Here is a 54,704-nt window from a genome sequence, read left to right on the forward strand (position 1 = left end):
GGGCGGTGACCTCGAAGCTGTAATCGCTCCAGTCCATCGCCTCGGCGGCGGTGTAGATCAGCATTTTGCCGGGGGCGTCACTGACATCGTAAAGTTCGCCCAGCGCCGCCTCGGGGCTGACCCCGTCCGAGGCATAGGTGCCGCGCACGATCCAGCTTCCCAGATCGTCCTCGGCATTGTCAAAGATGGTGATCCCACCCGTGCCGCCGAAACTGTCGGACAAGGGAGCGTCGCCCCCGAAGTCGAGCTGGAAAGTCTGCGCGCCCTCGATCGCCTCGGTCAGGATGCCGCCGGCGGTGACGCCGCCAAGCTCGGCCACCTCAGCCGCCGTCAGCACCGCCTCGGTCAGCATCAGGCTGCTGATATAGCCCGACATGGTGGCGCCGTCGGTATTGTCGTTGAACAGCACGAAGCCGACCTCGGGGTCGATCACGTAATTCGCCAGCGCGTTGCTATAGTCGAAGGAGCCGATCAGCTCGCCATCCAGATAGATGTTCAGGCCGGCGACATTCTTGCCGTTGACGGTGCCGGCATCCTCGACGGTCAGCACCACCCGGTGCCATTCGTCATAGCTGAAATCACCGAAATAGGTGCCCGAGTTGCCGATCACGTTGCGGCCATCGCCATAGCGGTTGGTGTTGACGAACAGTTCGCCATCGTCGGTATTGGTCGGATCGGCCTGGAAGAAGGGGAACCAGTTGCCCTGGCCCGAGGGCACCAGAACGTCGAAGGCGATGGTATAGCTGGTCAGCTTGGCGCCATCCTCGGTCGAAAAGCCGGGATCGACCAGAAAGCCCTGGCCGCTGACCTCCAGCGCCGGGAAGCTCATGACGCCGGTGTCGCCATCCGCCAGCTTGGGCAGGTCCAGCGTATCGGTCGTGACGAACTCGGTCTGGCTGTCCAGAGACGGGGACAGCGAACTGCTCCAATGGGCGGCGGTGCCATCGTTGAAGTTCTCGACCAGCAGGGTGTCGTCGGTGCTGACCACGACCAGCACGTCATCGCTGTTCACCCGGCCCTCGGCATCGGTCACCTGCAGGGTGATCTGGTGCCGACCGGCCTCCAGCTCGATCTCGGCGGTGGCGCCGGTGGCGATGACCTTGCCGTCGGCATCGAGCCAGTCATAGGCGGTGATCAGATCGCCGTTCAGCGATTTGCCGGCGTCCAGCGTGATCGTGGTGCTGTCCGCGCCTTCCGAGGCGTCGACAAAGACGTCATTGCCGGTGTCGGCCTGCGCCCGCAGTTCCGGCGTGCCAAGGTCGATCCCGGTGATCACCTCCTCATGCTCGAGATAGCTGCCGGTCAGCCCGTCGCGGCCGGCCTCCGCGCTGTCGCGATAGCCCTCGATGTAGGAGTCGAGATTGGCGAAATAGGTCTCGGTATAGACGGCGCCGTTGTCCGGGTCGATCGTGACCAGCCGCACCGCGCCGTTGCCGCCGTTGCCGCCCGAGATCTCGGTGGTGACGCCGCCCTGATAATTGGCCAGCATCTGCAGCACGCTGGTGCCGTATTCGGTATAGCTCTGCGCCGTCTCTGCGCCGTCGCCGCCGATGATATGGCCCGAGAAGACGAAGCTGATGTTCGGATATTGGCTGACCAGCTTTTCCCAGATGTCGGCGCCGCTGCTATAGCCTTCGACATCCTTGCCCAGGCCGTAATCGGTGCCGGTGCCGCCGCCGTATTGGCCCAGCTCGTCGTTGACGCCGGCATAATCCATGTAATTGTGGGTGGTCAGGATGACGCGGTAATCGAGATGGCTGTCGAGCACTTCGGAGGCCCATTCCAGCACGTTGTCGCGCGGCGAGAATTCCAGGCTCAGCACCATCCAGTTGGTGCCGTCGGGGGCGGTGAAGCTGTGATAGGTATTGGCGGCGCTGTCCGGATCGCCGTCATAGGTGCCGCCGAAGGAGCCGGAATTGACCTCGGACTGATGCGCGACCGAGAAATATTCGTCCAGATAGGTGGCGCTGTGATCGCTGGCACGGCCGCCGGTGCTCATGTCATGGTTGCCCGGCAGCAGCGAATAGGGGATCACCCCGTCGAGGTTGCTGATCGCATCCGCGGCGATTTCCCACTGATAATCATAATTGTTGTCAGTCACGTCACCCACATGGGTGGCGAAGAGGATGTTCATCGACTCCGCATTGTCGGCCAGCCATTGCGTCATATCGCCGAAGATGTGGTTCAGGTCGGGGTTGGAGGTATAGGTCTGGGTGTCGGGCAGGACCGCGACGGTAAAGGCATTGTCGCCGGCCACCCGGGCGCGGAAGCTGTCGCTGATCTCGTTGCCGAGACCGTCGGTGGCGGTGACGGTCAGATCGCTGTAGTCGAGCAGCCCCAGCACATCGAGGGTCAGAACCCCGCCCTCGATATGGGCATCGATCACCGCCCCGTTCGAGTTGGTGACGCTATAAGTCAGCCCCTCGCCGGTGAAGTGATCGGACAGGGTGATGGTGACCTGCTCCTGGCTTTCCTTGATCAGCAGGTGGTTGATCTCTTCGCGCAGTTGCAGCGATTGGGGTGCCTCGGCTTCCGAGGCGTCGGTGGTGGTGGTGGTGGCGAGGGACGAGGACATGAGGGGGTTCCTGTTCAGGTCGGGGTGAGTGTTCGCGGCCTCGTTAACAGGGTCGTGGTCCCGGAAATGTGACAGATCGCTTACAACCCATTGATTTTGCTATGGGGTTTTTCTATCCCCGCCATAGAAAAACACCGCGGTCGCGGCGGGTGTCACATTGATGTCAAGGGCTTGGGTATAGAGAACGCCTGCGGGCGCGCCCGTTCTTCGGCACGCGCTGCCCTGGCCATCGGAGCCGTTGACGTCATGTCCACGAAACAGTTGAAAGCCTTCCATGTGGTTGCCCTGTCCGGCGGCTTCTCTCAGGCTGCGCGGGACATGGGGGTCAGCCAGCCGACCCTCTCGGCCCATGTCCGGGCGCTCGAGGCGCATTGCGGCGTCAATCTGCTGGAGCGCAAGAATTCTGGCGTCGTGCTCAGCCCGCATGGGGAGGAGCTGTTCCAGATCACCACCCGTCTGTTCAAGGCCGAGCAGGAGGCGAATGCCTTTCTGCGCACCAAGAGCCGCCGCGACAGCGGCCATCTGCGCATCGCTGCCGATGGTCCCTATCCGGCGCTGTCGATCTTCGCGCTGCTCCGGGCCGAGCGGGCGAATATGACGCTGACGCTGTCGATCGACAATTCCGCGCGGGTGATCGAACGGGTGCTGGACCGGCGCGCCGATGCGGCGATCACCGCCTGTCGGCCCGATGATGCCCGCCTGCACGGGGTCAAGTTCCTCAGCACCCGCCTGGGGCTTTGCGTGCCGCTGGCGCATCCCTTGGCGGCGTATCCCGACGGCGTGGCGCTGGGTGACATCCTGGACCAGACCTTTGTGATGCGCGAGCGCGGGTCGCGCACCCAGGAGGTGTTCGAGACCAGCCTGGCCGCTCGCGGGCTGGCGATCGAAAGCTCGATCGCCGTCTCGTCGCGCGAAGGCATGCGCGAGGCGGTGCTGAACGGCATGGGCTGCGGTGTCGTCACCGATCTGGGCTTCGGCTCCGACCCGCGATTGGCCTTCGTGCCGCTGCGGGATGTCGACGAAGGCGTCGACGAATATGTCGTCTGCCTCGAGGAGCGGCGGCATCTGCCGTTGATCCGCCGTTTCACCGCCGCCTGCCAGCGCCCTGCGCCGGGGCGGCTCGGGCCGGCGCTGCGCCCGCAGCAGGCCGGGGCAGGGCGCTAGGCACCTCTGGCACCGTCTGACGGGGGGGCGGATAGCGACGGCTTTGGCCGCCGAATCAGGTATTCCGCGCGCCTCTGAGCCGGAAATGCCGATGGTCTGAAACCCGATCATGCCAACAAATGTGTTTTATATCATGATCTTGATGATAATGATTTGCATACATATCAACTATTGACGGAATATAATAAGCATGGATATTAAATGCCCTATGGGGACCGCCTGCGCGGCAGAGGAGGAAAAGCGATGCAATTCTATGTGGACGGCTTTCGCGGGGGCGACCCTGACATCAGGACCGCGGCGCCCTGCCGACGGGATCGCGGCCCCTATGCGGCGCTGCCCGACAAGGTGGACGTGTTGATCGCCGGCTGCGGTCCGGCGGGGCTTTGTCTTGCGGCGCAGCTTGCGCAGTTTCCCGACATCGACACCATGATCGTCGATCAGAAGCCCGGCCCGATCGAGAAGGGGCAGGCCGATGGCGTCAACACCCGGACGATGGAGATGTTTCAGGCCTTCGGCTTTGCCGAGAAGGTGAAGCGCGAGGCCTATTGGGTGAACCAGACCGCCTTCTGGACGCCAGATCCCGCCAATCCGGCGCATATCAGGCGGATCGGCCGGGTGCAGGACGTGCCCGAGGACAGTTCGGAAATGCCGCACACGCTGCTGAACCAGGCGCGGGTGCACGAGCTGTTTCTCGACGTGATGCGGAATGCGCCGGCGCGGCTCGAACCGGATTATTGCTGGGCGGTGCGTGATCTGATCGTCGATACCACGACTGACGACCACCCGGTCACGGTGACGCTGGAGAACACCGGGGTGAACGCCGGGGAGACCGCCACGGTGCGGGCCAATTACGTGGTTGGCGCGGATGGCGCGCGGTCGAGCGTGCGCAAGGCGATCGGCGGCACGCTGCACGGCGACGCGGCGCATCAGGCCTGGGGGGTGATGGACATCCTGGCCAATACCGATTTCCCGGATGTGCGCCAGAAATGCCTGATCCAGTCGGCGCAGGAGGGCAACATCCTGATCCTGCCGCGCGAGGGTGGCTATCTGTTCCGCATGTATGTCGAACTCGACAAGCTCAACCCCGGCGAACGGGTGGCCAGCCGCAACTTCACCGCCGACCACATGATCGCGGCGGCGAACCGGATCATGCAGCCCTATACCATCGAGGTGAAAGAGGTCGTCTGGTGGTCGATCTATGAGATCGGCCATCGGATGACCGACAAGTTCGACGATGTGCCCGCCGGAGCGGCGGCCCACCGTACCCCGCGTGTCTTCACCGCCGGGGATGCCTGTCACACCCATAGCCCGAAGGCGGGGCAGGGGATGAACGTCTCGATGGGCGATACCTTCAATCTCGGCTGGAAGCTGGCGCATGTGCTGCAGGGGCGGTCGGATCCAAGCCTGCTGCACAGCTATTCCGCCGAACGCTGGGTCGAGGCCAAACGATTGGTCGACACCGATCACGAATGGGCCCGGATCATGTCGGCGCCACCGGGGGAATCCAAGCTCGACGCCGCCGACATGCCGCGGTTCCAAAGGCAGTTCATCGACAATCTCGAATTCACCGGCGGGCTCGCGGTACAATATCAGGCCTCGGCCCTGGTGGCGGCGCCGACCTATCAGGCGCTGGCCCTGGGCGAGGAGATCGGCCGCCGTTTCCACTCGGCCCCGGTGGTGCGCCTGGCCGATGCAATGCGGATGCAGCTTGGCCATGCGGCGGAAGCTGATGGTCGTTGGCGGATCTATGCCTTCGCCGGGGCTCAGGACAGCTCGGCGCCGGGGTCTGCCATCCATCGTCTGGCCGATTGGCTGGAAGGCGATCCCGGCTCACCGGTGGTGAAATTCACCCGCGAGGGGGAGGATATCGACGCGGTGATCGACCTGCGTGCGATCTTCCAGCAAACCTTCGAGGCGCTCGCCTACGAGGATATGCCGTCGCTGCTCAAGCCCGCGACGGGAAAGCTCGGTCTGCAGAACCATGAGAAAGTCTTCTGCGTCGATCACAAGGGGGCGGGCGATATCTTTGATCTGCGGGGCATCGACCGCGCGCGGGGCTGCATGGTGGTGGTCCGTCCGGATCAGTATATCGCCCATGTGTTGCCGCTGGACGCCTATGTGGAGCTTACGGCATTCTTCGACGGCTTCCTGCTGCCGGCCAGGGAGGGCTGAACCGGGGTTGGGCGAGGATTCGGCCGCCGGCCCTCTCCAAGGGGCGGGCGGTCGCAGGGTCGCGCGCTGGCGTGCGTGGGGGGCGGTGTTCTGCCCGCAGGCCCCGTTCTGACCCGCCCCGGCGGGGGAAAAACGGCTAAATTGGCCGTTTGGGGCCGCAGGTCGTGCCCGGCTGTAGTGATTTCGCCATATACTTCGGGCGCAACTTCCGGTATTGGCGATGCTCTCGTGTCGCCCCCGACCACCCCCTCACGGCGCCTTTTGACGCCAGCCCATGGATTTCTGATCATGATCACCCCCCTGTCCGAGGCGCTTGCCGAGCGCGGATTCGATAAGCTTACCCCAGTACAGGAGGCCGTGATCGAAGCGGACGTCATGGAGGCGGATCTGCTGGTCTCGGCGCAGACCGGATCGGGCAAGACGGTGGCCTTCGGGCTGGCGATCGCCTCGACCCTGCTGGGCGAGGCGAGCCGCTTTGGTCCGGCGGCGGCGCCGCTGGCGCTGGTCGTGGCGCCGACGCGCGAACTGGCGTTCCAGGTGAAACGCGAATTGTCCTGGCTCTATTCCCGGACTGGCGCGGTGGTGGCCTCTTGTGTTGGCGGCATGGACATGCGCGAGGAGCGGCGGACGCTCGACCGGGGCGCGCATATCGTCGTCGGCACGCCGGGGCGCCTGCGTGATCACATCGAACGCCAGTCGCTTGACCTGAGCGCGCTGCGCGCCGTCATCCTCGACGAGGCGGACGAGATGCTCGACCTCGGGTTCCGCGAGGATCTGGAATTCATGCTGGGCGAGGCGCCGGAAGACCGGCGCACGCTGCTGTTCTCGGCCACCGTGCCGCCGATGATCGCCAAGCTTGCCCAGCAATACCAGCGCGACGCTCGCCGGATCAGCACCATCGACACCACCCGGCAGCATGCCGATATCGCCTATCAGGCGATCCGCGTGGCGGCCTCGGACAGCGATCACGCGATCTTCAACCTGCTGCGGTTCCACGAGGACCAGAGCGCCATCGTCTTCGCCAATACCCGGGCGATGGTGAACCATCTGGCCGCGCGGCTGGCCAATCGCGGTCTGTCGACGGTGATCCTGTCGGGCGAATTGAGCCAGTCGGAGCGGTCGCATGCGCTGCAGGCGATGCGTGACGGCCGCGCCCGGGTCTGCGTGGCCACCGATGTGGCGGCGCGTGGCATCGACCTGCCGAACCTCACCCTGGTGATCCATGCGGATCTGCCGACCAATGCCGAGACGCTGCTGCACCGCTCTGGTCGTACCGGCCGGGCCGGTCGCAAGGGGATCTCGGCGCTGATCGTGCCGCCGAAGTCGGTGAAGCGCGCCGAACGTCTGCTGGGCTGGGCCAAGCTCAGCGCCGAATGGACCGTCGCGCCTTCGATGGAGGACATCCTGCGCAAGGACGAGGAGCGCCTGCTTGCCGATCCCGCCTGGGACGAGCCGATGACCGAGGAGCAGACCATCTTTGCCGCCCGCCTGCTGGCGGAACATACTCCGGAGGTGATCGCCGCGGCCTATCTGCGCCTCTACCAAGGACGCCGCGCCGCGCCGGAAGATCTTCTGCCGCCCGACAGCAAGCCCGCCGCGCGCGAGCAGAAGGAGTTCGGCCCGAGCCGCTGGGTTTCGCTTTCGGTCGGTCGCGATCGTAACGCCGAGGCGCGTTGGCTGTTGCCGCTGCTGTGCCGCACGGGCGGGCTGGACAAATCCGCCATCGGCGCGATCCGGGTGCAGGACACCGAGACCTTTGTCGAAATCGCCGAAGCCAACGTCGAGGGATTTGTCGGCGCGCTTGGTGAGGGCGGCCTTCTGGAGGATGGCGTGACCGCAAGGTTGCTGGATGGTCAGCCCAATCTGTCGGCTCCCGGCGGGGCCCGGCGCGAGGGTGGCTTCAAGTCGCAGCCGCGGCGGAGCAATGACGCGAAGCCGCAGTCGCGGGGGCCGCGTCCCAGCCCGGCGGCATCCGAATCCGGCCCCGCGCCAGAGCGCCCGAGCCGGCCTGCTCGCCCCGTGTCGGCAGATCGTCCCGCGTCGGCAGAGCCGAGACCCTTCGCCAAGAAGAAGCCGCGTTACGAGGAGACGAGCGCGGTGGAGGTTCGCCCGGCGAAGAAGCCGTTCAAGGCCAAACCGACGGCTGCCCCCAGCGGCAAGGCCAAGTCGGATACCCGCAAGCCGGCCGGGAAATTTGCGGCCAAGACCGACTACAAATCCGCCGGAAAGGCTGATTTCAAGCCCGCAGGAAAGCCGAAGGGCAAGCCCAAGGCCTCTGCCCCCGCCGATGCCCGGGACAGCTCGAAACGCTTCACCCCGCCGGGGAAGACCGCGACGGCGCCGCGCAAACCGCGTGCCCCGCGGCTGAGCGGCAATGACGCGCCGCGCCGCGGCAAGCCCTGACCCAGACAGAGGTGTGCGGGTCGCTGCCCCCAGGGGCGGTGACCTGCCCGCCTGCCGAGGTCGCAAGGCCCTCGCCCGCCGGTTTCACCCGATGCGGGAACCTATTCCGGCAGATATCGTCGATTACCTCCGGTTCCAGAAAACTGGCGCGCGATATGTTATCTGGCCTTCCGTCGAAACAGGGGCGGGCTGGCCCCGGACGCGAGCAGGTGTTCCAATTCCCAAGGTCATCCCGGAATTGCGGGCCCGTCCGGCGCGCCAATAATTCCCGGGGAAATCCCATGTTTCCGACAGCACCAATTCCCGGCTGAAAATAGCGTCGCGTTTCGATCTGAGGCCGTTTCTTCTGATCGCGCCGCCGCTGCGGCTGAGCGATTGCTGGCGGGTGTAGGGAGGGCGCGACACCTCGGCTTCGGCCCTCTTGGGATCACCTGCATAGTCACCGAAAAAATCGTCGATGCGGATGGCGTTTTGCCCGTAAAGCGTGAATAGTGCGAAGATCACTCGCCTGAACGATCTTTGACAATTCAACAAGAATAGAGGCTTGGCCTCAAGAGGCTCCCCGCACGGTCGGGGATGGAGTTGGCTTTATCGGTGTTCCCCAAATCCGGGGCGAAAACTGATGTCGAACTGGGCAGAGCCGCCTGGAAATCAGGCGAAGCCCGGTGGGGCCAAGATTGGGAAAATCCAAACTTCTTTGGCTGTTGCCCCCGTCGCTCGGGCCGGGACAGGATGAATTCAACTGCAGGCTGAGCCGCATTCGTGGCCGGGGGAGGAGGCAGGACGGTGTTCAACTGAATGTCACAGCCGATGCCTATGCCGGGGCTGGCGCCGTCGAACGGTTCGGGGATCTCCGGGACGGGGATCTCTGGCGAACCGGGGTCTGGCGAAAACACGAAAGAGGTTTCGATGACACAGCCCGCCGAGATCCTGTCCAACCGCGTCTTCGACCAGCTCCAGATTGGCGACAGCGCCAGTCTGACGCGAACCGTGGGCCCGGACGACATCACGCTTTTCGCCACCGTTTCGGGGGACACCAACCCGGCACATCTGAATCCGGTCTTTGCCGAAAAGGGCATCTTCGGCCATGTGATCGCCCATGGCATGTGGACGGCCGCTTTGGTCTCGGCGGTGCTTGGCACCCGGTTGCCGGGGCCGGGGACGATCTATCTGGGCCAGGAAATCCGGTTTCTGCGGCCGGTTGCCCCGGGCGACACCATCACCGCCACCGTGCGGGTGATCGAAAAGCGCGCGCGTGATCACCGGGTGACGCTGGAAACCGTCTGTACCAATCAGAACGGCAAGGATGTCCTGTCGGGGCTCGCTACCGTCAAGGCGCCGGACGAGCCGGTCAGCCTGCCGGTGACCTCTCTGCCGGAGGTGACGATCCGGCGCCCCAGTCGTTTCGAGGCGCTGATCGCCGAGGCGCGCGCCTTGCCTGCGGTCAAGGCGGGGGTGGTGCATCCCTGTTCCGCCGCCGCCCTGCGCGCCGCCATCGAGGTGCGCGACGAAGGTCTGCTCGACCCGCTGCTGATCGGGCCGGAGGCGAAGATTCGCGCCCTGGCCGAGGAAACCGGCCTGTCGCTCGACGGGATCGGGATCGAACCGGTGGCCCACAGCCATGCCGCCGCCGCCCGCGCGGTTGAGCTGGCGGTCTCGGGCCGGGTCTCGATGCTGGTCAAAGGTTCGATCCGCAGCGATGAGCTGCTGGGGGCGGTGACGGCGCATGGATCGGGGCTCAGGACCGACCGGCGGATCAGCCATGTCTATGTGATGGACGTGCCGGCCTATGCCAAGCTGGTGATGGTGACCGATGCCAACGTCAACATCCTGCCGACGCTGGAGCAAAAGCGGGACATCTGCCAGAACGCGGTCGATCTGATGCATCTGCTGGGGGTGGCCTGCCCAAAGGTGGCGGCATTGGCGGCGGTCGAGACGGTCAATCCGCAGATGCCCGCCACCATCGACGCCGCCGCGCTGACCGCCATGGCGGCGCGCGGACAGATCTCGGGCGCCATGGTCGACGGGCCCTTGGCCTTTGACAATGCGATCAGTGCCGAGGCGGCGGCGACCAAGCGGATCACCTCGCCCATCGCGGGACAGGCCGACATTCTTCTGGTGCCCAATCTCGAAGCCGGCGACATGCTGGCCAAGCAGCTGATCTATTTCGGCAATGCCACCGCCGCCGGATTGGTGCTGGGCGCCAGGGTGCCGATCGTGCTGACCGGCCGCGCCGATCCGATGAGCGCGCGAATCGCCTCGGCGGCGCTGGCAAAGCTGGCAGCGGCGCGGCGCCTGGCCGCCCTGGCAGAGGAGGAGTGAGATGAGAGCGTCGATCCTGACCTGCAACCGAGAGGGGCTGAAGACATGTTGAAACTGGTCGATCTGAGCGGCAAGCGGGGGTTGGTGGTGGGGGTGGCCAATGCCCAGAGCATCGCCGCCGGCTGTGCCCGCGCCTTTCGCGACGCCGGGGCCGAACTGGCGCTGACCTATCGCAGCGATACCTCGAAACCCTTCGTCCAGCCGGTGGCGGAGGAGGTCGACGCAGCCCTTTTCATGCCCTGCGAGGTGCGCGAGCCGGCGCAGATCGAGGCGCTGTTCGAGACGATCGCCACCACCTGGGGGCGGCTCGATTTTCTGCTTCATTCCATCGCATTCGCCCCGCGCGAGGATTTGCACACCAGTGTGGTGAACTCTTCGGCCGAGGGGTTCGCTATGGCGATGGATATCTCCTGCCATTCCTTCCTGCGGTTGGCGAAATACGCCCGGCCGCTGATGACCGAGGGCGGATCATTGATGACGGTCAGCTATTTCGGCGCCGATCGGGTGGTCGAGGATTACAATCTGATGGGCCCGGTAAAAGCGGCGCTGGAGGCCAGCGTGCGCTATGCCGCGGCCGATCTGGCGCGGGACAATATCCGCGCCTTCGCGCTGTCGGCCGGGCCGATCAGGACCCGCGCGGCCTCGGGCATTGCCCATTTCGACGAGTTGATCGACAGGGTGCGCGATCGCACGCCGTCGCATCAGCTTGTCTCGATCGAGGAGGTCGGCCGGATCGCCGCCTTTCTCGCCAGCGAGGCCGCTGCTCCGATGAGCGGATCGGTGATCTACGCTGACAACAGTTTCCACCTCATGGCCTGATGGTCGGGCCATGTTCATTGTAAGGAGAGGACAATGACCAAAGTTGCAATCGTCACCGGCGGGACCCGGGGCATCGGTCGCGCGACCAGCATCGCGCTCAAGGAGGCGGGATATAGCGTTGCAGCCAACTATGCCGGCAACGACGACGCGGCGAAGGCTTTTACCGAGGAAACCGGCATCCCCGCCTTCAAGTGGTCGGTGGCCGACTACGAGGCCTGCGCCAAGGGCGTGGCCGAGGTCGAGGCCGCACTCGGGCCGGTCTCGGTGCTGGTCAACAATGCCGGCATCACCCGCGACGCCTTCTTCCACAAGATGACGCCGGCGCAGTGGCATGAGGTGATCAGCACCAACCTGACCGGCGCCTTCAACATGACCCACAACGTCTGGACCGGCATGCGTGAACGCAAGTTCGGCCGCGTCGTCTGCATCTCGTCGATCAACGGGCAGAAGGGGCAGGCGGGGCAGGCCAACTATTCGGCGGCCAAGGCCGGCGACATTGGCTTCGTCAAGGCACTGGCGCAGGAGGGCGCGCGCGCCGGCATCACCATCAACGCGATCTGCCCGGGCTATATCGCCACCGATATGGTCATGGCGGTGGAACAGCACATCCGCGACGCCATCACCGCGCAGATCCCGGTGGGTCATCTGGGCGAGCCCGAGGATATCGCGCGTTGCGTGGTCTTCCTGGCTTCGGATGACGCGGGCTTCATCACCGGCTCGACCCTGACCGCGAACGGCGGTCAGTATCTGACGTAAGTCGGACATGAAAAACGCGCCCCCGGGGTAACGGGGGCGCGGCGATCCGGGCGCGCCGGGATCGACTGAGTGCGGCGATCCGAAGGGAAGAGGTGAACCGCCGGCGTGTTGGGTGCTCAGGCGATCTCGCCCAGGCAGAGGTATTTGATCTCGAGGTAGTCCTCGATCCCGTATTTCGACCCTTCGCGGCCCAGCCCCGACTGCTTGATGCCGCCGAAGGGCGCCACCTCGGTCGAGATCAGGCCGGTGTTGATGCCGACCATGCCGCTTTCCAGCTTTTCGGCGACGCGCCAGACCCGGGCCATGTCGCGGCTGTAGAAATAGCTGGCCAGACCGAAGTCGCTGTCATTCGCCATGGCGATCACCTCGGCCTCGTCCTCGAACTTGAAGAGCGGCGCCAGCGGGCCGAAGGTTTCCTCCTTCGCCACCGCCATGCCCGGCTTGGCGCCGGTCAGCACGGTGGGGCGGAAATAGGTGCCGCCCAGGTTCGACCGCTGGCCGCCCTCGATCACCTCGGCGCCCTGTGCGACCGCATCGGCGATATGGCGTTCGACCTTGGCGAGCGCGGCTTCCGAGATCAGCGGGCCGGTGGTCACACCCTCGTCAAACCCGTTGCCCAGCTTCAGCGTACCGACCTTGGCCTTCAGCTTCTCGGCGAAGGCGTCATAGACGCCGGCCTGCACATAGATCCGGTTGGCACAGACGCAGGTCTGGCCGTTGTTGCGGTATTTGGCGATCATCGCACCTTCGACTGCGGCATCCAGATCGGCATCGTCGAAGACGATGAAGGGGGCGTTGCCGCCCAGCTCCAGCGACATCTTCTTGATGGTGGGGGCGCATTGCTGCATCAGGATCTGCCCCACCCGGGTCGAGCCGGTGAAGGTGATCTTCGACACCTTCGGGTTGGCGCAAAGCTCCTGACCCACGCCAGAGGCATCGCTGCCGGGGATCACGTTGAAGATGCCGGCGGGCACGCCCGCACGCTCGGCCAGCACCGCCATCGCCAGCGCCGACAGCGGCGTCAGCTCGGCCGGGCGGGCGACGAAGGAACAGCCGGCGGCCAGCGCCGGGGCGACCTTGCGCGCGATCATCGCATTGGGGAAGTTCCAGGGCGTGATCGAGCCGACGACACCCACCGGCTGTTTCAGAACCACGATGCGCTTGTCGCGCTGATGGCCGGGGATGACATCGCCATAGATGCGCTTGGCCTCTTCGGCGAACCATTCGATGAAGGAGGCGCCATAGAGGATCTCGCCCCGCGATTCCGGCCAGGGCTTGCCCATTTCGGCGCAGAGGATGGTGGCCAGATCGTCGGCGTTCTCGACCATCAGATCGAACCATTTGCGCAGCACCGCGGCGCGTTCCTTACCGGTCCAGGCGGCCCAGGCGGGTTGCGCGGCATGGGCGGCGTCGATGGCGGCGGCGGCGTCGGTGGCGTCCAGATCGGCGACATGGGCGATGCAGGCGCCGGTCGCCGGGTCATAGACCGCGAAGGTTTTCTCCGTCGCGATCCATTCGCCGTTCACATAGGCGCGGGTTTCCAGCAGGCTCGGATCCTTCAGCGGACGGGCGGTGGGGAAGGTCGCGGTCATGCCTCGGCCTCCTTGGCGGCTTCGATCGCGGCTTCGAGGATGTCGAGCGCCTCGGCAAAGACCTCGTCCTGGATGGTGAGCGGCGCGAGGAAGCGGATGACGTTGCCATAGACGCCGCAGGTCAGCAGGATCAGCCCGCGTTTCTCGGCCTCGATCCGCACCCGGTTGGTGAAATCCGCGTCCGGGGCGCTGCGATCGGCAGTGTTGAACTCGACCGCCACCATCATGCCGGGGCCGCGCACGTCGACGATCTGCGGCGTGGTCGCGCGGATCGCTTCCAGCCGCTGGCGCAGGCGGGCGCCCAGCTCGTTGGCGCGGCCGCAGAGGTCTTCCTCCTCGATCACGTCGAGCACGGCATTGCCGGCGGCGACGCCCAGCGGGTTGCCGCCATAGGTGCCACCCAGACCGCCCGGAATGGCGGCGTCCATCAGCTCGGCCCGGCCGGTGACGGCGGAAATCGGCAGGCCGCCGCCCAGACCCTTGGCCATGGTGGTGATATCGGCGGCGACGTCATAGCCCTCCATCGCGAAGAGATGGCCGGTGCGGGCAAAGCCGGTCTGCACCTCGTCGGCGATCATCACGATGCCATGGGTGTCGCAGAGCTTGCGCAGCGCGCGCATCAGCTCGGCCGGCGCGGGATAGAAACCGCCTTCGCCCTGGACCGGCTCGATGATGATGCCGGCGACGCGGGCGGGGTCGAGATCGGCCTTGAACAGCCGTTCCAGCATGTCCATCGTCGTGGCGACCGAGCCGCCATGCAGCTCGACCGGGAAGGGGATGTGATAGACATCGGGCATCATCGCGCCGAAGCCGATCTTATAGGGCGCGACCTTGCCGGTCAGGCTCATCCCCATGAAGGTGCGGCCGTGGAAACCGCCGCCGAAGGCGATGATGGCGCTGCGGCCGGTGGCGGCGCGGGCAACCTTGATGGCGTTCTCGACCGCCTCGGCGCCGGTGGTGACGAAAACCGTCTTCTTGGCGAAATCGCCCGGCACCAGATCGTTCAGCCGTTCGGCCAGACGGACATAGGGCTCATAGGGCAGGATCTGGTGGCAGGTATGGGTAAAGCTGCCCAGTTGCTTTTCGACCGCGGCCATCACCTTGGGGTGACGGTGGCCGGTGTTCACCACGGCGATGCCGGCGGCGAAGTCGATATAGCGGTTGCCTTCGATGTCCCAGACTTCCGCATTCTGGGCGCGCTCGGCATAGATCTGGGTCTGCACGCCCACGCCGCGGGCAACTGCGGCCGCGCGACGGGCGGCGAGGTCTGCGTTCGACATCCTGATGTCCTCTCATATGAACGGGGCCTTCGGCCCCGGCCCGGGCGAGCCCCGAACAAGCGGGAACCCTAGTGTTTCCCGATGGCAAAAAAAGTCTGTTTTTTTCGGGTCGTATCTGATTGATATTGATGGGACTAAATCAAGAATGTTGCGGGATATTGAACATGAGCAACGAGGCGGGGCAGAGTCTTGATCTGGATATCGGTCGCCGGCTGCGGCTGTTGCGCGAACGCGCCGGCCTGTCGCAACGGGCGCTGGCGAAAAAGGTGGAGGTGACCAATTCCACCATCTCGCTGATCGAATCGGGCAAGGTGAACCCCTCGGTCGGGGCGCTCAAACGGATTCTTGACGGCATTCCCGTGGGGCTGTCGGAGTTCTTTGCCTTCGAGCCGGAGACAGAGCAGACGGTGTTCTTCGCCGCCGAGGATCTGGTCGAGATCGGCAAGGGCAAGCTGTCGTTCAAGCAGGTGGGCGCGACGCTCTATGGCAAGGCGATGATGATCCTGCTGGAGACCTATGACATCGGCGCCGATACCGGCCGCAAGCTTTATGGGCACGAGGCGGAGGAGGGCGGCGTGGTGATCGCCGGCCGGGTGGAGGTGACGGTGGGGGATCAGCGCAAGACCTTGGGGCCGGGGGACGCCTATTATTTCGACAGTCGCAAGCCGCATCGGTTCAAGCAGGTGGGGCCGGAGAAATGCGTGGTGGTCAGCGCCTGCACCCCGCCGACCTTCTGAGCGTGAAGGGTGCGACGCGCCTGCCGGCGCGTGCCTCCGGCGGGGATATTTGCAGCTAGAAAAAGGGCGGGGCCGCGAAAAAGACCCCGCGCGGGCGGGCCGGCGGGGTCAGGGGCGGGCCGTGACGGGGAGGGCGCGGGCCGGAAGATCAGGCGGTCAGGGCGCGGAAGCTGCCGTTCCAGTAGATCAGCGCGCCCTGGTCCGGCGTGGTGATCAGCGCGCGGACGCGGCCGATCACGATCGAATGGGTGGCGCGGTCGATCATCTCCTCAACCTCGCAGTCGAAGGCGGCGGGGGCGTCGGCCAGCAGCCGGGCGCCGGTCACCGCCGTCACCCAGTCGGCGCCCTGGTAGCGGTCCGGCCCCTTGACGCCGCCGAAGCCGCTGAAGCGTTCGGCGACGCCTTGGTGGCCGGCCCCCAGCGACGACCAGCCGAACCGCCCGTAGCGGCCGAACATCGGCCAGCTCGAGGACGACCGGTTGACGCAGGCCAGGAGCAGCGGCGGCTCGGCCGAAAGCGAGATCGCCGAGGTCACCACCAGGCCGGTGCTGTCCTCTCCCTCGCCGACGGTGAGGACGGAGCAATTGCCCACCAGCGCGCGCATCGCGCCGGTGAAGCTCTTGCCGTCGGGGGCGGTCTGTTGCGCCATCAGGCTTATCGGATCCCGGCTTCGGCCAGGATCGGCAGCACACGGTCGCGGAACAGCGGGAATTCCTCGACATAATCCACGAAGGACAGGGTGGTGCCGGCAAAGCCGGTCTCGTGCAGCTTGATGATGCCTTCGGCCACCTGTTCCGGGGTGCCGACCAGCGGGAAGCCGCCATGTCCCTGCGCCATCAGATAGCGGATCTGGGCCAGCAGATCATGCGGGAAGCTGTGGGCATGGGCAAACTGCAGGTTGACCAGATTGTCCACCGCCTCCCAATCGGCGTTGTCGTCGGTGACATGCTTCTGGAAGGCCCGCGCCTCATCCTCGGTCTCGCGGCAGATGACATGGCTGAAGGTCAGCACGCCGATGTCGCGGCCCTTGCCGGCTGCCTGTTCCTTGAGCTCCTGAATTTCATCCTTCGACCGGTTGAGGTCGATCGCCGGGGTGAACAGGTAATTGGCGTTGTCGGTGGCGAAGTCGCGGCCCTGCGGCGAGCCGGCGGCATTCAGGATCGGCACCGTGCCATGCACCGGCTTGGGGTCGCCGATCACATGCTTGAGGTGGAAATAGGTGCCTTCCCAGTCAAAATAGTCGTCCGAGGACCACAGCTTGCGGATCACGTCGAACCATTCCTGGGCATAGCCATAGCGGGTTTCGTGATCATCGGGCAGGGTCAGTCCCAGCGCCTCGTATTCCGGCTTGTTCCAGCCGGCGACGATGTTCAGCCCGGCGCGGCCGTGGCCGATCTGGTCGATGGTGGCGATCTGTTTGGCGATCACCACCGGGTTGTTGGCGGCGGTGTGGATGGTGGCGAAGACGCTGATGTTCTTGGTCGAGGCCAGCAGCCCCGCCGCCCAGGTCATGGTTTCCAGCACGCCGCCGTGAAAGTCGGTTTCGCCGCCATAGCCGATCCAGCGGGCGATCGGCAGCATGAAGTCGATGCCGGCCTCGTCCAGCATCTGGCCGAGCTTGAGGTTGTTGTCCCAGGTGTTCTTCCAGCGTTCGGGCAGCTTGGTCACCGTCATGCCGGAGGAGCAGTTGGAAGAGAAGGTGCCGAGCTTGAAGCCTTCTTTCTTCATCATCAGGTTGGTCATTTTCTTGTTCTCCCATGTTGGATGGGAAGATTGTTTGTAATTTACATTTGAAAGTCTATTTAAAAATCGAGTTGCACCCCCTCATTCCCCTTCGCAAGATCGGTTTGCGAAGGAGATACACGGTGACTGCATCAAAAAACGACAGTGACGAGGGGGCGGTGAACTTCCGCTGGCACCTGTCCGGAAACGCGGCCGAGGTCTGCACCACCGAACTGGAGTTCGCGCTGATGCGCGCCTTCGAGGGATTCGGGCGCTGGCAGTCGGAATGTCTGGCCTCGGTCTCCGATCTGGCGGCCAGCGGGCCGGAGAATGCGCTGCTGCATATCATCCGGATGAACGACCGGCCGAAGTCGATCAAGGAGCTGGCCCGGCTGAGCAATCGCGACGATATCCCGAACATCCAGTATTCGCTGCGCAAGCTGGTGGGCGCCGGGCTGGTGGAAAAGCAGGGCGCCGGGCGCACCGGGGTGACCTATAGCGCGACGGCGGCGGGGCGGAAGGTGACCGACCAATATGGCGCGATCCGGCGCAAGCTGCTGGTCGAACGGATCCAGGGCGTGCCGGGGCTGAGCGATCAGTTGCAGGAGGCGACCCGGGCGCTGAACATCCTGACCGGGATTTACGAGGAAGCGGCCCGGATGGCGGCGACGCTCAGGCGCTGAGGGCGGTCAGTGCAGCAGCCCCAGCGCGGCGCGCAGCGTGTCGCTGGGGCTTTGGCCATAGCGGGCGCGATAGGCCTGGGAAAACCGACCCAGATGGGTAAAGCCCCAGGCGGTGGCCACGTCGGTCACGCTGGTATTTGCGCCGGGCCTCGTCAGATCGCGGTGGGCGCGTTCCAGCCGGCGGTCGCGCAGGAAGGTCATCGGCGTGGTGCCGCGAAAGTCGCGAAAGGCCATCTGCAGGCTGCGCGGGGTGGTGCCGGCGGCGCGGGCGATCTGCTCCATCGTCAGGGGGCTGTCGAGATGGGCTTCGATATACTCCTCGGCCCGGCGCAGCTTGTGCGGGGTCGCGGCGGGGACGGGGCGGCCCAGAAGGCCCGAGTAATTGTTTTCAAGCGCCTCGACCAGCCCGGTCATCAGGGTGCTTTCGATCTGTCGGTTCATCAGCCCAGCCTGCCCGAAGGTCGAGCGACCGGCATCGATCTCGGTCGCCAGATGCAGGACCAGTTGGCGCAGCATGGCGCCGATGCCTGATCGCAAGTCCATGGCGCCGGTGAACTTGACCGGTTCGGGCGTCGGGGCGCCCAGCAGATCGGCCAGATGCTGTTGCAGCGCCGCGCGGTCGATCTGGACCAGCAATTGCCGGGTGCCCGCGGTCCAGAGCATCGAGGTCGGATGCTGCGGGTTCAGCACCGCCGCCCGGGTCGGATCGGAGTCATAGCGGTCGCCGCCGTTGATGACGCGGGCGCCCCCGGCAAGCGGCAGTTGCACCAGATAGAAGCTTTGCAGCTCGCCCGGTTCGATCAGCGTGGCGGCGCCGTATTCCATATAGTTCAGCGACAGCCGTTCGCCCCGGATGTGATTGTGCAGCGCCTTGACCGGGGCGTGTTCCAGCGTCTCCAGCCGATGCGGGCAAAACACCTGCGCCACCCGCTCGCGGGTCTCTTCAAGATCACGGCTGCTGAACAGCTGATGGGCCGCGAGCAGCGGGGTATCCGTCCTTGTCCGGGTCATTCTGCCCATCACCTCTTCGCGCATCGGGGCAAAGCAGAAATTTCAGCAAGCCTAGCAGCCGGGAAAGCCCGCGGTCAAAAAATTTTCGCGATCCGGACAGCGGACGCGCGATGCGGATAGCGGGCTGCCCGAAGCCGGGGCAGCATTTGTTTTAATACTAAAACAAAACACAGGGAGTCCCTCAGATGAGAGGATTGGACGGCAAGGTCGCCATCGTTCCGGGCGCATCCACCAAGATCGGTCAGGCGGTTGTCCGCGCGCTGCGCGCCGCGGGCGTGCGGGTGATGGCGGCGGATATCGACGTCGCCAACGGCAAGGCGCTGGAAACCGATGGGGTGATCTTCAAGGAAACCGACATCCGCCACGACGATCAGATCGAGGCGCTGGTCGCCGCGACCAAGGAGGCCTTCGGGCGGATCGACTTTCTGGTCAATGTCGCCTGCACCTATCTGGACAACGGGGCGGAGTCGACGCGGGCCGAATGGCTGGATGCGCTGAACGTCAATATCGTGGGCTCGGTCATGCTGATGCAGGCGGCGCGGTCGGAGCTGGCGAAGAACAAGGGCGCCATCGTCAACTTCGGTTCGATCTCGGCCCGGGTGGCGCAGACCGGGCGCTGGCTCTATCCGGTTTCCAAGGCGGCGATCCTGCAGCTGACCCGCAATCAGGCGATGGATCTGGCGCCCGACGGCATCCGGGTGAACGCGGTGTCGCCCGGATGGACCTGGTCGAACATCATGGATGAGCTGTCTGGCGGTGATCGCGCCAAGACCGACAAGGTGGCGGCGCCCTTCCATCTGCTGGGCCGCACCGGCGATCCGAAAGAGGTGGCCAATACCATCCTCTTCCTCTGCTCGGACGAGGCCAGCTTTATCACCGGCACCGATATCCGGGTCGACGGCGGCTATACCGCCATGGGGCCGGAACAGGCCAAGCCCGCTATTCCGCTGCTGATGGAATGAGCCGGATCAACACCAAAACCAACAGGGGAACGACAATGCGCAAGATCACGATTGTGGGTGGCGGCCAGTCTGGGCTGCAGGTGGGGATCGGTCTGCTGCAGGCCGGCCATCAGGTGCGGGTGGTGCAGAACCGCACCGCCGAGGAGATCGCGGCGGGCAAGGTCCTGTCCAGCCAGTGCATGTTCGGCGCGGCGGTGCAGAACGAACGCGATCTGGGGATCGACTTCTGGTCCGACATCTGCCCGCCGGTACAGGGCATCGGGTTCACCGTGCCGCATCCCGAACAGAAGGGCGCCAAGGTGATCGACTGGGTGGCGCGGCTGGACCGCGATGCCTATTCGGTCGACCAGCGGGTGAAGGTGCCGCGCTGGCTGGAGGAATTCACCAAGCTGGGCGGTGAACTGGTGATCGCCGAGGCCGGCATCGCCGAGCTTGAGACCTATGCCGCCGAGGATGATCTGGTGCTCATCGCCTCCGGCAAGGGAGAGATCGGCAAGCTGTTCGAACGCGATGCCGGGAAATCGCCCTTCGACCGGCCGCAGCGGGCGCTGGCACTGACCTATGTCACCGGCATGACGCCGCGCCCCGAGCATTCGGCGGTCTGCTTCAACCTGATCCCGGGGGTGGGGGAATATTTCGTCTTCCCGGCGCTGACCACCTCTGGCCCCTGCGAGATCATGGTGATGGAAGGCATTCCCGGCGGCCCGATGGATTGCTGGGCCGATGTGACCAGCCCGGAACAGCACCTGGCGCAGTCGAAGGCGATCCTCGACACCTTCCTGCCGTGGGAGGCCGAGCGCTGCAAGGATATCGCGCTGACCGATGACAATGGCATCCTGGCCGGGCGCTTCCCGCCGACGGTGCGCAAGCCCGTCGCGACGCTGCCCTCGGGGCGGCAGGTGCTGGGGTTGGCCGATGCGGTCTGCCTGAACGATCCGATCACCGGGCAGGGGTCGAACAACGCCTCCAAGGCGGCGGCGATCTATCTCAAGCGCATCCTTGACCGTGGCGATCAGCCGTTCGATGCGGGCTGGATGCAGGGCACCTTCGACGCTTATTGGGACTATGCCCAATGGGTGGTGCAATGGACCAACATGATGCTGCTGCCGCCGCCCGATTTCGTGCTGGAGATCATGGGGACCGCCTGCGTGGTGCCGGAATTGGCGCATCGCATCGCCAACGGCTTCGACGATCCGCGCGATTTCTTCCCCTGGTTCGCCGAGCCGGAGGCGGCGGCCGCCTATCTGCAGGGCCTGAAGGCGGCCTGAGATGGGCATGGGGATTTCGGCCGATATCTTCCGCGACGCGATGAGCCGCTTTCCCGGGGTGGTCACGGTGATCACCACCCGGGAGGGCGAAGAGCGGCGCGGCATCACCGCCACCGCGGTCTGTTCGGTGACGGCGGAACCGCCGAGCCTGCTGGTCTGCCTGAACCGCAAGACCGGCACCTGCGCCAGCGTCGGCCAGACCGGGCGCTTCGCCGTCAACCTGCTGGGCCAGGAGGCCGGCGAGTTGGCGATGCGCTTTGCCGGCGCCGGCGGGGTGACCGGAGAGGCGAAATTCGCGCAAGGGGACTGGCGCGAGGATGACCACGGGCTGCCCTATCTCGCCGATGCGCTCCTCAGCCTCTCCTGCGAGGTGTCCGAGCGGATCGAGGCGGGCAGCCATGTCGTCTATATCGGCCAGATCCGCGAGGCGCGCTTTGGCGAGGGGGAGGCGCTGCTTTACGAACGCTCCGCCTTCCGGGCGCTGGCGCCGAAGGACGACTAAGGGCCTGACCTGCCCTCCCCGTCGGGGCCCTGAAGACGCCCGGTGCGAGAACGCGCCGGGCGTTTTGTTTGCGGTGATTTGGCCTCCACGTGAGCCTGCCGGTGGGATGGCGCATCTTCGGTATGACCGGTGCACTTTATGGCTGCCGTGGTCTTCCCCGCTGTGGCTGGTGCACGAGGTCGCCAAAGCGCCTTCGGCTTGTTCTGGATGAGATGGCGCCCGCCCGGCGCCGTCGGCGCAAAAGAAAGCCCGCCACGATGGGCGGGCTTTCCTCGCAGGTACCGGCGCGAGGTGGAAACGCCCGCAATCCCTTGGGCGGATCAGACGAAGCTGCGGATGGTCTCCAGCGCGCCGTCCAGATCCTTGCCCTTCTCGTCCTTCAAGGCGGCTTCGCGCAGGCGGGCGATCCATTGCGCCGCATCCTCGCGCCCCTTGACCAGATCGGCCCCGGCCAGCACCTTGTCGAACTTCGACAGCCCGCGCGCATGGGTGTCGGAATAACCCTTGATCAGCCGGCGGCAGCGCACCAGCTCCACCGCCACGGCGTAATCCTGGGCCAGCGCCGCCTTCACGGTGTCGAGCCAGCGGGCCAGATGCTCCTGCTCGTACTTGTGGCGCAGGGTGCGCCGGCGATAGCCGCGCAGACCGCCCAGCACATAGAGCATCAGGAAGTTGCCCATCTTGTGGGTGCGCAGGCGGCGGCCCTTGTTGAACCAGCGATCCAGCCGGGCCATCGCCTTGGGGTCCGCCTCCCAGCGCGCGCCCATGGCGGCGGGCATCATGCCGGCGATCTCCTCGGCGCGGGGGTGCATGAATTCGGTCAGGGCGACGGGGCGATCCTTGGCGCCCATATCGGCCTTGATTCGCTCAAAACGGGCGCCGCGGGTCTTCAGGTCGGCGACCCGGATCACATCGTCATAGGCCATGGCATTGGCGATGTACTTGGCGGCCTCCGCCGTCAGCTCGAAATCATGCGCCGCATCGTCAAGCGCGGCGATATCCTCAAGCCGGTCCATGTATTCGGCGCCATAGGCGACATCCTGGAATTTCACCACCTTGCGCAGCCCGTGCAGCGCCATTTCCTGCGCCGGCTGGGGCAGGGCGTGGGCGCGGTCGACCAGCGCCTGCCAGCCCTTGAGCAGCGCGGCGGGGCCTTCGGGGGTGATCGGCGCCGGGGCCGGCTTGGCCTTCTTCGGTTCGGCGGGATCGACGGCGGCGTTCTGCGCCCGGTCATAGGCGGCAGAGAAGGCGCGGAGCGAGGCTTCAACCCCCTTGCCCGAGGCGCGGACCGCCTCCTCGAAGGCCTCGCGCGGGAAGGGCAGCGCGCCCGAACCCGCCAGTGCCCCGAACAGCGAGGAGGAGATCACCGAGCCGTTGCTGATCGCCAGCTTGTCCATGTCGAACATGATCAGCTTGTCGGCGGCGATCTCGGCGGCGGCGCGCACCTCGTCCGAATTGGCGATGCCGTCGCCCGGCGTCATCTTCTCGGAGACCGCCAGCGCTCGGTGGGTCGAGGCGATCAGCGTGGTGCGGTCGGGAGTGACGAAGCCGCGCATGATGGCGCGCCCGGCTTCCATCATCTCGGCGGCGATCAGCACGTCGACATCGCCGGCCGAGGGCGCCAGCGAAAACACCGGCGCCACACCGTCGCCCATCGGCGCCATTTCGAGGTAATAGATCGTGGCGCCGGTGCGCTGGGCGACGCCGGCGACCGAGGTCGCCTGACAGGCATAGCCCTGCGACCGGGCGGTCGCCTCGATCCAGTTGGTCAACACGCCGCCACCCTGGCCGCCGACGGCCATGATGGCGAGCTTGATGATGGTGTTCAGTTTCTCATCGGGCTGGCGCGGGGCCAAAGCTTGCTGGATGCTCATCAGACGGTCTCCGGGAATTCCAGGCGTTTCGCGGCGCGGCGGTTCTGCAGCCAGCCGATCACCCCTGCGGTCACGCCCTGCCACAGTTTTTCGAACCAGGTGGCGTTGTGGATCACATCGGCACGGTAGAAGCTGGGGCACAGAACGGCGGCATCGGCCACCTCGCCACAGTTGCCGCAGCCGACGCAGGACTGGTCGATATGGGCGATGGGGTCGTCGCGCAGCGGATCGTCCAGTTTCTTCAACGACAGCGACGGGCAGCCCGACAGACGGATACAGGCGTGGTCGCCGGTGCAGATATCCTCGTCGATGCCAAAGCGCGGCACCTCGACCCTGAGGCCATCCTTGATCGCCTTGTTGCGGATCGGCTTTTCGCGCCGCTGCCGGTTCAGCATGCATTCCGACGAGGCGACGATGACCTTCGGCCCCTTTTCCTCGGTGGTCAGCGCCTCGTGCAGGATTTCGCGCATCTTCGGCACGTCATAGGTGCGGTCGATCTGGCGCACCCATTTGACGCCGACGCCCTTCAGCGCATCGGTGATCGGGTTCTGCGTCGACTTGGTGGCGTTATTGGCGCGCGACGACAGGATGTCCTGCCCGCCGGTAGCCGCCGAATAATAGTTGTCGACGATCACCGCCACGCTGTCGGACTTGTTGAACACCATGTTGCCGATCGAGGACGACAGCCCGTTGTGCCAGAAGCCGCCGTCGCCGACGATCGAGATCGCCCGCTTCTTGCCGCCGCCGTCGAAGGCCGCGTTCGAGGCCGGCCCCAGCCCATAGCCCATGGTCGAACCGCCGACCTCGAAGGGCGGCAGGCAGGCGAAGAGGTGACAGCCGATGTCGCCGGTGATCTGATGTTCGCCCAGCTCTTCCTGCACCAGCTTCATGGCGGCGAAGATCGGGCGCTCCGGGCAGCCGGTGCAGAACCCTGGCGGACGGGTGGGCACGGTCTTGGACAGATCGGGGATCGCCTGCGCGGTCTTGTTCGGCGCACGCATCTGCCCCGGCAGCATGTCGGGGGCGTGTTTCTTGAGAAAGGCGGTGATCCCGTCCAGCATCACCTGGCCGGTATATTCGCCGGCCATCGGCAGCATGTCCTTGCCGTGCATCTTCACCTGCAGCCCGTTGCGCAGGATGAAGGTGGCAAAGGCCTGTTCGATGAACTCGGGCTGGCCTTCCTCGATGACGAGAACGCCTTCCTTGTCCTTCACGAAGTCGGTGAATTCCGAGTTGATCAGCGGATAGGTGACGTTCAGGCAATAGATCGGGATGTCCGAATTGCCGTAGATATCGGCCAGCCCCAAGCGTTGCAGCGCGCGGATGACGCCGTTGTACATGCCGCCCTGGCAGATCAGGCCGATCTTCGAGGTGTCGGGGCCGAAGAATTCGTTCAGCCCGTTCTCGATAATGAACTTCTCGGCCGCCGGCCAGCGGTTGTCGATCTTGTCATGTTCATGCACGAAGGAGGCCGGCGGCAGCACCACGCGGTTGAAATCCTTCTTCGGATTGGCCAGCGCATCCTTGACCGTCATCTTCGGCCGCTTGTTGTCGCTGGCTTCAAAGCTGCCGGTGACGTGGCAGGCACGGATCCGCACGGTTAGCATGACCGGGGTGTTCGACGCCTCGCTCAGCTCGAAGCCGTCGCCGACCGCCTTGACGATCGAGGGCAGGCTGGGGCGCGGATCCAAGAGCCAGATCTGCGATTTCATCGCGAAGGGATGGCTGCGCTCCTGCATGATCGAGGAGCCTTCGCCGTAATCCTCGCCGATGATGATCAGCGCGCCGCCGTTGACGCCGGAGGAGGCGAGGTTGGCCAGCGCGTCGGAGGCGACGTTGACGCCGACCGGCGCCTTGAAGGTGACCGCGCCGCGGATCGGATAGTGAACCGAGGCCGCCAGCATCGCCGCGGCGGCGGCTTCCGAGGCATTGGCCTCGAACCGCACGCCGAGTTCGCCCAGCAGGTCTTCGGCGTCGGCCAGCACATCCATCAGATGCGAGATCGGCGCGCCCTGATAGCCGCCGACATAGCCGACACCATTCTCAAGCAGCGCCTTGGTGATCGCGAGGATGCCTTCGCCGGTGAAGGTCTCGCCTTTTCCCATGCGCAGGTGCTCGACTTCTTTCTTGAAAGATCGTTCTGCCATAAGTGGTCCCTAAACTTCGTTGCGCCCTACGTTGCGCAATATCTTGTGAAGCGTGCCGATGAAGGCGCGCTGCTCGGTTTCGGAAATGCCGTCGAACATCTGTTCATAGCTGTTCGACATGCTGGGCCAGAGCCGTTCGAAGGTGGCCCGGCCGTGATCGGTGATGAAGACGCGGGTGGCGCGGCTGTCGTCCTTGTCGGGTTCGCGGTGCACCAGCCCGTCGTTTGCCAGCGCTTCCAGCACCCGGCTGAGCGTGGATTGCTCGACCACCGCATAGAGCGCGAGATCGCGGATCAGGATGCCGTCGATCAGCGTCAGCACCGACAGGCTGCGCATCTTGACCGTGGTGAAGCCCAGTTCGTTCAGGTGGTCGCGCAGGCTCGCGTTATAGCGGCTCATGATCCGGTTCATCAGATAGGGCGGGAAATTATCCAACCCGATCTCTCCCAGACGACGCCCGGCTGCCACCTCTGTCATCATGCGCCCAGCCTCTTGGCGGCGTTGTACCCCGATCCACCGCCCAGACCCGGCCCCGGGTGGGTCGAGGCGCCGATCTGGGTGAGGTTCCTGACCGGGGTGTCGCCGTTGCGCGTGCCGGTGAAGGGGCGGAAGACAAAGAACTGGTCGATGGTGCAGAGCCCGCCATAGGGATCGCCGCCGACCAGGTTCATGTTGAGCGCTTCGAGATCGGCGGGGGAATAGGCGCGCCGGGCCAGTTTGATCTGGTCGAAATCGCGGATGTGCCTGGCCAGGATCGCCTCGATCCGGTCGGCGTAGGCTTCGCGCGTGGCCTCGTCCCATTGGCCGTTGGTCGCGATCTGGCCGGCGGCGTCGCCCTTGATCTCGCGCGGTGCGTCGGGGATTTGCAGCCAGAGGATCGCCTTGCCCTCGGGGCAGCGGCTGGGGTCGAGCGTGCTGGGCTGGCCGACGCAGATGGTCGGGGTTTCGGGGATCATGCCGCGCTCGGCCTCGTTGGCGGATTTCGACACCGCGTCGATCCCGTCCGAGAGGTGGATCAGCGCCACGTCGTCGATGCCTTCGGTCAGCCATTCGGGCTTGCGATCCAGCGCGAAATGCAGCTGGAAATCGCCCCGGCCATAGCGATAGCCGCGCAGCGCCTGCTCTTGCGGTGCCGGCACATGGCCGCGCAGCAGCCGGCCGTGAAGCTGCGTGGGCGTCACCGAGGCCAGCACATGGCCGGCCATGATCTTTTCGCCTGTCGCGGTCTCGACGCCGACAGCGCGGCCGTTCTCGATCAGGATGCGGTCGATGTCGACGCCGGTGCGAATCTCGCCGCCCTTGGCCTCGATCAGGCTGCGGAAGGCCTCTGCCGCGCGGCCAGAGCCGCCCTTGACGATCGGTGCGCCGGCGGCCTCGAGCGCGAAGGCCACCACCTTGGCCATTTCGCCGGAATAGGTGGATTCGGGCGTCAGCCCGCAATGCAGGACCCAGGGCGCCCAGAGTGCCTGGATGTCGTCGCTTTTGTAACTGGTCTCAAGCCAGCCGCGCGCCGGCACCAAGGCCTTGCCGATCCAGGATTTCAGCCCGTTCAACCCGCGTTTCCAGGCCTGTGCGGCCAGCAGTTTCGCGGTCTTCACCGACCATAGATCGCCGCCCAGCAGCGCGAAGAGAAACGGCGCGTCGGCCTCGATCGTGCCGACGTCGATGCCATGCTGGTCCCCGTCCCCGGGGGCCAGCGCGTTGAAGGCGGCGATATTCGCCGCGCGATCCATGCTCAGCACCGTCGCCCGCCCGTCCGGCCGCAGAACGGCCGTCGGGTGCGGGGTGTGGCACAGATCGAAGCCGTGCTGCGCCAGATCGCCCGCCAGTTCCGCATAGGCGGGCGAGGTCAGGAACAGCACGAAGGTGGCGGCCATCACATCATGATGAAAGCCCGGCAGCGTGGCCTCGGCGGTCATCATGCAGCCGCCGACGCGGGTTTCGCGTTCCAGCAGCAGCACACGCTTGCCCTTGCGGGCAAGCAGGGCCCCCGCGACCAGCGCATTGATGCCGGTTCCGATTATGACGTGATCGACCGCTTTCATCGGTTACGCCTTCGGTTTCAGCGCCAGGACCCGCACCGGCGAGCCGGTGCCTTTTTCGATCTTCAGCGGCGCGACGAGCAGGATGGCGCCCTTGGCCGGCAGCTCGCTCAGGTTCGCCAAAGAGGCCAGGCCGAAGCGGTTGTTGGCATGCAGCAGGTTGTGGGCGGGGAACGGCGGTTCCATCCCGCCGGCGAGGCCGGCGTCGGTGCCGACGCATTGGGTGCCCCAGCCGACGATGCCCTTGCCGACCAGGTATTGAATCACCTCTGCCGTCGGTCCGGGGGTATGCGGGCCATTTTCGTCGGCGTTCAGATACTTGTCTTCGTCATTGGCGTATTGATCCCAGTCGGACCGCATGACGACCCATTCGCCGGCATTGATTTCGCCATGTTCCGCTTCCCAGGCCTTCACATGGTCGATGGTCAGCAGGAAGTCGGCGTCTTCGGCCGATTCCTTGGAGAAATCGAGCACGTTGACCGGGGCGATCAGGCGCTGGACGTTCAGCGAGTCGGTATAGCCTTCGGGATTGTCCTTGCCGGTGATCCAGTGATGCGGCGCGTCGAAGTGGGTGCCGGAATGTTCGCCCAGCTCAAGCCAGTTCCACGACCAGAACGGGCCGTCATTGTCATAGTCGCTGATCTTGTGGATCACGACCTTGGGGGTGTTCCTGGCGAAATCCTCGGGCAGTTTCAGCAGCGGGGTGTTCGGGCCCAGCACGCCGCTGCAGTCCACCACTTCGATCCCGCCCGAGGCGATCATCGCCCCCAGCTCGCCCAGCACGTTCGATGCGCTCATCTTTTGCTCCCTTCGTTGGTGGGCACCCTCTCCAAGGGGCCCTGATGTGATTCAATGCTAGACAGGAATAAATGCTTTTGCAAATAATCTGGATAAAACAGGGAGCAACAATTGGCACAGAATTCGGCGGACGCCATCATTGTAGGCGCGGGGATCAACTCGCTCGTCTGTGCGCATCATTTGATGTGTCACGGCTGGTCGGTGATCGTTCTGGAACAGGCCGAGGTGCCTGGGGGTGCGGTGCGCACCGGGGCTTATACCGCCGAGGGATTCGCCCATGACTGGGCCGCGATGAACCTGTCGAACTTCGCCGGTTCTCCTTATTTTAAAGAGCATGGCGAGGAGCTGGTCGCCAATGGTCTGGAGTTTTCCCCGGCAAGCAACTGTTTTTCCAGCGTGTTTCCTGACGGCACTTGGCTGGGCGTCGGCACCGACGTCGCCGCCAACCGGGCCCGCATCGCCGCCCTGTCCGAAGCCGACGCGCGCGCCTGGGATATGCTCACCGAAGGCTTCTTCGGTGAGGCCGAGCATTTGTTCGCGCTGCTCGGGTCAAAGATGAAAATGCGTGCAGTTGCATCTATAATGTGGAAGGCGCTGCGCAAGAAGGGCGCGGGCGGCAGTCTCGATCTGGCGCGGTTTCTCGCCTCGACCCCGCGGGCCTGGCTGGAAGAGACTTTCGAATCGCCCAAGTTGCAGGCGATGCTCGGGGCCTGGGGGATGCATATCGACTTCTCGCCCGATATCGCCGGCGGCGCGATGTTCCCCTATCTTGAGGCGATGGCGAACCAGGCCTTCGGCATGATGCTGGGCAAGGGCGGCGCCGGCGGGGTGATCGACGCGCAATGCGCCGCGATCCGGGCGCGGGGCGGTCAGATCCTGTGCAACATGCCGGTCGAGCGGATCGTCCATGCGGGCGGCAAGGCCACGGGCGTGATCGCCGGCGGCCAGAGCTTCGAGGCCAAGCGCGCGGTGATCGCCAATGTGGCGCCGCGCGCCATGGTCAAGCTGACCGGTGGCACCGGTGATGCGCGCTATGACAGCGCGATGCGCAAGTTCCGCCATGCGCCGGGCACCATGATGATTCACCTCGCCCTGTCGGATCTGCCGGATTGGACGGCGGGGCCAGAGCTGCGACACTATGCTTATGTCCATTGCGCGCCGTCGCTCGACCAGATGGCGCGGACCTATACCCAGGCGGTGGCGGGGCTCTTGCCGGACGAGCCCATCATCGTCGCCGGCCAGCCCACGGCGATCGACCCCTCCCGCGCGCCCGAGGGCAAGCACGTGCTGTGGATGCAGGTCCGCATGGCGCCGGGCGAGATCAAGGGCGATGCCAAGGGCGAGATCGCCGCGACTGACTGGGCCGAGGCGGCAGAGCCCTTTGCCGAACGTGCCTTCGATATCCTCGATCGCTATGCCCCGGGGATCCGCGACAGGATCATCGCCAAGCGCATCGTGACGCCGGCGGGGCTCGAGGCCGACAATCCCAATCTGGTCGGCGGCGATCAGATCTGTGGCAGCCACCACCTGTCGCAGAATTTCGTGTTCCGCCCGGCGCGCGGATTTGCCGACGGCTCCACCCCGCTCAAGGGGCTTTATCAGACCGGCGCCGCCGTCTGGCCCGGGGCCAGCACCGGCGTCGGGCCGGGCTATCTGCTGGGGCAGATGCTGGCCGGCAAATGAAGACCAGAAAACAAAACGATCCAGAGACAACCAACAGGGGACTATCCAGATGACCAAACTATCCAGACGCGGTCTGCTCAAGGCGTCGGCGGCTGCCGTCACCTTCGCGGCAAGCGGCAGCTTTGCTTCGATGGTGGTGGCGCAGGCGATCGACGAGCTGATCATCGCCTATAACGTCAACCTGCCCAGCTGGGATCCGACTGTCGGCGCCTCGGCGGTGAACCCGACCATCCAGGGCCTCTATCAATCGGTCTTCGATCAATACATCCTGCAAAAGCCCGATCTGAAGCCGGCGCCGGGCCTGCTGACCGACTGGGGCTGGAACGAGGACCGCAGCCAGGTCTGGATGGATGTGCGCGAAGGTGTCACCTGGCATGACGGCTCGCCCTTCACCGCCGAAGATGTCGCCTGGAGCCTGGCGCGCGTCGCCGATCCGGCCACCGGCAGCCCGATCCAATTCGTCTGGGGCACGCTGGCCAACCACCGGGTCGAAGGCAACCGGGTGATCGCGGATGTGAAACAGTTCGACCCGACGATCTTCAAGTGGATGTACTTCCTGACCGGCTATGTGCTGCCCAAGGCCTATTACGAAAAGGTCGGCCCCGACGGGTTCGAGGCGGCGCCGATCGGCACCGGCCCCTATATGGTCGAGAAATACGAACGCAACGCCTATGTCCGCCTGAAGGCGAACGAAAACTACTGGGGTGGCGCGCCGGAGTTCAAATCGGTCACCATTAAGTTCGTGACCGACGCCGCCGCTCGGGTGGCCGAGGTGGAATCGGGCAACTCCCACGTCACGCTGGAAATCCCTTACGAGGAATTCGACCGCCTGAAGGCGGGCAAGCTGAACGGCGTGGCGGCGCCGATTTCCGATATCGGCATGATCTTCTTCAACGATATCGACGTGATGCTGGACCCGAACGTCCGCAAGGCGGCCGTCATGGCGGTGAACAAGCAGGCCATCGTCGACCGGCTGCTGTCGGGGTATGGCGTGCCGATCGACACGCTGGAGACCCCGGAATACGACGCCTACGATCCCACCATCAAGACGCCCTATGACCCCGAAGGGGCCAAGGCGCTGCTGGCGAAATCGGGCTATTCCACCGACAATCCGGTCAAGTTCACCATTCAGACCACCCGCGGCTTCAAGCCGAAGGATTATGAAATGGTGCAGGCCATCGTCGGGCTGTGGCGCAAGGTCGGCATCGAGGCGACCATCGAGGTCTATGAGATCGCCAAACATTATGAACTGCGCGCGGCCGACCAACTGGCGCCGGCGGCCTTCTACAACTGGGGCAACTCGGTTGGCGATCCGACCACCTCGACCGGGTTCGCCATGTACGGCCCCTCGCCGCATTCGGTCTGGGACGGTCAGGACCTGATCGACATGATCAACCCGCTCTGGGCCGAGCCGGATGAGACCAAGCGCATCGACGGCTGGAAGAAGGTCGACCGCTATATCGCCGACAACGCTCTGGTGCTGCCGCTGCTGCAATATGTGCAGCCGATCGTCTCGGCTCCGGGCGTCAAGGTGACGCCGCATGCCTCGGGGGCGCTGCTGCCGGCGCTGATGACCCGCGGCTGATCCGCGCGTCGATCTGAAGACATCTGACCGGAGGGCGGGCCGCGTTCCGCCCTTTCGGCTTTCGGACATATAGCTCATGACACTGATCAGACGCATCCTGCTGCGATTGCTGACCACGCTGATCACGCTTTTCGGCGTGGCCGTCATCGTGTTCTTCGTTATCCGCGTCGTCCCCGGCAACCCGGTGGCGATGATGTTGCCTCCCGGCGCGACGGAGGACGATATCGCCCGGCTCAAGGCGCTCTACGGTCTGGACAAGACCATTCCCGAACAATTCGTGATCTGGCTGAGCGGCGTGCTGCACGGCGATTTCGGCACGTCGATCACCACCCGCCAACCGGTGCTGAGCCTGGTGCTGTCGCGGCTGCCCGCCACCATCGAGCTGTCGGTGATGGCGCTGGTGATCGCGGTGATCATCGGCGGTTTCCTGGCGCTGACCGGCACCCGCAAGCGCGGCACCCGGGTCGAGGGCGCCATTGACGTCACCAATGGTGTCGCGCTCAGCGTGCCGGATTTCCTCTGGGGGCTGGTGCTGATCCTGCTCTTCGGGGTGCTCTGGCCGATCTTCAATATCTCGGGCCGGGTCACCCCGTCGCTGGACCTGCCCTTCACCACCAACTTCTATCTGTTCGAAAGCGTGGTCCGGCTGCGGTTCGACATCTGGGCCGATCTGGTCTCTCACATGTTCATGCCGTCGCTGGCGCTGGCGATCCCGCTGGCGGCGATCATCGCGCAGCTGCTGAAGCAATCGCTGAAAGAGACGATGCATCTGGACTATGTCACTCTGGCGCGCACCAAAGGGTACGGCGAAAACCACGTCATTACCCGCGAGGCGCTGCCGAACGCGATCCTGCCGACGCTGACGCTGATCGGGGTGCAGTTCACTTTTCTGATCGGCGGCACGGTGATCATCGAACGGCTGTTTTCCTATGAGGGGCTTGGCAACATGGCGATCGACGCGGTGATCAACCGCGATCTGCCGCTGATCCAGGGGATCGTGATCCTCTTCGCCCTGATCTTTACCGTGGTGAACCTGGTCGTTGATCTGACCTATGCCGCCCTGAACCCGAGGTTGCGCAATGGCTGATGCACGCGGACTTGTGAAACGTCGCGCCGGCGCGCGGCTGTGGCTGTCGGCCGGCTGGCTGGCGCTTTTGGTGATCGTGGCGCTGTTCGCGCCGCTCTTGGCGCCGCAGGATCCGCTGATGCAGGATCTCTTCGCGGCGCGGATGCCGCCGTTCTGGGAAAGCGGTGCCGATCCGAACTTTCTTCTGGGCACCGACAGCCTCGGGCGCGATGTGCTCAGCCGGATCATCTACGGCGCCCGCATCGCGCTGGGGGTGGCGCTGGTCGCAGGTCTGCTGACCTGTCTGATCGGCTCGCTCCTGGGGCTGATCGCCGGGTATTTCCGCGGCTGGCCCGATCTGGTGATCTCGCGCTTCGTCGATATCTGGATGGCCTTTCCGCCGGTGCTGTTCTCGATCCTGCTGATCGCGGTGATCGGCACCGGGCTCAGTTCCATCATCATCGCGGTGGTGGTGATCGACTGGACCCGCTTCGCCCGCGTGATCCGGGCCGAGGCGATGAGCCAGGGCGCGATGGACTACGTGGCCTCGGCCCAGGTCTCCGGCCGCAAGCGGTTCTCGATCATGCTGACGGAGATCCTGCCCAACGTGCTGCCGACCATCGTGGTGCTGTTGACGTTGGAGATGGGCATCGCGGTGATCGTCGAGGCGATCCTGAGCTTCGTGAACCTGTCGATCTCGACCGACGATCCGACCTGGGGCAGCATGATCGCCGAAGGGCGGCTGTCGATCCACCAGGCCTGGTGGGTGCTGGTCTTCCCGCTGGTGGCCCTGTTTCTCACCGTTCTCAGCTTCAGCCAATTGGGCGAGGGGCTGAAGGACCATTTCGATCCGGTGCTGCGATGAGCTTTCTGACAATCGAGAACCTGAGCGCCCGGGTCGGCCCGGCGCCGATCCTGCGCGATGTGTCGCTGTCGGTCGAGGCCGGCGAGGTGCGCGGGCTGGTGGGCGAAAGCGGCGCCGGCAAGAGCATGATCGGCAAGGCGGTTCTGGGCACTCTGCCCGCCGCGGTCGAGGTGAAATCCGGCCGCATCCTGCTGGAGGGCGAGGATCTGCAGGCGATGCGCCCGCGCGACCGGCGGCGGGTGATCGGCGCCAAGGCGGCGCTGATCCCGCAGGATCCGCTGACCGCGCTCAACCCCTCGCGCCGGGTGGGGCCGCAGATCACCAATCGGTTGGTCGATATCCTGGGCTGGAGCAAGCACAACGCGCAGGTCCGCGCGCTGGAGCTGCTGGACGAGGTGTCGATCCCCGATCCCGAGCGGGTGATGCACGCCTATCCGCATGAGCTTTCGGGCGGGATGCGGCAGCGGATCCTGATCGCCTCGGCCTTTGCCGCAGAGCCCAAGCTGATCATCGCCGATGAGCCGACCACCGCGCTCGACGTGACGGTGCAAAAGCAGATCCTGCGGCTGATCAAGGAAATGCAGGGGCGTCACGGCACCGCGCTGTTGTTCGTCACCCATGATCTTGGCGTGGTGTCGAAGGTCTGTCAGTCGCTGACCGTCCTCTTCGGCGGCATGGTGCTGGAGGATACCCGGGTCGAGCGGTTCTTTGCCGGGCCCGGCCACCCCTATTCCGCGGCGCTCTTGGCGGCGACGCCGAAATATACCGATCCGGACGCCAGCCTGACCCCGGTCCCCGAGGCGGTGATCGCCGGGGTCGAGGCCGAGCTTGCGGCGCATGACAGGAGCCACGGCCATGTCTGATGATGTCATCTATGAAATTGACGACCTGCGGCTGTCCTTTCCGGACATGGCGCATAAGCCCTTGTTCGGGCCGGCGCCGCGCATCGAGATCCTCAAGGGCATCTCCATGCGGATCCCGCGCGGCGATGTGGTGGGGATCGTCGGCGGTTCCGGCTCGGGGAAATCGACGCTGGGCCGGGCGATGATCCGGCTCCTGGAGCCCGACAGCGGCAGCATCCGGTTCAACGGTCAGGACATCACCCATCTGGGCGAGAATGACCTGCGGCCGCTGCGGCGCAAGTTCCAGATGATCTTTCAGGATCCGATGTCCTCGCTCAACCCGCGGCGGACGGTGGGGGCGATCATTGCCGGGCCCCTGCGCATCCAGGGGTTCGACCGGGTGTCCGACCGGGTCGATCAGGCGCTGGATCACGTCGGCCTGCCGCGCCGCTTCCGCACCCGTTATCCGCATGAGCTGTCGGGGGGGCAGCGCCAGCGGGTGGGGATCGCCCGGGCGATCGCGACCGAGCCCGATTTCATCCTCGCCGACGAGATCGTCTCGGGTCTCGATGTCTCGAGCCAGGCGCAGGTGCTGAACCTGCTGGAACAGCTGGTGCGCGAGCTGGGTCTGACGCTGGCCTTCATCAGCCACGACCTGTCGGTGATCCGAAGGCTCTGCCGCCACACCATGGTGCTCTATCGCGGCGAGGTGGTCGAATATCGCGAGACCCAGGCGCTGTTCGATGCGCCCGAGGCGGAATACACACGCGAATTGCTCGACGCGATTCCCTTGCCCGATCTGGATCAGGTCTGGGCCTGAGCGAGGGCCGGAAAATCGTGGATTTTCCGGTTGCGCCCCTCTTGGGGGCGCAGCCTCCGGCGGGGATATTTGAAGCTAGAAAAAGGCAGGGGCGGCGGGTCAGAGCCGTTGCTTGATCTCCGTCCGGGCCACCACGCGGGCCTTGCGCTGTTCGCGCAGGAAGACGAAGAGCCCCGATCCCGCGATCAGGGCGATGCCGATCCAGACCTCGCGCGCGGGAAGTTCGGTCCAGAACATCCAGCCCCAGAGCACCGAGAGCGGCAGGCCGACATATTCGAAGGGGGCGACGGTGGCCGCATCGGTCAGCCGATAGGCCTGGCTGAGACAATAGCCCGAAACCGAGGCCAGCGCGCCGAGGCCGAAGAGCAGGGGCAGATCCGCGCGGGCGGGCCAGACCCAGGGGCGCAGCAGGAATTGCACCGAGGGGATGTCGCTGCCTGCGGCGAAGCGTCCGTCGCCGGCCACCAGGAAGAAGCCCAGCGAGACCAGGATGAACATCGCCTGGATATAGGTCGCCATCGCCGAGGCCTTGGTGGTGGCGCCGAGCTTGCGGGTCAAGATCTGCATCAGCGCATAGGCGAAGGCGGAGAGCACCGGCAGCACCATCACCAACCGGCTGGTCGCCAGCGTGTCACTCGCCACCCAGGGGCGCTGCATGATCACCACGCCGGCAAAGCCGGCCATCACCGCCGCGATCCGCATCGGGCCGACCTTTTCGCCGAGGATCGGGATCGACAGCGCGGTGATGAACAGCGGCGCGACAAAGAATAGCGCCGTGGCATCGGCCAGGGGCAGCACCGCGAGGGCGACGAAATAGCTCATGTTCGAGATTACCACCAGCAGCCCCCGCGCCAGGTGGAGCAGCGGTTGCCGCGTCTTCAGGATCCCGAAGCCGCCCTCGGCCCGCACCATGAAGAGAATGAAGGCCAGCGCGACGGCGGCGCGGGTGAGGACGACTTGATGCAGCGGGTAGCCGCCGGAGAGCTGTTTGATCAGCACGTCGTTGATCGAAATGCCCAGCACGCCGACCAGGATGAACAGCAGCCCCGCGGGCGAACGGCTTAATGCGGCAGACGACATGGGGCACCTCGGAGTCTTGCTCCTCCGCGTAGCATGTGGGCGATATTCCGCAAGACCGCTTTGCGACTTTGCCGACGGATCGGCAGCTGCGACATCTTGGCCCGGAGGGGGCTTCTGGGATAGGTTGATCTCACCAGCAAGGAGGGCCCGTCATGCAACTGAGCGACAGCCGCGAAATCCAGGCCGATCCGGCCACTGTCTACGCCGCCATTCTGAACCCCGAGGTATTGAAGGCCTGCGTGCCCGGCGCCTCTGAGGTGACGGGCAACCCCGAGGAGGGCTATGCCGCCACGGTGACCCAGAAGGTCGGGCCGGTGAAGGCCACCTTCAAGGGCGAGGTCACCATGTCGGACATGGTGGAGAACGAGCGGCTCACCATCACTGGCGAGGGCAAGGGCGGGGCGGCCGGTTTCGCCAAGGGCGGCGCCAATGTCAGGCTGGAGCCGAACGAGACCGGCGGCACGGTTCTGCATTACGAGGTCGAGGCCAAGGTGGGCGGCAAGCTGGCACAGCTTGGCAGCCGGCTGATCGACGGGTTCGCCAAGAAGATGGCGGATCAGTTCTTCGTCAACCTGCAGGAGCAGATCGAAGGCCCGGCCGTGCCGGAAGAGGGTGCCGAGGCGGCCGATGAGGCGGCAGAGGGCGGCGAGAAGAAGGGCTGGTTGAAGCGGATCACCGGGCGCGAGTGATCGTTCGGCTCGTCCCGGCGCCGCGGCGGATGGTGCCGGCATGGGCCGTTGCGACGAAAACCTCACGGGGCGGTGTTTCTGTGGGTGCCGCACCTTGTTTGTCGGCAAGCGGCATTCTACATCGGCTGCATGAAGCTGCGCCTGCCCTTTCTCAAGAACCCGCCGCTCGTCTCTGTGGTGCGCCTGACCGGCACGATCGGTCTGGGCGGACGCAATTCCCTGAACGATGCGACGCTGGCGCCGCTGCTGGAAAAGGCCTTCCGACGCGGCAAGCCGGCGGCGGTGGCGATCGAGCTGAATTCGCCCGGCGGCTCGCCGGTGCAGAGCGCGCTGATCGGCGCGCGGATCCGGCGGCTTTCGGAAGAGACCAAGGTGCCGGTCTTTGTCTTCGTCGAGGATGTGGCGGCCTCCGGCGGTTATTGGATCGCCTGCGCCGCGGATGAGGTCTGGGCTGATGCCTCGTCTATCCTGGGGTCGATCGGGGTGATCTCCTCCGGATTCGGCGCGCATATCTTCCTGGCGCGCCAGGGGCTTGAGCGCCGCGTCTATACCGCGGGCAGCTCCAAATCCATGCTCGATCCCTTCCGGCCGGAAAACCCCGAGGATGTGGCGCGGCTGAAGCAGATCCTGGGCGATCTGCACGAGAATTTCATTGCCCATGTGAAGGCGCGGCGCGGCGACAAGCTGGATCGGGAGACCGATCTTTTCACCGGGGAAATCTGGCTCGCGCGGCGGGCCACCGAATTGGGGTTGATCGAGGGGATCGGTCACCTGAAACCGAAACTTCAGGAGCGTTTCGGCGACAAGGTGCAGATCCGCCGATATGGGCTGCGTCGGCCGATCTGGTCGCGCTTCGGGGCTGAGCTGGCGCAGGATGTCTTCGCCGGGATCGAGGAGCGCGCAGCCTATGCGCGTTTTGGCCTCTGAAGTGATACTGAAAATCGTTCTGCTGTTTCTCGTGGCGATGGCCGTGCTGGCCATGTTCGGAAAGTTCCGCTTTCCCGGCGCGAAACAGCTTGATGCGGTGCGGTGCCCGCGCTGCGGACGGTTCCGGATCGGCAAGGGGCGCTGCGACTGCGGACATAGGGGACGATGATGACTGTTTGGCTTTTTGCGGGGCTCGGGCTGGTGATCCTGCTGCTGGCCGGGGACATATTGGTCCGCGGTGCGGTGAACCTGAGCCTGAGGTTGGGGGTGCCGGCGCTGATCGTCAGCCTGACCATCGTGGCTTTCGGCACCTCGGCGCCCGAGCTGCTGATCTCGATCAAGGCGGTGCTTGACCATGCTCCGGGCATCGCGCTGGGCAATGTGGTCGGCTCGAATACCGCCAATATCCTGATCGTGCTGGGGCTGCCCGCAATCATGGCCAAGATGCACACCAGCCAGTGCGACAGCCGCAAGACCTATGTCTATATGCTGCTGTCGACGGTGCTGTTCATCTCGCTCGCCTATCGCGGGGTGTTCGATCTCTTGGCTGGGGGCATCCTGCTGGCGGCGCTGGCGCTGATGCTCTGGGATCAGATGCGCGAGGCGGCGCGCCATCGCCGCCAGGGAAAAGAGGCGGCTGACGAGGCGCTGCTGGAAGGTCTGGAAGAGGCGGACCCGAACATGCCCTGGTGGCGGATCGGGCTCTATCTGGTGCTGGGTCTGGCCGGGCTGCCACTGGGCGCCGGGCTCTTGGTCGACAATGCCACCGTCATCGCCCACACCTATGGGGTGAGCGATACGGTCATCGGCCTGACGCTGGTGGCGGTGGGGACCTCGCTGCCCGAGTTGGCGACCACCGTCATGGCGGCACTGCGCAAGCAGGCGGATGTCGCGCTGGGCAATGTCATCGGCTCGAACATGTTCAACCTGCTCGGGATCATCGGGGTGGCAACGCTGTTCGGCCCGATCTCGGTCGATCCTCAGTTCCTGCATTTCGATCTCTGGGTGATGCTGGCGGCCTCGCTGTTGCTGATCCCCTTCGTCTTCCTGCGCTTCGATCTTACCAGGCTCTGGGGCGTTGTGCTTTGCGCGCTCTACGGGCTCTATGTCGTGGCGATCCTGGCCTGAGCACAGGAAGACGAAGGAGGCGATATGCGCGCATTGGTGACCGGGGCAGGGGCGCGGCTGGGGCGGGCGATGGCGCTCTATCTGGCCGGGCGGGGCTTTGACGTCGCGGTGCATTACTCCACCTCGCAAGAGGGCGCCGAGGAGACCGCCGCGGCGATCCGCGCGCTTGGCCGCCGGGCGGTGACCCTGCACGCCGATCTGCTGGACGAGGATCAGACCCAGACGTTGTTCCCCCGCGCGGTGGAGGCACTGGGCGGTCCGGTGACCTGCCTGATCAACAACGCCTCGATCTTTGAATATGACACCGTGCAGACCGCCAGCCGGCAAAGCTGGGACCGGCATCTGGAAAGCAACCTGCGGGCGCCCTTCGTGCTGACCCAGGCGATGGCCGGTCAGGGGCTTGAAGCCGGCCGGGACGACAGGGGCGAACCCCAGGCCGTTGGGCTGATCGTCAACATGATCGACCAGCGGGTGCACAAGCTGACGCCCGAGTTCATGACCTATACCATTGCCAAGATGGGGCTTTGGGCGATGACGCGCACCACGGCGCAGGCGCTGGCGCCGGCGATCCGGGTCAATGCGATCGGCCCCGGTCCCACCCTGAAAGGGGCTCGCCAGACCGAGGCGCATTTCACCTCGCAGCGTGCCAACACGGTTCTTGGACGTGGCGCGAATCCTGCCGATATCACCGCGGCGCTTGGCTATTTCCTGGATGCGCCGGCGGTCACCGGACAGCTTCTGTGCGTCGATGGCGGCCAGCATCTGGGATGGCGAACTCCCGACATCCTGGGGCCGGAATGATGTGTAACCGGTGAAGTTGTGCACTGGTCACGCTGTCGTTACAGGCACGTTACAAAAAGGCCTTTGATTTCATTCACTTGGCGAGGGTCATAAAAAGTTTCTCATGTTTTCAATGAGTTGCAAATGAGATGAAATTTTGGGCAAATCAGGGAAATCCCCTTATTTCAACGAGAATATCGAGATGCCCAGAAGTTATCGTCAGGCTTATCCACAGGTTTGGTGGATTTGTTCGGCCTTGTAATCATGGCCCCGAGATTGCAGCCACCCCGGGAGAATCATAGGGTCGGATCATGAGCGCGCAGACAGGCAGTGAAACAGAATCACCGGCTGACTCGGGTGACGCTGGGGCAGCCTCGCCCCCGCGGCCGACCGGCCACGCCTGCATTCAGGACTATCTCAGAACCCTGGACAGCTCGCCCGGGGTTTATCGCATGCTCGATGCGCAGAACCGGGTGCTCTATGTCGGCAAGGCGCGCAACCTCAAGGCGCGGGTGTCGAATTATGCCCGCCCCTCGGGCCATACCGCGCGCATCGCCCGGATGATCCGGGAAACCGCCTCGATGATGTTCCTGACCACGCGGACCGAGACCGAGGCGCTGCTGCTGGAACAGAACCTGATCAAGCAGCTCAAGCCGAAATACAACGTGCTGCTGCGCGATGACAAAAGCTTTCCCAATATCCTCGTCGCCAAGGATCAGCCCTTTCCCCAGATCATGAAGCACCGCGGCGCCCGCAAGGAGAAGGGCAGCTATTTCGGCCCCTTCGCCAGCGCCGGGGCGGTGAACCGGGTGCTGAACCAGCTGCAGAAGGCGTTCCTGCTGCGCAACTGCTCGGACGCGATGTTCTCCAGCCGGACGCGGCCCTGCCTGCTCTATCAGATCAAGCGGTGTTCGGCGCCCTGCACCGGCCAGATTTCCGAGACGGAGTATGCCGAAGCCGTGCGCGACGCGGAACGCTTCCTGTCGGGACGGTCGACCAAGGTGCAGGAGGAGCTGGCCGAGCAGATGCAGGCGGCCTCCGAGGCGATGGAATTCGAACGTGCCGCCGGCCTGCGCGACCGCATCCGCGCGCTGACCTCGGTGCAGACCTCGCAGGGGATCAACCCGCGCGGCGTGGCCGAGGCCGATGTGATCGCGTTGCATATGGACAGCGGTCAGGCCTGCGTGCAGGTCTTCTTCATCCGGGCGCACCAGAACTGGGGCAACAAGGATTTCTATCCCCGCGTCGGCCCCGATGTCTCGGCGGCCGAGGTGATGGAGGCCTTCATCGGCCAATTCTATGACAACAAGGAACCGCCGCGGCAGTTGCTGCTGTCGGACGCGATCGAAAACGCCGATCTGATGACCGAGGCGTTGGCGGAAAAGGCGGGCCACAAGGTCGAAATCCTGGTCCCCCAGCGCGGCGAAAAGCTGGAGCTGGTTTCCGGGGCGCTCAGGAACGCCCGCGAATCCCTGGCGCGGCGGATGTCGGAAAGCGCGACGCAGACCAAGCTGTTGCAAGGGCTGGCCGAGGCCTTCGGCCTCGACGGTCCGCCGCAGCGGATCGAGGTCTATGACAACTCTCATATCCAGGGCACCAATGCGGTGGGCGCGATGATCGTCGCCGGCCCCGAGGGGTTCCTGAAGAACCAGTATCGCAAGTTCAACATCCGCGGCGACGATCTGACCCCGGGTGACGATTTCGGGATGATGAAAGAGGTTCTGACCCGCCGCTTCACCCGGCTGCTCAAGGAGGATCCGGACCGCGACAAGGGGCTCTGGCCTGATCTGCTGCTGATCGACGGCGGTGCCGGGCAGGTCAGCGCCGTCTATGAGATCATGGAGGAATATGGCGTCGAGGATGTGCCGATGGTGGGGGTCGCCAAGGGCATCGACCGCGATGCCGGCAAGGAGGAGTTCCATCGCCCCGGCGAGAACGCCTTTGCCCTGCGCCACAACGATCCGGTGCTCTATTTCGTCCAGCGGCTGCGCGACGAGGCGCACCGCTTCGCCATTGGCACCCACCGGGCCAAGCGCGCCAAGTCGATGAGCGCCAATCCCCTCGACGACATCGCCGGGGTGGGGGCCACCCGCAAGCGCGCGCTCTTGGCGCATTTCGGCAGCGCCAAGGCGGTCAGCCGGGCCAATCTGGTCGATCTCAAGGCGGTGGAGGGGATCTCGGATGCGCTGGCCGAGACGATCTATGATTTCTTCCACGAAAAGGGTTAGGACGTCGGCCGTCCCTCGCTGAAATCCTTCCAGAGGAGGATTGCGGGCGCTCCTGGCGGTTGGGCCGGCTTGTTTCCTGCACCGGTTCCCAATGAGCATGTCCGATGATTTTCTCGCCTCCGTTCTTCGCAAATATCCTTGCCGGAGGTCGCCGCGGCGGCGATGGGGCATCCCTCTGGCGGCAGATTGTCGCTGGAGGCGGTAATCCGTGCAATCACCGCGCCAAATTCGCCAAAGCCCCGCTTTCAAGTTCTGAAATCCGGGTATAGGGTCCGCCCATGCGATGGAATGTGCCCAATATCCTGACGCTTTTGCGACTTCTGGCGGCCCCCGGTCTGGCCGTGATGTTCCTTTATTTCAGCCGGCCCTATGCCGATTGGTGCGCGCTTCTGCTTTTCGTCGGCGCCGCGATCACCGACTGGTTCGATGGCTATCTGGCCCGGCTGTGGAAGCAGGAAACCAAGATGGGCGCGATGCTTGACCCGATTGCCGACAAGGCGATGGTGGTGATCGCCCTGATGATTCTGGTGGGCTATGCGGCGAAGTACTGGACGCCCTGGCTGGTGCTGCCGGCGACGGTGATTCTGTTCCGCGAAGTCTTTGTCTCCGGTCTGAGGGAATACCTTGGCGATACCGCCGGGACGCTGAAGGTCACCAAGCTGGCCAAGTGGAAGACCACGGCGCAGATGATCGCCATCGCCACCCTGTTTTCGCAGGGGATTTTCGAACATTACCTGGCGCTCTCCGCCTTCGGCGTCGATGCCGGCATGTCGGAAAAGGAACTGGCCGGGGCCCTGGCGGGAAGCGAGGATCTGCGCTGGACCTTCTATGGCATGGTCTGGTCCGGTCGGGTCGGGCTTTGGTTGCTGTGGATCGCCGCTGCTCTGACGTTGATCACCGGCGCCGATTATCTGCGCAAGGCGCTGCCCTATCTGCGGGAGACACGCTGATGCAGGTGCTTTATTTCGCCTGGGTGCGCGAGCGGATCGGCCTGCCGCGCGAGGAGATCGAGACCGCTGCGGTTACGGTGGCCGATCTGGTCGCCGAGCTTATCGAGCGTGAAGACCGCTATGCCATGGCCTTTGCCGATCTTTCGGCGTTGCGCGTTGCGCTCGACCAGGAGCTGTCGGATTTCGACGCGCCGCTGGCCGGCGTGCGCGAGGTGGCCTTCTTCCCGCCGATGACCGGGGGCTGAGCCATGCGCATCGCGGTCCAGGCCGAGCCGTTCGATCTGGGGGCAGAGGCGAATGGCTTTGCCGCAGGCATTGCCGGGGCAGGGGCCGTGGTCACCTTTACCGGCGTGGTGCGCGATCTGCCCGAAGGCGGGTTGCGGGCGATGGAGATCGAGCATTATCCGGGCATGACCGAAAGGGCGATCACCGTGATCGCCGAGGAGGCCGCCGCGCGCTGGCAGCTTTGCGATCTTCTGGTCATCCACCGCCATGGTCGGCTTGCCCCGGGTGAGGCGATCATGATGGTCGCCACCGCCGCGCCGCATCGTGCCGCGGCTTTTGAGGCGGCGGAATTCATGATGGATTATCTGAAATCCCGTGCCCCCTTCTGGAAGAAAGAGATCACCTCGGACAGCGAGGGGTGGGTGGCGGCGAAAGAGGCCGACGAGAAGGCCCTGGATCGCTGGTAGCGTCGATTGCCTCAAGGGGCGTGTTTTAACATCGACGCTTCGGGCTGGTGGCTGGCGCCGGACGCCTCCGGCGGGAGTATTTTTGCAGAGAAGAACAAGGGGAAGGGGCGGTGACGCGGGGCCCCTGCGGCTCAGGCGCGCTCGATCTGCGCCCTGAGTTCCTCGGCCTCCTGACGGGCGTCGCGCAGCCCTTCCATGGCGGCGCGCAGCTCGGCCTCGGCCTGGTTGAGTTGGTTGGTCAGCTCTGCCTCGCGCTGCTGCAGATAGGTGATCGCCTGGTCGCGGGTTTCCTCCGCCTCATGCAGCTCCTGGCTCATCCGGTCGAGATCGGCGACGTCGCTCTGCCGCACGCGGGTAAAGCGATGCACCAGCCAATTCGCGAACCAGCCCATGGCGAAGGCGATGAAGAGGATGATCGCCGTGGTGATGATGAATTCTGTTCGGTTCATGCGCTCTCCTTGCCGCGGGGGGCGGTCGCCTGGTCAGTCATCGCCGGAGCCTTCGGTCTCGGCAGGGATGTCGTCGCCGGTATTCTGGTGGGAGAGATCCTCCATCGCCGCCCCGTCTCCCTCAGGGATATCCTCGGGGTCGGTCTCGGTGTCGTCCTGAGGCGCGTCGACGGTCGGTTTGTCGGCCATGTTGTCGAGCGTGGTGGTCTCTTCCGACGTCGCCTTGGGGCGGATCAGCTTGAATTCGATCCGGCGGTTGGCCTCGCGGCCGTCTTCGGTGTCATTGCCGGCGATCGGCTTGGTTTCGCCATAGCCGACCGCGGCGAAGCTCGAGGTCAGCACCCGGCGGGCGCGCAGTTCGTTCAGCACCGATTGCGCCCGCGCCTGGCTGAGCTGGAGGTTCATCTCCTCGCGGCCCTGGCTGTCGGTATGGCCCTGGATTTCCAGCCGCAGCCCTTCGCAGTCGGAGAGGATTTCGGTGATCTTGTCGAGGATCGGTCGCGATTCGGCGGCAATGGTGGCAGAGCCGGGCTCGAAGGTGATCTTGCCATCCTTCTGCGCCTCGCTCAGGCGACGTTCGCAGACCTCGGGGTCGGCGGGCGCGTCGGCGGGCGGCGGTGGCGCCCGATAGGTGATGTTGAGGGTGAAATTCTCGGCCTCGCCGAGCTTGTCGGACAGCAGCCGCGAGATATTCGCCTTGGCGTCCTCGTCATAGCTGACGCCCCGCAGTTCCAGCATGTCGGGGGTGACGCTGACCGATCCGTTGATGAGCTGCGACAGTGCCTCGAGGCCGGCCAGCACCCGCACCCCCCAGTCACCGGGCAGCCCTTCGGCCAGCCGTGCGGCGGTATGGACGTTTTCCGAGCCGAAACGCGCCTTGGCATAGCTGTCGGCCATCTGCCGCAAGGTCTCGTCGCTGAGCCGTCCGCGCAGCTGCACCAGGCCTTCGGGGCTGAGGGTGGCGATGAATTCCGGCGGGCCGTCGGCGGCATCGGCGGCGGCGGGCGGTAGCATCGCGTGCAGCGCGAAGACATCGGGCAGGGCGGTTTCCAGCTCCCCCACCACCCGGTCGAAATGGCCCGCGTCGGTGCCCTGGGCGGCCACCAGCGTGATATCGGCATCGGCGAAGGTGATCGAGCCGCCACCGAGATCGGAAAGCGCGGCGATCGCGAGTTCGGCAGCCCGGGCCCAGTTCGGCGAGGGCACGCCCATGCCGATAACGCAGCTCGCCTCTCCGGTCAGCCCGGCGGCGCGGGCGGCGGCCAGAATGCGGTCGCGTGCCTCTTCGTCATCGGCGGAACAGGCATCGAAATGGCCGCCGGCCTCGTCGATGACATAGCGCAGGGTGAAGGGGGTGATCACCGGGCGCGGCGCCGCGATATCGAGCGACAGGCGCAGTCCCGGCGGCGCCGCGCGGGTCAGCTTGGTCTCAAGCGTCTTCTTCGCCTCGCGGCTGTCGACGATGGCGGTGATCGCCACCTCGCCGGCGCTGACCGAGACCTTGGCGCGCGGCAGATCCTCGAGCGCCCTCATGGCATAGCGCATCGCGTCGTCCCAGCCGGGGGGCGCGGGATAGGCGGCGCTTTCCAACAGGTCTGTGATCTTCTTGCCGGGGTCGAGATCTTCCAGATCGTCGACCATTTCGCTCCGGTCGGTGGAAGAGGGCACCAGGCCGATCACCGAAATGCCGCTGCCGTTGCGCAGCAGTTCGACCGAGAACCGCGGCGGTGCCAGATCGGCGGTGGGGGTGATCTGCATTTCGTCGATCACCCGGGCGGCGTCGATGGTCCGGCCGATGGCCGAGATGGCGGCAAAGCGCGCGGCCTCGTCCGGGGCGGTGCCCGAGACGATCACTCGAAGTCCGTTGGCCTGAACCTCGGCCCAGGGAAAGCCGGATTGATCGAGGGTGCGGCGCAGGTCGATCTCGGTGGTTTCCTCGATGGCTGACACCGCGAACCCCGCCGCGACAAGGCAGAGAATGGCGGCGACCCCGAAGGTCGCCCCGGTGGGCAGCAGGGAGGATAGTCGCATAAGGGCTCGGTCTTGGTCTCGTCGGGATCGCGCCGAGTCTTACAGGCCGGGGGCGGGCTCTGCAATCATACCAGCAGGGCAGCCAGGAAGAAGATGAGCGGAATCAGGCCGGTGTCGCGGTTGACCCGGAACAGCCGCAGCAGCGTCGGGTTGTCGTCGGGATCGAACTGCCGCAATTGCCAGAGCATATGCCAGCCCATGAACCAGGGGCCTGCCAGCGCCATCACCAGCGACAGGGTGGATCCACGGGTGTCCACCGTGCCGACCACGGCGACCGCCATCAGCAGAACGGTGATCACCAGGAACCGGCGCAGCCAGCGGGGGGTATTGTCGCCGAACAGCCGGGCGGTCGACTTGATGCCGATCAGCGCGTCATCCTCGGTATCCTGATGCGCATAGATGGTGTCATAGAACAGCGTCCAGGAGATGCCGGCGACATAGAGAACCAGTGGCTGCCAGCCGAGGCTGCCGGTATGGGCGGTCCAGGCCAGCAGGGCGCCCCAGTTGAAGGCAAGGCCAAGGAAGACCTGCGGCCACCAGGTGAAGCGTTTGGCGAAGGGATAGACCGCGACCGGCAGCAGCGACAGCACGCCGAGCGCGATGGCCGTGGTGTTGAAGGTCAGCAGGATGGCGCAGGCCAGCAGCGCCTGCAGGCCCATATAGGCCACCGCCTGCTTCAGCGAGACCTGCCCCGAGGGCAGCGGCCGCGACCGGGTGCGTTCGACCGATCCGTCGAAATCGCGGTCGGTGATGTCGTTCCAGGTGCAGCCGGCACCGCGCATCAGCCAGGCGCCCAGGCCACAGCCGACGAAGATCCACAAATCCTCCCACCGGGGCGAGCGGTCCGATAGCATTGCCAGCGTCAGCCCCCACCAGCAGGGCAGCAACAACAGCCAGGTTCCGATCGGCCGGTCGGCGCGCGAAAGCCGCAGATAGGGGCGGGTGGCGGCGGGCGCCAGCGTGTCGACCCAATTGCCGCGCACCGCATCGGCCACCTGGCCGTGCACGTTCGCGTCTGGCGTTGGTGTCACGCGTTGCATATGTAGAGTCCCATGAAAGCGAAGGTCAGGCTCTATGTAGATCACCCGCTGGGTGCGGGGCAATCGGTTCCTCTGTCGCGGGAGCAGGCGCATTACCTTTTCGGCGTGATGCGGCTGATCGCCGGCGACCCTGTTGCGCTGTTCAACGGCCGCGATGGCGAATGGCTGACGACCGTGGCCGAGGCCGGCAAGCGTGGCGGTCTGCTCGATTGCGTGGAACAGTCGCGGCCCTTGATGCCGCCGCCCGATCTCTGGCTGCTGTTCGCCCCGATCAAGAAGGCGCGCACCGATTTCATCGTCGAGAAGGCGGTCGAGATGGGCGCGGCCCGGATCATCCCGGTGCAGACCGATTTCACCAATTCCGAACGCATCCGCCAGGATCGGCTGCAGGCCCATGCGGTCGAGGCGGCCGAGCAATGCGGCGGCACCTTCGTGCCCGAGGTCACCGATCTGCACCGGCTCGATCGGCTGCTGGCCGATTGGCCCGAGGGGCGGCAACTGATGTTCTGCGACGAGGCGGAGGCGGGCGCGGCGCTGACCCTTGAAGGGGCAGAGCCCGGTCCCTGGGCGATCCTGATCGGCCCCGAGGGCGGGTTTTCTGACGCCGAGCGCAAGCGCCTCCTGGCCCAGCCCTTCGCCCGTGCGGTCAGCCTCGGCCCGCGCATCCTGCGCGCCGATACCGCCGCCGTCGCGGCGCTGACGCTCTGGCAGGTGGCGCTGGGAGACTGGAAATGATCCGTCGGGCCGAGGCATCGGACGCGGCGCGGATCGAGGCCTTTCTGGCGGGGCACCCCGAAACCTCGATGTTTCTGCGTGGCAATCTCGAGGCGCATGGCATCGGGCGATCCGACCATGATCATGCCTGCGACTATTTCCTCTGGCCAGCCGAAGGACCGCTGAGGGCGGTCTTCGGCTGTTCCAACAACGGCTTTTTGATGCTGCAATGCCCGGGGCGGGAGGCGGAGGCGCTTGCCGCGGCTGCCCGTGCGCTGACCGGGCGCCAGGTGCAGGGGCTGACCGGAGATGCGGCGCAGGCGCGGCTCTGGCTGGAGGCGCTGGACCTTTCGGGGCGGCTCAAGGTCGATCATGTCGAGCCGCTCTATGATCTCGATTTGCAGGACATGCCGCGCGCCGATCTGGTCTGGCGTCAGCCCGAGGCCGGGGATGAGGCGCTGCTGGCCGCCTGGTTCCAGGGCTATGAGGTCGACACCGGGACCGGTGCTGCCGGCACGCCGCAGGCGGCCGAGGTGGCGCGCGATCGCGCGCGCCGGACCATCGAGGCCGGTATCTGTCAGCTCTTGCTTGAGGCGGGCCGGCCGGTCGGCATGGCGGCGGTGAACGCGCGGGTCAAGGACATCGTGCAGGTCGGCGGCGTCTATGTCCCGCCCGAGGCGCGCAATCGTGGGGCCGGCCGCCGCGTGGTGCAGGCGCTGCTGATGCAGGCCGAGGCCGATGGAGCCCGCCGCGCGATTCTTTTCTCGAACAACGAGGCCGCCTCCCGCGCCTACGAGGCGATCGGGTTCCGCCGGGTCGGCGATTATCTGGTGGCGCTGACCGACGGGGTGGTGACCTTGGGCGGAGTGTCGGCATGAGCTTCATTCGCCCCGAGGTGACAGCGGGTCTGCTCCGCTGGCGCGAGGCGCTGACCGGGGCGGCGGTGGGGCTCCTGGGGCTTTACTGGGCCCTGGGGGTTGGTGGACTGTTGGGTTGGATCGGCTGGCTGCTGATCCCGGCCGGCGCCGGTATCGCGGTGATCGGCCTGCAGCGCGCGCGGTTCCGCATCGAAGGCCGCGGCCCCGGGGTGGTGGTGATCACCGAGGGCGAGATCACCTATATGGGGCCGCTCTCCGGCGGCTCGGTTTCGGTTCAGGATCTTGAACGCCTGGTGCTCGATCCCTCCTCTCACCCCACTCTCTGGGTGTTGGAACAGCCGGGGTTGCCGGTGCTTCACATTCCCGTCAATGCCGAAGGCGCGGGCGATCTCTTCGATGTCTTCAACGCCTTGCCGGGGCTTCGCACCGAACGCATGCTGACCGAACTGAACGGCGGATCGCGCCATCCGGTGGTGATTTGGGAGCGTCATCCATCGCGGCCGGCCCATCAACGGCTGCATTGACAGTCCCGCGATTTCACCGCACCACTGCCCCGGAATGATGCAAGTAGAGAGCGGAGCGCGCGTATGTCCATCCCCCAATCCGGCGGCGGCCTGATCGAGCGGCACGAGGATCTGGCCGAATACCTGGCCTCGGGCTGCAAGCCGAAAGAGGACTGGCGTATCGGCACCGAGCACGAGAAATTCGGCTTTCTCAAGGACGGGCATCTGCCGCTGCCCTATGAGGGCGAAAAGTCGATCCTGACCGTGCTGGAGGCGCTGCGCGACCGCTTCGGCTGGGCCGAGGTGCGCGAGGCCGGCCATCTGATCGGCCTGACCAAGGACGACGCCAATGTCTCGCTGGAGCCGGGCGGGGCGCTGGAGCTGTCGGGGGCGCCGCTCGAGACCATCCACCAGACCTGCGACGAGGTGAACGAACACCTGCGCGAGGTGAAGTCGATCTCGGACGAGATCGGCGTCGGCTTCATCGGCCTGGGCGCCGCGCCGATCTGGACGCATGATCAGATGCCGCTGATGCCCAAGGGGCGTTACAAGCTGATGGACGCCTATATGGGCAAGGTCGGCACCACCGGCACCACGATGATGCGGCGCACCTGCACGGTTCAGGTGAACCTCGATTTCGGGTCCGAGGCCGACATGGTCCAGAAGATGCGCGTCGCCATCGCGCTGCAGCCGGTGGCCACCGCGCTCTTCGCCAATTCGCCCTTCTTCGAGGGCAAGCCCAACGGGATGAAGAGCTATCGCTCCTGGGTGTGGCGGCATATGGATCCGGCGCGCACCGGCATGATCCCCTTCGTCTTCGACGACGATTTCGGGTTTGAACGCTGGGTCGACTACGCGCTCGATGTGCCGATGTATTTCGTCTATCGCGATGGCAAGTACATCAACGCGCTTGGCCAATCCTTCCGCGACTTCCTCAAGGGCGAGCTGCCGGCGCTGCCGGGCGAGAAGCCGACGCTCAGCGACTGGGCCGATCACCTGACCACCGCCTTCCCCGAGGCCCGGGTGAAGAAGTTCATCGAAATGCGCGGCGCCGATGGCGGCCCCTGGCGGCGGCTCTGCGCGCTGCCGGCGCTCTGGGTCGGGCTGATGTACGATCAGGGCGCGCTGGACGCGGCCTGGGATCTGGTCAAGGGCTGGGACGCAGAAACCCGCGAAGCCTGGCGCGTTGCGGCCGGTGACAACGGCCTGCAGGGCGAGGTCGGCGGCAAGTCGATGCGCGATCTGGCCGGTCAGGTGCTGGAGATCGCCCGCGAGGGGCTCAAGGCGCGGGCGCGCCCGGCGCTTTGCGGCATCGAACAGGACGAACGTTATTTCCTCCATGCGCTGGAGGAGAGCATTGAGACCGGCATGACCCCGGCGGATGAGCTGCTGGCCCATTACAACGGCGACTGGCACGGCGATCTGGACAAGATCTACGACGCGTTCAGCTACTGACAGGGCCGGGATTTACGGCCCGTTTCCCGCTGCGGTTTCTTTTGCGCAGGGTTTATTTTCTCAGAAGGTCCGGAAATTCTTTTTCCGGGCCTTTGTTTTTTGTTCATTTATCGTCTCGCCGCCTTATCCTGATCGAGGGGCGGCGCCATTTCCGTGGTTTCTAGATCGCGCTCTGAGGTGCTCATATTGTGGGGAGAGGAAATTCCATGCGTTCCATGATCGTTAATATCTTCGAGATGCTCGTCGCGGTTTTTGTCGTTGTCGGTGTGATCGGCGTGATCGCAACCGGCATTGCGATGATGAGCAACCCCTATGGTGGGGGCGGGGCCGCGAGCCTTCTCTATATCATCGGGGGGTTGGTCTCGATCGTGATGGCCGCGGGCGTGATCTATGTGCTGCTGGATATTCGCGACAATACCAGGCGGACGGCTAATGCCGTCGAGGCCCTGATGAAAAAGGCCGAATAGACGCAGGTTCTGATTGCTGCGTCTTCTGGTCTATTTCTGGCCGATCCTCGGTTCGGTTCCGGCCCTGAGCCGGGCGATATTCGCCCGGTGACGCCAGAAGATCAGCAGGGTCAGCAGGGCGCCCAGCAGCAGTTCCTGGCCGTATCCCAGGCCGACCGCCCAGAAGGTCGAGGCCGCCGCCGCCACCAGCGCGCTGAGCGAGGAGATGCGGCTGAGCAGTGCCACCACCAGCCAGGTCAGACAGCAGGCGATCCCGACCGGCCAGGCCAGCGCCAGCCAAAGGCCCAGGAAGGTCGCCACCCCCTTGCCGCCCTTGAACCCCAGCCAGATCGGAAAGCAATGGCCGGTGAAGGCCAGCAGCCCGGCCAGTTGCGCCGCGTCGTCGGCGGCGAAGGCGCGCGCCAGCAGTACCGCCACCGCCCCCTTGCCGCCATCGAACAGGACGGTCAGCGCCGCCGCCCCCTTGTGCCCGGTCCTGAGCACATTGGTGGCGCCGATATTGCCCGATCCGATCTGGCGCAGATTGCCCAGACCGAAGAGCTTGGTCATCACCATGCCGAAGGGGATCGACCCCAGCCCATAGCCGATCACGGCCCAGAGGATCAGGGTCAGCGCGGAAGAGGTGATCTCGGGCATCAGTCCCTCCGATAGACGGGGGCGCCCGCCACATAGGTTGCCAGTACGCGGCCCTGCATCCGGCCGCCGTCGAACGGGGTGTTCTTGGACTTGGACTTGAGTTTGAACCGGTCGAGCACGAAGGGCGCGTCGGGGTTGAACAGCACCAGATCGGCCGGCGCCCCGGCGGTCAGGCGACCGCTGCCCAGACCCAGCCGCTTGGCCGGGTTCAGGGCGAGCGCGCGGAACAGTTGCGGCAGGCTCAGATCGCCCGAATGATAAAGCCGCAGCGCCGCCGGCAGCAGCGTCTCCAACCCGACCGCGCCGCTCGCGGCCTCCTCGAAAGGCAGGCGTTTGCTTTCCTCGTCCTGCGGCGTGTGCATCGAACAGATGATGTCGATCAGCCCGCTGCGGACCGCCTCGATCACCGCTTGGCGGTCATCTTCCGAGCGCAGTGGCGGCTTCAGCTTGAAGAAGGTGCGGTAATTGGCGACGTCGAATTCGTTCAGCGTCAGGTGGTGGATGCCGACGCCGGCGGTGATATCGAGCCCGTTGGCCTTGGCGCGTTCCAGCGCCGGCAGGGCGCGGGCGGTGGTGATCTGATCGGCGTGATAGCGCGCCCCGGTCATCTCGATCAGCGCGATATCGCGATCAAGCCCCATGCGTTCGGCCATCGGCGACACCGCCGGCAGCCCGCGCAGCGAGGCGAACTTGCCGCTGGTGGCCGCGGCGCCATGGCTCAGCCCCGGCTCCTGCGGGTGGCCGATCACCAGCGCGCCGAGGCTGCGGGCATAGGTCAGCGCCCGGGACAGCACCTTGGTGTCCTCGACCACGTGGTCGCAATCGGTGAAGGCGACGGCGCCGGCGTCCATCAGAAAGCCGATCTCGGTCATCTCGCGGCCCTGCCGGCCCTTGGTCAGCGCCGCCATCGGCAGCACGTTGACCGGCGCGTCGGCCTGGGCGCGGCGGGTGACGAATTCCAGCGTCTCGGGGCTGTCGATGGCGGGGGCGGTGTCGGGGCGGGTGACGATGGTGGTCACCCCGCCGGCCGCCGCCGCCTGTCCGGCGCTGCGATAGCTTTCCTTGTGCCGCTCACCCGGCTCGCAGACCTTCACCCCGAGATCGACGATGCCGGGGGCCAGGCACATGCCGCCACAATCGACCAGCAATTCGCCCGCCCCGGGCGCCGGGGCTTCTCCGCCGCCGGTCGCCGCGATCCGCCCATCGACCACATGCAGCCAGCCGGGCGCATCGGTGCCGGCTTCGGGGTCGATCAACCGGGCGTTGGTGAAAAGGAGATCGGTCATGCCCTTGCCCTTTCTATGGCGGTCACGGTGGCCTGGGGGTCGGCCTGGTACTTGATCAGGTATTTGTGCCCGTCGCGGGTGATGACCTGCACGAAGCTGCCGATGGTGCGGACCGTCTCGATCCGGGCGAGCGGGATGCGCTGGCCGCCGGGGCCGGTCAGGTCGTGCCCCTCGATGGCCCAGACCGCCGCCAGCTCCTCCGAGGCCAGATAGAAACCGCGCAGCGCGATGGCGCCGGCGCCGGCCACCAGCCCGGTCCAGACATAGGGGTTGCCGATCAGCCAGAGGATCAGCGTCGCCGCCGCCATCGCGGCAAGTGCCAGCCAGAGATGGGCGCGGATATAGGCGGCGCGGTCGGCGGGGAAATGGGTCATGCTCATCGGATCACCAGCCAGAGGACAAGGGCGACCAACGCCATGACGATGCCGAACAGCGCGGCGCCGATCCGCCGGGCGCGGTCGCGCGCCGCACGGGGCGACATCCGGGGGGCGGAGTAGAGTTCGGCGCTTTTGGCGTGGAGCGGTTCGGCGCTCCACTCGGGGTCGGGTTCACGATAGGTTGCGATCAGCTTGACGCCGGGGCCCGGCACGATCCGGCAGGCGCGGCCGCCGAAGGCGCGGCTGCGCACCACCATGACCCAGCCCTTCAGCGCCTTGAGCCTGTCGCGATCCGGGGCGATCTGGTCCTCGGGCACGCCGCAGCCGTCGAGCAGATAGCCAGCAAGCCCCAGCTCTTCCAGATCGGCCAGGCGGATCACGTCGATCTGGCCATGGTCGAGCCTTTCGAGCCCCAGCATCTGCTCCGCCGCCCCCGGCTCGCGCTGAAAGGCGGCCTGTTCGGGCCGCATCTCCAGCGCGAAGACACGGATCACCCCGTGTTCGCCGGCCGCGATGCTGAGCGGATCGCTCATCCCAGACGCTCCGCTTCCAGGTTGCGCGCCAGCAGCTCCATCGCCGCCATGCGGACGGCGACACCCATCTCGACCTGATCCTGGATCACGCTGCGGTTGATGTCGTCGGCCAGCGTGCCGTCGATCTCGACACCGCGGTTCATCGGGCCGGGGTGCATCACGATGGCGTCG

The 54,704-nt window shown here is 65.5% G+C and carries 51 protein-coding genes (2 of these 51 running past the window's edge); 30 read left to right on the forward strand and 21 right to left on the reverse strand.

Translation table 11 applies throughout. The features are described 5' to 3' along the window. On the reverse strand, positions 1-2,575 hold the 5' portion of the coding sequence (locus tag ACN0V4_RS01115; RefSeq protein ID WP_417672665.1) for a cadherin-like domain-containing protein. The gene continues 2,234 nt to the left of window position 1, outside the view; the window shows 2,575 of its 4,809 coding nt (coding positions 1-2,575); the start codon lies at positions 2,573-2,575; its stop codon lies off the left edge, out of view. A 246-nt stretch (positions 2,576-2,821) separates the two neighbouring features. Between ACN0V4_RS01115 and ACN0V4_RS01120 the strand changes: the two genes are divergently transcribed. The 3 genes from ACN0V4_RS01120 (at position 2,822) to ACN0V4_RS01130 (ending at position 8,314) form a co-directional block, all read left to right on the forward strand. Beyond that, a complete protein-coding gene (locus ACN0V4_RS01120) occupies positions 2,822-3,739 on the forward strand; it encodes a LysR substrate-binding domain-containing protein (RefSeq protein ID WP_417672666.1) in 918 nt (305 codons plus the stop codon). A 243-nt stretch (positions 3,740-3,982) separates the two neighbouring features. After that, the gene (locus tag ACN0V4_RS01125; RefSeq protein ID WP_417672667.1) at positions 3,983-5,911 is read left to right on the forward strand and encodes an FAD-binding monooxygenase; all 1,929 of its coding nucleotides are present in this window, start codon (positions 3,983-3,985) and stop codon (positions 5,909-5,911) included. Positions 5,912-6,199: 288 nt separating this feature from the next. Beyond that, complete coding sequence (locus ACN0V4_RS01130; protein WP_417672668.1) at positions 6,200-8,314, forward strand: DEAD/DEAH box helicase; 2,115 nt, start codon at positions 6,200-6,202, stop codon at positions 8,312-8,314. 123 nt (positions 8,315-8,437) lie between these two features. Here the strand turns inward: ACN0V4_RS01130 and ACN0V4_RS01135 are convergent, their stop codons facing one another. After that, on the reverse strand, positions 8,438-8,818 hold the full coding sequence (locus ACN0V4_RS01135; RefSeq protein WP_417672669.1) for a hypothetical protein: 381 nt from the start codon (positions 8,816-8,818) through the stop codon (positions 8,438-8,440). Positions 8,819-9,223: 405 nt separating this feature from the next. Here ACN0V4_RS01135 and ACN0V4_RS01140 point away from each other — a divergent pair, with 405 nt between their 5' ends. Genes ACN0V4_RS01140 through phbB form a run of 3 tightly spaced genes read left to right on the forward strand, consistent with a single transcriptional unit; the run spans position 9,224 to position 12,211 of the window. After that, positions 9,224-10,636 (forward strand): bifunctional enoyl-CoA hydratase/phosphate acetyltransferase, encoded by a 1,413-nt coding sequence (locus ACN0V4_RS01140; protein ID WP_417672670.1) that lies wholly within the window; start codon positions 9,224-9,226, stop codon positions 10,634-10,636. 45 nt (positions 10,637-10,681) lie between these two features. Next, a complete protein-coding gene (fabI, locus tag ACN0V4_RS01145) occupies positions 10,682-11,455 on the forward strand; it encodes an enoyl-ACP reductase FabI (RefSeq protein WP_417672671.1) in 774 nt (257 codons plus the stop codon). A 33-nt stretch (positions 11,456-11,488) separates the two neighbouring features. Beyond that, positions 11,489-12,211, forward strand: a complete 723-nt coding sequence (phbB, locus tag ACN0V4_RS01150; protein ID WP_417672672.1) for an acetoacetyl-CoA reductase — start codon at positions 11,489-11,491, stop codon at positions 12,209-12,211. Between the two features lie 116 nt (positions 12,212-12,327). Here the strand turns inward: phbB and ACN0V4_RS01155 are convergent, their stop codons facing one another. Beyond that, positions 12,328-13,803, reverse strand: coding sequence for an NAD-dependent succinate-semialdehyde dehydrogenase (locus ACN0V4_RS01155; RefSeq protein WP_417672673.1), 1,476 nt, complete (start codon positions 13,801-13,803; stop codon positions 12,328-12,330). Beyond that, on the reverse strand, positions 13,800-15,083 hold the full coding sequence (locus ACN0V4_RS01160) for a 4-aminobutyrate--2-oxoglutarate transaminase (protein WP_417672674.1): 1,284 nt from the start codon (positions 15,081-15,083) through the stop codon (positions 13,800-13,802). Before ACN0V4_RS01160 ends, ACN0V4_RS01155 begins: the two co-directional genes overlap by 4 nt. Before the next feature lie 164 nt (positions 15,084-15,247). Between ACN0V4_RS01160 and ACN0V4_RS01165 the strand changes: the two genes are divergently transcribed. After that, on the forward strand, positions 15,248-15,820 hold the full coding sequence (locus ACN0V4_RS01165) for a cupin domain-containing protein (protein WP_417672675.1): 573 nt from the start codon (positions 15,248-15,250) through the stop codon (positions 15,818-15,820). 148 nt (positions 15,821-15,968) lie between these two features. On the opposite strand, the gene ACN0V4_RS01170 is transcribed toward ACN0V4_RS01165, so the two are convergent. Continuing rightward, on the reverse strand, positions 15,969-16,469 hold the full coding sequence (locus tag ACN0V4_RS01170; RefSeq protein ID WP_417672676.1) for a flavin reductase family protein: 501 nt from the start codon (positions 16,467-16,469) through the stop codon (positions 15,969-15,971). A gap of 5 nt (positions 16,470-16,474) precedes the next feature. Beyond that, entirely contained in the window at positions 16,475-17,563 is a 1,089-nt protein-coding gene (locus ACN0V4_RS01175; protein ID WP_417672677.1) for an LLM class flavin-dependent oxidoreductase, read from the reverse strand. Positions 17,564-17,685: 122 nt separating this feature from the next. Here ACN0V4_RS01175 and ACN0V4_RS01180 point away from each other — a divergent pair, with 122 nt between their 5' ends. After that, the gene (locus tag ACN0V4_RS01180; RefSeq protein WP_417672678.1) at positions 17,686-18,225 is read left to right on the forward strand and encodes a winged helix DNA-binding protein; all 540 of its coding nucleotides are present in this window, start codon (positions 17,686-17,688) and stop codon (positions 18,223-18,225) included. 6 nt (positions 18,226-18,231) lie between these two features. Here ACN0V4_RS01180 and ACN0V4_RS01185 read toward each other — a convergent pair whose 3' ends face one another. After that, the gene (locus tag ACN0V4_RS01185; RefSeq protein ID WP_417672679.1) at positions 18,232-19,236 is read right to left on the reverse strand and encodes an AraC family transcriptional regulator; all 1,005 of its coding nucleotides are present in this window, start codon (positions 19,234-19,236) and stop codon (positions 18,232-18,234) included. Between the two features lie 185 nt (positions 19,237-19,421). Here ACN0V4_RS01185 and ACN0V4_RS01190 point away from each other — a divergent pair, with 185 nt between their 5' ends. Genes ACN0V4_RS01190 through ACN0V4_RS01200 form a run of 3 tightly spaced genes read left to right on the forward strand, consistent with a single transcriptional unit; the run spans position 19,422 to position 21,968 of the window. Further along, positions 19,422-20,198 carry an SDR family oxidoreductase gene (locus ACN0V4_RS01190; RefSeq protein WP_417672680.1) on the forward strand — a complete coding sequence of 259 codons (777 nt, stop codon included), beginning with the start codon at positions 19,422-19,424 and terminating at the stop codon, positions 20,196-20,198. A 35-nt stretch (positions 20,199-20,233) separates the two neighbouring features. Then, positions 20,234-21,466 (forward strand): styrene monooxygenase/indole monooxygenase family protein, encoded by a 1,233-nt coding sequence (locus tag ACN0V4_RS01195; protein ID WP_417672681.1) that lies wholly within the window; start codon positions 20,234-20,236, stop codon positions 21,464-21,466. A gap of 1 nt (position 21,467) precedes the next feature. Then, positions 21,468-21,968 carry a flavin reductase family protein gene (locus tag ACN0V4_RS01200; protein ID WP_417672682.1) on the forward strand — a complete coding sequence of 167 codons (501 nt, stop codon included), beginning with the start codon at positions 21,468-21,470 and terminating at the stop codon, positions 21,966-21,968. A 320-nt stretch (positions 21,969-22,288) separates the two neighbouring features. On the opposite strand, the gene ACN0V4_RS01205 is transcribed toward ACN0V4_RS01200, so the two are convergent. From ACN0V4_RS01205 to ACN0V4_RS01225, 5 genes are read right to left on the reverse strand one after another with little or no spacing between them, the layout of a single operon-like run. Beyond that, entirely contained in the window at positions 22,289-23,842 is a 1,554-nt protein-coding gene (locus ACN0V4_RS01205) for an indolepyruvate oxidoreductase subunit beta family protein (RefSeq protein WP_417672683.1), read from the reverse strand. Continuing rightward, positions 23,842-25,989, reverse strand: a complete 2,148-nt coding sequence (locus tag ACN0V4_RS01210) for a thiamine pyrophosphate-dependent enzyme (protein ID WP_417672684.1) — start codon at positions 25,987-25,989, stop codon at positions 23,842-23,844. Before ACN0V4_RS01210 ends, ACN0V4_RS01205 begins: the two co-directional genes overlap by 1 nt. Before the next feature lie 9 nt (positions 25,990-25,998). Continuing rightward, a complete protein-coding gene (locus tag ACN0V4_RS01215) occupies positions 25,999-26,466 on the reverse strand; it encodes a MarR family winged helix-turn-helix transcriptional regulator (protein ID WP_417672685.1) in 468 nt (155 codons plus the stop codon). Further along, the gene (locus tag ACN0V4_RS01220) at positions 26,466-28,034 is read right to left on the reverse strand and encodes a phytoene desaturase family protein (RefSeq protein WP_417672686.1); all 1,569 of its coding nucleotides are present in this window, start codon (positions 28,032-28,034) and stop codon (positions 26,466-26,468) included. Before ACN0V4_RS01220 ends, ACN0V4_RS01215 begins: the two co-directional genes overlap by 1 nt. Before the next feature lie 3 nt (positions 28,035-28,037). Beyond that, the gene (locus tag ACN0V4_RS01225) at positions 28,038-28,829 is read right to left on the reverse strand and encodes a cyclase family protein (RefSeq protein WP_417672687.1); all 792 of its coding nucleotides are present in this window, start codon (positions 28,827-28,829) and stop codon (positions 28,038-28,040) included. A 111-nt stretch (positions 28,830-28,940) separates the two neighbouring features. Here ACN0V4_RS01225 and ACN0V4_RS01230 point away from each other — a divergent pair, with 111 nt between their 5' ends. The 6 genes from ACN0V4_RS01230 (at position 28,941) to ACN0V4_RS01255 (ending at position 35,690) form a co-directional block, all read left to right on the forward strand. After that, the gene (locus ACN0V4_RS01230; RefSeq protein ID WP_417672688.1) at positions 28,941-30,512 is read left to right on the forward strand and encodes a phytoene desaturase family protein; all 1,572 of its coding nucleotides are present in this window, start codon (positions 28,941-28,943) and stop codon (positions 30,510-30,512) included. Between the two features lie 49 nt (positions 30,513-30,561). Next, positions 30,562-32,097 carry an ABC transporter substrate-binding protein gene (locus ACN0V4_RS01235; RefSeq protein ID WP_417672689.1) on the forward strand — a complete coding sequence of 512 codons (1,536 nt, stop codon included), beginning with the start codon at positions 30,562-30,564 and terminating at the stop codon, positions 32,095-32,097. A 76-nt stretch (positions 32,098-32,173) separates the two neighbouring features. Then, positions 32,174-33,184 carry an ABC transporter permease gene (locus ACN0V4_RS01240; protein ID WP_417672690.1) on the forward strand — a complete coding sequence of 337 codons (1,011 nt, stop codon included), beginning with the start codon at positions 32,174-32,176 and terminating at the stop codon, positions 33,182-33,184. Next, positions 33,177-34,028 (forward strand): ABC transporter permease, encoded by an 852-nt coding sequence (locus ACN0V4_RS01245; RefSeq protein WP_417672691.1) that lies wholly within the window; start codon positions 33,177-33,179, stop codon positions 34,026-34,028. Before ACN0V4_RS01240 ends, ACN0V4_RS01245 begins: the two co-directional genes overlap by 8 nt. Next, complete coding sequence (locus ACN0V4_RS01250) at positions 34,025-34,891, forward strand: ABC transporter ATP-binding protein (RefSeq protein ID WP_417672692.1); 867 nt, start codon at positions 34,025-34,027, stop codon at positions 34,889-34,891. The genes ACN0V4_RS01245 and ACN0V4_RS01250 overlap by 4 nt, the downstream gene beginning before the upstream one ends. Beyond that, positions 34,884-35,690: an ATP-binding cassette domain-containing protein gene (locus tag ACN0V4_RS01255; RefSeq protein ID WP_417672693.1), complete on the forward strand. Its 807-nt coding sequence runs from the start codon at positions 34,884-34,886 to the stop codon at positions 35,688-35,690. The genes ACN0V4_RS01250 and ACN0V4_RS01255 overlap by 8 nt, the downstream gene beginning before the upstream one ends. A gap of 99 nt (positions 35,691-35,789) precedes the next feature. On the opposite strand, the gene ACN0V4_RS01260 is transcribed toward ACN0V4_RS01255, so the two are convergent. Further along, positions 35,790-36,770 carry a DMT family transporter gene (locus ACN0V4_RS01260; protein ID WP_417672694.1) on the reverse strand — a complete coding sequence of 327 codons (981 nt, stop codon included), beginning with the start codon at positions 36,768-36,770 and terminating at the stop codon, positions 35,790-35,792. 152 nt (positions 36,771-36,922) lie between these two features. Between ACN0V4_RS01260 and ACN0V4_RS01265 the strand changes: the two genes are divergently transcribed. The 8 genes from ACN0V4_RS01265 to ACN0V4_RS01300 all read left to right on the forward strand — a co-directional run bounded on the left by ACN0V4_RS01265 (position 36,923) and on the right by ACN0V4_RS01300 (position 44,164). After that, complete coding sequence (locus tag ACN0V4_RS01265; protein WP_417672695.1) at positions 36,923-37,459, forward strand: CoxG family protein; 537 nt, start codon at positions 36,923-36,925, stop codon at positions 37,457-37,459. A gap of 129 nt (positions 37,460-37,588) precedes the next feature. Beyond that, on the forward strand, positions 37,589-38,386 hold the full coding sequence (locus ACN0V4_RS01270) for a S49 family peptidase (RefSeq protein ID WP_417672696.1): 798 nt from the start codon (positions 37,589-37,591) through the stop codon (positions 38,384-38,386). A 168-nt stretch (positions 38,387-38,554) separates the two neighbouring features. Then, positions 38,555-39,514, forward strand: a complete 960-nt coding sequence (locus ACN0V4_RS01275) for a calcium/sodium antiporter (RefSeq protein ID WP_417672697.1) — start codon at positions 38,555-38,557, stop codon at positions 39,512-39,514. Positions 39,515-39,538: 24 nt separating this feature from the next. Continuing rightward, the gene (locus tag ACN0V4_RS01280) at positions 39,539-40,315 is read left to right on the forward strand and encodes an SDR family oxidoreductase (protein WP_417672698.1); all 777 of its coding nucleotides are present in this window, start codon (positions 39,539-39,541) and stop codon (positions 40,313-40,315) included. Positions 40,316-40,605: 290 nt separating this feature from the next. Continuing rightward, positions 40,606-42,522 carry an excinuclease ABC subunit UvrC gene (gene uvrC / locus ACN0V4_RS01285; protein WP_417672699.1) on the forward strand — a complete coding sequence of 639 codons (1,917 nt, stop codon included), beginning with the start codon at positions 40,606-40,608 and terminating at the stop codon, positions 42,520-42,522. 278 nt (positions 42,523-42,800) lie between these two features. After that, positions 42,801-43,472, forward strand: coding sequence for a CDP-diacylglycerol--glycerol-3-phosphate 3-phosphatidyltransferase (gene pgsA / locus ACN0V4_RS01290; protein WP_417672700.1), 672 nt, complete (start codon positions 42,801-42,803; stop codon positions 43,470-43,472). Continuing rightward, complete coding sequence (moaD, locus tag ACN0V4_RS01295; protein ID WP_417672701.1) at positions 43,472-43,717, forward strand: molybdopterin converting factor subunit 1; 246 nt, start codon at positions 43,472-43,474, stop codon at positions 43,715-43,717. Before pgsA ends, moaD begins: the two co-directional genes overlap by 1 nt. 3 nt (positions 43,718-43,720) lie before the next feature. Next, a complete protein-coding gene (locus ACN0V4_RS01300; protein WP_417672702.1) occupies positions 43,721-44,164 on the forward strand; it encodes a molybdenum cofactor biosynthesis protein MoaE in 444 nt (147 codons plus the stop codon). A 131-nt stretch (positions 44,165-44,295) separates the two neighbouring features. On the opposite strand, the gene ACN0V4_RS01305 is transcribed toward ACN0V4_RS01300, so the two are convergent. The 3 genes from ACN0V4_RS01305 to ubiA form a co-directional block, all read right to left on the reverse strand. Continuing rightward, positions 44,296-44,613, reverse strand: coding sequence for a hypothetical protein (locus ACN0V4_RS01305; RefSeq protein ID WP_417672703.1), 318 nt, complete (start codon positions 44,611-44,613; stop codon positions 44,296-44,298). A gap of 33 nt (positions 44,614-44,646) precedes the next feature. Next, positions 44,647-46,644: an OmpA family protein gene (locus ACN0V4_RS01310; protein ID WP_417672704.1), complete on the reverse strand. Its 1,998-nt coding sequence runs from the start codon at positions 46,642-46,644 to the stop codon at positions 44,647-44,649. Between the two features lie 65 nt (positions 46,645-46,709). Next, positions 46,710-47,684 (reverse strand): 4-hydroxybenzoate octaprenyltransferase, encoded by a 975-nt coding sequence (gene ubiA / locus ACN0V4_RS01315; RefSeq protein ID WP_417672705.1) that lies wholly within the window; start codon positions 47,682-47,684, stop codon positions 46,710-46,712. A gap of 12 nt (positions 47,685-47,696) precedes the next feature. On the opposite strand from ubiA, the gene ACN0V4_RS01320 reads away from it, so the two are divergent. The 5 genes from ACN0V4_RS01320 (at position 47,697) to ACN0V4_RS01340 (ending at position 51,701) form a co-directional block, all read left to right on the forward strand. Beyond that, on the forward strand, positions 47,697-48,419 hold the full coding sequence (locus tag ACN0V4_RS01320; protein ID WP_417672706.1) for a 16S rRNA (uracil(1498)-N(3))-methyltransferase: 723 nt from the start codon (positions 47,697-47,699) through the stop codon (positions 48,417-48,419). Further along, positions 48,416-49,276, forward strand: a complete 861-nt coding sequence (locus tag ACN0V4_RS01325) for a GNAT family N-acetyltransferase (RefSeq protein ID WP_417672707.1) — start codon at positions 48,416-48,418, stop codon at positions 49,274-49,276. The genes ACN0V4_RS01320 and ACN0V4_RS01325 overlap by 4 nt, the downstream gene beginning before the upstream one ends. Next, positions 49,273-49,800 (forward strand): hypothetical protein, encoded by a 528-nt coding sequence (locus ACN0V4_RS01330; protein WP_417672708.1) that lies wholly within the window; start codon positions 49,273-49,275, stop codon positions 49,798-49,800. The genes ACN0V4_RS01325 and ACN0V4_RS01330 overlap by 4 nt, the downstream gene beginning before the upstream one ends. A 63-nt stretch (positions 49,801-49,863) precedes the next feature. After that, the gene (locus ACN0V4_RS01335; RefSeq protein ID WP_417672709.1) at positions 49,864-51,234 is read left to right on the forward strand and encodes a glutamate--cysteine ligase; all 1,371 of its coding nucleotides are present in this window, start codon (positions 49,864-49,866) and stop codon (positions 51,232-51,234) included. A 206-nt stretch (positions 51,235-51,440) separates the two neighbouring features. Then, complete coding sequence (locus ACN0V4_RS01340; RefSeq protein ID WP_417672710.1) at positions 51,441-51,701, forward strand: hypothetical protein; 261 nt, start codon at positions 51,441-51,443, stop codon at positions 51,699-51,701. A gap of 30 nt (positions 51,702-51,731) precedes the next feature. Here the strand turns inward: ACN0V4_RS01340 and plsY are convergent, their stop codons facing one another. The 5 genes in view from plsY to ACN0V4_RS01365 are tightly spaced (each overlapping or abutting the next) and all read right to left on the reverse strand, a layout consistent with a single transcriptional unit that may run on beyond the window. Continuing rightward, complete coding sequence (gene plsY / locus ACN0V4_RS01345; RefSeq protein ID WP_417672711.1) at positions 51,732-52,337, reverse strand: glycerol-3-phosphate 1-O-acyltransferase PlsY; 606 nt, start codon at positions 52,335-52,337, stop codon at positions 51,732-51,734. Beyond that, positions 52,337-53,623 carry a dihydroorotase gene (gene pyrC / locus ACN0V4_RS01350; RefSeq protein ID WP_417672712.1) on the reverse strand — a complete coding sequence of 429 codons (1,287 nt, stop codon included), beginning with the start codon at positions 53,621-53,623 and terminating at the stop codon, positions 52,337-52,339. The genes plsY and pyrC overlap by 1 nt, the downstream gene beginning before the upstream one ends. Beyond that, entirely contained in the window at positions 53,620-54,003 is a 384-nt protein-coding gene (locus ACN0V4_RS01355; protein WP_417672713.1) for a hypothetical protein, read from the reverse strand. Before ACN0V4_RS01355 ends, pyrC begins: the two co-directional genes overlap by 4 nt. After that, complete coding sequence (locus ACN0V4_RS01360) at positions 54,000-54,533, reverse strand: hypothetical protein (protein ID WP_417672714.1); 534 nt, start codon at positions 54,531-54,533, stop codon at positions 54,000-54,002. The genes ACN0V4_RS01355 and ACN0V4_RS01360 overlap by 4 nt, the downstream gene beginning before the upstream one ends. Beyond that, positions 54,530-54,704, reverse strand: partial view of an aspartate carbamoyltransferase catalytic subunit gene (locus ACN0V4_RS01365; protein WP_417672715.1) — the end only. Its footprint extends 767 nt past the window's final position; 175 of the gene's 942 nt are visible here — the last part of the coding sequence; the start codon falls outside the window, past its right edge — the gene reads right to left on this strand; it ends in the stop codon at positions 54,530-54,532. The genes ACN0V4_RS01360 and ACN0V4_RS01365 overlap by 4 nt, the downstream gene beginning before the upstream one ends.

Origin of the sequence: Pseudodonghicola sp. (genome assembly GCF_048268305.1) — a bacterium.
GTDB lineage: Bacteria > Pseudomonadota > Alphaproteobacteria > Rhodobacterales > Rhodobacteraceae > Pseudodonghicola.

What these genes read in the sequence shown, in the direction of transcription:
- ACN0V4_RS01260 (WP_417672694.1), bottom strand. Translation starts at nt 36,770, where the DNA reads ATGTCGTCTGCCGCATTAAGCCGTTCGCCCGCGGGGCTGCTGTTCATC.
- ACN0V4_RS01215 (WP_417672685.1), bottom strand. Translation starts at nt 26,466, where the DNA reads ATGACAGAGGTGGCAGCCGGGCGTCGTCTGGGAGAGATCGGGTTGGAT.
- ACN0V4_RS01310 (WP_417672704.1), bottom strand. Translation starts at nt 46,644, where the DNA reads ATGCGACTATCCTCCCTGCTGCCCACCGGGGCGACCTTCGGGGTCGCC.
- ACN0V4_RS01120 (WP_417672666.1), top strand. Translation starts at nt 2,822, where the DNA reads ATGTCCACGAAACAGTTGAAAGCCTTCCATGTGGTTGCCCTGTCCGGC.
- ACN0V4_RS01250 (WP_417672692.1), top strand. Translation starts at nt 34,025, where the DNA reads ATGAGCTTTCTGACAATCGAGAACCTGAGCGCCCGGGTCGGCCCGGCG.
- uvrC (WP_417672699.1), top strand. Translation starts at nt 40,606, where the DNA reads ATGAGCGCGCAGACAGGCAGTGAAACAGAATCACCGGCTGACTCGGGT.
- fabI (WP_417672671.1), top strand. Translation starts at nt 10,682, where the DNA reads ATGTTGAAACTGGTCGATCTGAGCGGCAAGCGGGGGTTGGTGGTGGGG.
- ACN0V4_RS01195 (WP_417672681.1), top strand. Translation starts at nt 20,234, where the DNA reads ATGCGCAAGATCACGATTGTGGGTGGCGGCCAGTCTGGGCTGCAGGTG.
- ACN0V4_RS01245 (WP_417672691.1), top strand. Translation starts at nt 33,177, where the DNA reads ATGGCTGATGCACGCGGACTTGTGAAACGTCGCGCCGGCGCGCGGCTG.
- ACN0V4_RS01360 (WP_417672714.1), bottom strand. Translation starts at nt 54,533, where the DNA reads ATGAGCGATCCGCTCAGCATCGCGGCCGGCGAACACGGGGTGATCCGT.
- ACN0V4_RS01355 (WP_417672713.1), bottom strand. Translation starts at nt 54,003, where the DNA reads ATGAGCATGACCCATTTCCCCGCCGACCGCGCCGCCTATATCCGCGCC.
- ACN0V4_RS01235 (WP_417672689.1), top strand. Translation starts at nt 30,562, where the DNA reads ATGACCAAACTATCCAGACGCGGTCTGCTCAAGGCGTCGGCGGCTGCC.
- ACN0V4_RS01340 (WP_417672710.1), top strand. Translation starts at nt 51,441, where the DNA reads ATGCGTTCCATGATCGTTAATATCTTCGAGATGCTCGTCGCGGTTTTT.
- ACN0V4_RS01130 (WP_417672668.1), top strand. Translation starts at nt 6,200, where the DNA reads ATGATCACCCCCCTGTCCGAGGCGCTTGCCGAGCGCGGATTCGATAAG.
- ACN0V4_RS01220 (WP_417672686.1), bottom strand. Translation starts at nt 28,034, where the DNA reads ATGAAAGCGGTCGATCACGTCATAATCGGAACCGGCATCAATGCGCTG.
- ACN0V4_RS01265 (WP_417672695.1), top strand. Translation starts at nt 36,923, where the DNA reads ATGCAACTGAGCGACAGCCGCGAAATCCAGGCCGATCCGGCCACTGTC.
- ACN0V4_RS01305 (WP_417672703.1), bottom strand. Translation starts at nt 44,613, where the DNA reads ATGAACCGAACAGAATTCATCATCACCACGGCGATCATCCTCTTCATC.
- ubiA (WP_417672705.1), bottom strand. Translation starts at nt 47,684, where the DNA reads ATGCAACGCGTGACACCAACGCCAGACGCGAACGTGCACGGCCAGGTG.
- ACN0V4_RS01190 (WP_417672680.1), top strand. Translation starts at nt 19,422, where the DNA reads ATGAGAGGATTGGACGGCAAGGTCGCCATCGTTCCGGGCGCATCCACC.
- ACN0V4_RS01300 (WP_417672702.1), top strand. Translation starts at nt 43,721, where the DNA reads ATGCGCATCGCGGTCCAGGCCGAGCCGTTCGATCTGGGGGCAGAGGCG.
- moaD (WP_417672701.1), top strand. Translation starts at nt 43,472, where the DNA reads ATGCAGGTGCTTTATTTCGCCTGGGTGCGCGAGCGGATCGGCCTGCCG.
- phbB (WP_417672672.1), top strand. Translation starts at nt 11,489, where the DNA reads ATGACCAAAGTTGCAATCGTCACCGGCGGGACCCGGGGCATCGGTCGC.
- pyrC (WP_417672712.1), bottom strand. Translation starts at nt 53,623, where the DNA reads ATGACCGATCTCCTTTTCACCAACGCCCGGTTGATCGACCCCGAAGCC.
- ACN0V4_RS01175 (WP_417672677.1), bottom strand. Translation starts at nt 17,563, where the DNA reads ATGACCAACCTGATGATGAAGAAAGAAGGCTTCAAGCTCGGCACCTTC.
- ACN0V4_RS01185 (WP_417672679.1), bottom strand. Translation starts at nt 19,236, where the DNA reads ATGACCCGGACAAGGACGGATACCCCGCTGCTCGCGGCCCATCAGCTG.
- ACN0V4_RS01170 (WP_417672676.1), bottom strand. Translation starts at nt 16,469, where the DNA reads ATGGCGCAACAGACCGCCCCCGACGGCAAGAGCTTCACCGGCGCGATG.
- ACN0V4_RS01155 (WP_417672673.1), bottom strand. Translation starts at nt 13,803, where the DNA reads ATGACCGCGACCTTCCCCACCGCCCGTCCGCTGAAGGATCCGAGCCTG.
- ACN0V4_RS01320 (WP_417672706.1), top strand. Translation starts at nt 47,697, where the DNA reads ATGAAAGCGAAGGTCAGGCTCTATGTAGATCACCCGCTGGGTGCGGGG.
- plsY (WP_417672711.1), bottom strand. Translation starts at nt 52,337, where the DNA reads ATGCCCGAGATCACCTCTTCCGCGCTGACCCTGATCCTCTGGGCCGTG.
- ACN0V4_RS01270 (WP_417672696.1), top strand. Translation starts at nt 37,589, where the DNA reads ATGAAGCTGCGCCTGCCCTTTCTCAAGAACCCGCCGCTCGTCTCTGTG.
- ACN0V4_RS01335 (WP_417672709.1), top strand. Translation starts at nt 49,864, where the DNA reads ATGTCCATCCCCCAATCCGGCGGCGGCCTGATCGAGCGGCACGAGGAT.
- ACN0V4_RS01160 (WP_417672674.1), bottom strand. Translation starts at nt 15,083, where the DNA reads ATGTCGAACGCAGACCTCGCCGCCCGTCGCGCGGCCGCAGTTGCCCGC.
- ACN0V4_RS01325 (WP_417672707.1), top strand. Translation starts at nt 48,416, where the DNA reads ATGATCCGTCGGGCCGAGGCATCGGACGCGGCGCGGATCGAGGCCTTT.
- ACN0V4_RS01240 (WP_417672690.1), top strand. Translation starts at nt 32,174, where the DNA reads ATGACACTGATCAGACGCATCCTGCTGCGATTGCTGACCACGCTGATC.
- ACN0V4_RS01275 (WP_417672697.1), top strand. Translation starts at nt 38,555, where the DNA reads ATGACTGTTTGGCTTTTTGCGGGGCTCGGGCTGGTGATCCTGCTGCTG.
- pgsA (WP_417672700.1), top strand. Translation starts at nt 42,801, where the DNA reads ATGCGATGGAATGTGCCCAATATCCTGACGCTTTTGCGACTTCTGGCG.
- ACN0V4_RS01205 (WP_417672683.1), bottom strand. Translation starts at nt 23,842, where the DNA reads ATGAGCATCCAGCAAGCTTTGGCCCCGCGCCAGCCCGATGAGAAACTG.
- ACN0V4_RS01165 (WP_417672675.1), top strand. Translation starts at nt 15,248, where the DNA reads ATGAGCAACGAGGCGGGGCAGAGTCTTGATCTGGATATCGGTCGCCGG.
- ACN0V4_RS01200 (WP_417672682.1), top strand. Translation starts at nt 21,468, where the DNA reads ATGGGCATGGGGATTTCGGCCGATATCTTCCGCGACGCGATGAGCCGC.
- ACN0V4_RS01280 (WP_417672698.1), top strand. Translation starts at nt 39,539, where the DNA reads ATGCGCGCATTGGTGACCGGGGCAGGGGCGCGGCTGGGGCGGGCGATG.
- ACN0V4_RS01140 (WP_417672670.1), top strand. Translation starts at nt 9,224, where the DNA reads ATGACACAGCCCGCCGAGATCCTGTCCAACCGCGTCTTCGACCAGCTC.
- ACN0V4_RS01225 (WP_417672687.1), bottom strand. Translation starts at nt 28,829, where the DNA reads ATGAGCGCATCGAACGTGCTGGGCGAGCTGGGGGCGATGATCGCCTCG.
- ACN0V4_RS01255 (WP_417672693.1), top strand. Translation starts at nt 34,884, where the DNA reads ATGTCTGATGATGTCATCTATGAAATTGACGACCTGCGGCTGTCCTTT.
- ACN0V4_RS01210 (WP_417672684.1), bottom strand. Translation starts at nt 25,989, where the DNA reads ATGGCAGAACGATCTTTCAAGAAAGAAGTCGAGCACCTGCGCATGGGA.
- ACN0V4_RS01330 (WP_417672708.1), top strand. Translation starts at nt 49,273, where the DNA reads ATGAGCTTCATTCGCCCCGAGGTGACAGCGGGTCTGCTCCGCTGGCGC.
- ACN0V4_RS01125 (WP_417672667.1), top strand. Translation starts at nt 3,983, where the DNA reads ATGCAATTCTATGTGGACGGCTTTCGCGGGGGCGACCCTGACATCAGG.